This is a genomic window from Taklimakanibacter deserti, assembly GCA_003574785.1.
In genome coordinates, this window is the sequence record QORU01000012.1 from 110420 (window position 1) to 168090 (window position 57671).

Consider the following 57671-nt stretch of genomic DNA (forward strand, 5'->3'; position numbering starts at 1 on the left):
GATAGGCCGTGAGGCGATGACCATTCACCCAATAGAGCGATGCCCGCGAGGCATCGCTGAAAACGATATAGCCGCGCCGGCGCAGACCCGTGAAGGCTTTGCTGACGGCCGGTCGCGGACCCAGATGCAGATCTCTTACGATCCGGTCCATGATCCGCACACAGAACGTTCCATGCCGCTGCCTAGACCGCGGGACCGTCAAAATCTGTCAGGAGCGATGGCGGGCATGGAACGCAAGCTGAACATCGGATGAAAGCCCTGGCTGTTCGGCGTGGGCCGCCAGTCATTTCCGCGTCGTCTTCACCATCATCCCGGCGATCTCCTTGAGAAGCTTCGCCGCGACGCTCGCCGTCAGGTTGGAGATGTCGCAGCGCGGATTGTATTCGACGATGTCGGCGGCGACGATCGGCTGATCGAGAGCATGCAGCCAGTTGATCACTTGCCGGGGTGTCAGGCCGCCCGGCTCGCGATAGGTCACACCCGGCACGTGCGCGGGATCGAGCGCGTCGAGATCCATCGAGATGTAGATGGGCGTGTTGATGTCGAGCGTGAGGGTTTCGCCGCAGCGATGCGCCTCGATGACCTCGACGCCGAAGCGCTTGAACTGATCGCGGTGATGGCTGTTGATGGTGCGCAGTCCCACCTGGATAAGCCGGTCGGTCAGCCCATCTTCCATGATGCGGGCGAAGGACGATGTCTGCGAGCGCCGATTGCCTTGATAGGCGTCATAGATGTCGGGATGCGCATCGATATGCAGGATGGTGAGCTTCGGATGTCGGCGGCGCACGGCGCGCATGATCGGGTGGGTGATGGCGTGATCGCCGCCGAGGCAGATCAAGGGATGGCCACGCGCGAGCGCGACTCCGACCTGCTGTTCGATGAGATCCCAGGGATCATGCGCATCATCGAAGCGGATGTCGCCATGATCGACGATCGCGCCCGGAGCGCCGAGATCGATGCCGGTCTCGGTCCACTGGCTATAGGCGTCGGAATGGAGTTCACGGCGGATGAGCGGCGGTGCTTCCGCGGCGCCTTTCATGAGGGCGGAGTTGTCGTCGTTGGGAATCCCCAAGAGGGAAATGCTGGTCATCTCTCGTCCGTTCGATGTTGTTCGTCTTCACGCGTGCGCAAATGACCATAGGGAATTCGATTCGGGCAGGCGCGGCGCTTGTTTTTATTACTCAGCGTTATTATCGAGTCAGTATTGCTGCCATCGGCGGGAATTGCAACGGCATGTTGCTGTGAAATGCACTCCAGATGGTTTTGCATATAACGTCGAGTAGATTTTTCCTTCACGTCCATGTTGTGGCATTTCAGCTACACTTTCGGCAAAAAGCATTCGCAAGTCTCCCGGTTTTGTTGACCTCGAGGATTCTCGCGCGCAATGATGCGATGAACCACAGCGTGGGGGAGTTACTCGCATGATCAAGAAAGTTCTTTTGAGCGGAGCTGCCGTTGTTCTGATGAGCGCCGGCGCGCAGGCGGCCGACATCATCGAGCCGCCGACGGTTTATGATTGGACCGGGCCCTATATCGGCCTGCAGGGCGGCTATGCCTGGGGCGAGAATGACGCCTCGGCGGATGAGAACGTAATCGTTCCTCTCTCGGATGATGTGACGCTCAATGGCGACGAAGGATCGATCGATATCGACGGCTTCGTCGGCGGCGCTCATGCCGGCTTCAACTGGCAGGCCGACAGCCTGGTGCTCGGCCTCGAAGGCGACATCGAATATGCCGATATGGACGGCAATACGGACGTCGTGGATGGGCTCGGCTTCAAGGTGGGCGAGATCACGCAGGAAATCGACTGGCTGGGTTCGCTCAGGCTCAGGGCCGGCTTTGCCGCGGATCGCGCTCTGTTCTACGCGACGGGTGGTCTCGCCGTGGGCGGCGTCAAGCTTGCCCTTGAGGATGGCGGCGGCGACGAATTCGCCGACGAGAAAAAGACGAAATGGGGCTGGACGGTTGGCGGCGGCATTGAATATGCCTTCACCGACGATTTCAGCGCACGCATCGAGTATCGCTACACCGACCTTGGGAAGATCGAGGCGGGCGATGCTGATGAGGGCGGCGACGGCGAGGTGGATACGGCCTTCCATGCGGTCCGCGCCGGCCTGAGCTGGCATTTCGGCGGTCTCTGACGCAGGGGGCATCCCGGATGATTTCAAGGGGCGCGCCAGCGCCCCTTTTTTCTGCCGGCTGCCTTGAACGGTGAGCCGGCATTTTCTTGCGCGCCAAGACTGTGGCGCCAGACTATCGAGACACCTAAGACGCCTTTCGCCCACGGCGGGCTTGGTGCCAGTGGACCGCCTTGAAAGGCCAAATCGTTATGAGGAATGCAGCCCCGAAGCCAAAGGCCCCTGCAGCAATCCTGTCAAACGCCGGAACCATCCACATGACGAAACAGCCCACCAACAGCGCTATCAACAATTGTGTGACGACGAGTGTCAGGTAGTGCTTGTGGCTGGGCTTCATAGTTGACAAGCCTACGCCGGGACGGCCTTCTGTCGCAACAGAGAGAATGAGGGCGATGCGCCTGGACCCGTGAAGGGAAGTCACTCGATCCTGGTCACCACGGCCGCTTGGTCCGGGATAAGGCGAATCTGATACGTCGCACTTTCGCATTTCAGCACATAGACCGGCAGGTCAGCGACGGACTCTGCCGCAATTCGCTCCACCGAGGTTGGATTGCTGCAGGCAAAACCCTGGCTGCGAATCTGATCGGCAAGGACTGTCATGTCGACGTCCTGGTCTTGCGCATTTGCGCTCATGAGGATGGTGCAGCCGGCGGCAGACGCTACGCAGAACAATCGAAGAGCTTGAATCATTGTGGACTGCTCCCTGGTATCATACCGGCAAAGCATTTCGATCAGATAAGGACTAAAGCAGAAAGAGGTGGATTCATGCAATCGCCAGCTTAGCCAGGCCGCCCCCGTTATCGAAGACAGTGCAAGCCAGGTCAAACTTGATTTTTCCAATAAATACAGGAATTTGTATCGCATCAATGGCGGGGAGAGGATGTCGCCGGGGGCAATGAGGCGATTAAAATTCGTAAGGCAGGCGCATGCTTTCTGATCTCTCGGGAACGGCAAAAATCTAAGAACCATGTTAAGACGATTCTAAGCACGGCGTGCCAGCATCGCCGCGCCATGCGCAATCTCCGGTCGATCCTTGTCTTTCATCCGGCCTTATGGGGCCTGGTCGTGCTGCAGAGCCTCGTCATTGTGGCGTGGATTGCGATCGATCCACGCATTTCCTTCAGCCTGACAAGGGTCTTCGATCCGGCCATCACTCTCGGCGTCTGCCTTCTCGTGGCCGCCACAGCCTATGGCTTTCAGGCATCGAGATGGCCGGTGATCGCCGAACGCACAAGGGTGATGGCCACGGGCATCCTGTTTCTGGTCCTGTCCTTCACCGGCGTCCGTTTCCTCAATTATCTGAGCATGTCGCTCGCCCTTCCCTGGGCCGACAACATGCTTGATTCCTGGGACCGAATGTTCGGCATCGACTGGCACGCCTATGCGTCCTGGCTCAGCCAGTATCCCGACATCCTGCCCTATCTCGAGCAGTGCTACATCCTGGCCGCGGTCAGCATTCCCTTTATCTTCATGGTGTTGGTCGCCCTGGGAAGGGCGGAGCGCGCCAAGGAGTTCGCCACGCTCCTCTATATCGGGGTTTTTGTGACCGTATGCATCGCCGGTTTCTTTCCCGCGGAAGGCGCCATGGTTCGTTACATGGACAGCCAGTTGCCCGCCGGGACATTCGGTCCCAAGGGGGGCGTCTTCTTCGTCGAGGCGCTGCGGACGGTGCGCGAGTCGAAGGAGGTCGTGCTGAGCTTTGCCGCCTTGCCCGGTCTTGCGTCCTTCCCCTCCTTCCACACGGTCATCAGCCTGCTGATCGTCTATGCTTGCCGCGACAATATCGTGACGCTGCTGCTGGCGGCGGTCGGGGCCGGCGCCATCCTCGTGGCGACGCCGGTCTATGGCGGGCATTATTTCATCGATGTTGTCGCCGGCATCCTCCTTGCGGTTGTCTTGGCGGCCGCCTACGCGGCGGTCAAGAATGCCAATCTCTCAGCGCCCACATTCGTCGTGACCCATTCGACAAGGTGAAGTCGGCAGCAACTCCCTGCCGTTGGCCTGAACGCTCTAACCCACACGATAATACCCAACCGCGATTGAGGGGATTCACGCGCTGGGATTTCTGCGGACGGATGCTCATGGGCCAAAATTGGCGGAAGAGGAGGGAGCCCAAAAATCCGCATATTTGTTTGAAATTGCTATCAATACGGGTTTGCCATCCTGCTCTATCCCCGCATTTACCCCCGCAAGGGGCGACGTTGAGCCCATAAACGCCCCTGAGAAAAATCCTGTTTAAGACAGCTTGTCGCACCCTTCCGTCGACTCGTCGGCAGGGTCATATTCGTCCGACCTCTATGCGCGCCGCTCTTATCGCTCTCGCCCTGTCCGTCCTGGCCTCGGCCGCCGTCCCGGCCCAAGCGATGGAAGTGGCCGGCACCGCCAGGGTGGTTGACGGCGATACCCTGGAGATCGGCACCCAGGCGATCCGCATTCACAGCATAGATGCACCCGAGGCCTCACAGGTCTGCCAGCTCCCCAAGGGCACATGGGATTGCTCAGGCGCCGCGGTCAATGTCCTGCGGGCCATGACCGAGGGCCGCGAGGTGCGCTGTGCCGGCCACGAGGTGGACCAATACGGTCGGCTCATTGCTCGGTGCGCTACCGACGAGGTGCCAGACATCGGCGCGCAGCTCGTCGCCTCCGGCCTGGCCTGGGCCTTCATCAAGTATTCGACTGACTACCGCGCGCTGGAGGCCGAGCCTCGAGCCAAGAAGCTCGGAATTTGGCAGGCCAAGACTCAGCCGCCTTGGGAGTATCGCGCCAGGCGATGGGATACCGCGACAAAGCTCGCTACGGCTTCGGAGGGCTGCCCGATCAAAGGCAACATCAACGGCAAGGGCGAAAGGATCTATCACGCGCCTTGGTCGAAGCACTACGCCAAGACGCGCATCGACACAGCAAAGGGTGAGCGATGGTTTTGCAGTGAAGCAGAGGCAAGAGCAAGAAACGCGACAAAGCCGCGTTGCTTATCACTGAGGCTTATGCCGGCAAGGCCGACATTGAGAAGGCAAAGAAAGCTTTTGAAGCAGCGGCAAAGGAAGCGAAGGTCTGGCTGCCGTATCGAGGGCCACTCGCATAGATCAACATGTGGCCGAAAGAGCACACCTTCCGAATATTTCTCTACGGTCATTGACCAGTCAGGCACCAAACCTGAGACTTACCGTGGGGCAAAATAGAGGCACTGTTAGCGCGGGGAAACGCCATGGCAAAGTTGGCAAATTTCGCGGAAACTCCGAATCTAATGGAACTGGCCGAAGCGAGTGGCCTTCCCGGTCGTCTGATCGAGCTTTCGCTCTGTGCCGATGAAGGCGGCGATGGATTGACCGGAATATCTCCTTGTGCCGACGAACTTGGTCTGCAGCAATCCGTTTGCGTGGACGAGGCCATGTTCTCCGTTTGCGCCGATGAGATCGAATCCGATATTCGCCTCAAGACCGACATCGAGCAGGTCGGCACCACCGTCTATGGGCTTCCGCTATATCGCTTTCGCTACAAGACCGGCACGGAGCGTTTCGAAGGCGTGATGGCGCAGGACGTCCTTGAGGTGATGCCGGATGCGGTGGTCGTGGGCGAAGATGGCTATTACCGCGTGAAGTATGGTCAGCTCGGGATCGGGATGACAAGGGCCTGAGCACTGCCCCGGATCTGTATAACCAATTGCAGCGGCCTCCGTCCCCGCGGTCCCGAGCCGGCGGGGTTTTTCATTCGCCGCAGATGTTGACATTGCGTGCGTGGCATTAGATGCTTCAGAGCGGATGACAAGGCACCTTCAGCATTGTCCGTATCGGCCAGGCGAAGCGTAGCCGCATGGCGCGCTCGCCTGCAGAATGCCATTTCCTGTTGTCATGTCAGCGCACGGGCGGCGATTTCCAAACTTCGGCTACGCGTGGGTTGCTGCCTGCCAGAGCGCCCGTCCTAGAGCCGATTGCAGAATCCCGCTTCCGGGTGTCTGCTCGCTGCTTTCGACAGGGAGGGAGAGCCAGTGCCAGCAGCTAACGACAACAAGTCAGAGGGCGAATGGGTCGTCACCTTCATACCCACCCGGTTCCTAGCTGCGCTCGATCGCTACATGCTGGAGGAGACTAAGCTGGAAAGCCGGTCAGCAGCCTTGCAAGCAGCGTTTCAGGATTGGTGCATGCATATGGGATATGTTTCGCCAAATGAGACGGACCCTGATTTAAATTGAACGACCGCCTGCTATTACTTGAGCCCTTCCACGCTGACCAAACGTGCGGAACTGCAGCTATCGCGTATGGCTTTAAGCCCTTGATAGACCGGCCCATTGTAGAACGCTTCCCAGGCGCCCAGGGATGGAAACTCTAACAGAACAATCCTGCGAGGCTGCCAATCTCCTTCATGAACCTTGTGGGCACCGCCACGCGCGAGATACTTGCCCCCGGCCTGTTCCAGGGCGGGCTTAACTCTCGCCATGAACTCCTGATATTGCTCGATATCTCTAATCTCGACATCGAAGATGACGTAAACAGGCATGCTTGGTTCCAGATAATGTTGAAAGCTTCCGCATATAACGCGCCAAGTCTGGCCATCATTCCAGACGACATCACTTTGCGTACCTCCGCAAAATTTGCATTGAAAGTATCCCAACCTGGAGAAGCCATTGCGGCAAGCGCCTTCTGCGCTGGGTGCGGCAGTTTCAGTAACGACCGGTCGGGAAGCGCGAAAAGAAGGCATTTGAAGCCGCGGCGAAGGAGGCAAGCGTCTGGGTTCCATATCGTGGCCCGTAAGCTGGGCAAACTAGCCGGCGATTTTTGAGCGGCGCTTCTTCGTCTGCGGTTCCTCGGCGGATTTGCCGCCCTTCACGCTCTTTTTCAGTGCGTCCATCAGGTCGACAACATTTCGGCCGCTTGGCCGGCTCTTCTCGGTGTCCGGCGCCTTGACCTTCTTGCCCTTGGACTTCTCTTTGATGAGGGCAAGCAACGCAACCTCATACGAGTTCTTGTAGACTTCGCCTTTGAAGGGTGACGTGTGCTGTTCGATCAGCTTGGTTGCAAGCTCCACCATGTCCGGTCGATCGCTGCTTTCAGGCAGATCACCGAAATACCTTCCAGACGCCCGCAACTCGTCTGGATAGCGCAGCACATACATGGCAAGGCCTCGATCGAGGGCGCCGACGCCAACAAGATGTTCCCGGCCGCTTCCCATGATGATCTGGCCCAGGCCAATGCGCCTTGCTTTTTTCAGCGCCGCGTGGATGACGGCGTACCCTTCCTCGGCAAAATCGTCCTCCGGCACGATGTAATAAGGCCGCTCGAAGAACGGCGGCGCAATCTCCTCGATCTTCACGAACTCTTTCAAGTCGAGCGTCTTCTTGCTCTCCAGCTTGATGGCGTCGAGTTCTTCCGGCTCCAGTGTGATGTAGGTATCTTCAGCGATAGGATAGGCTTTAAAGACATCGCCCTTGTCCACCGGCTCACCCGCAACGGTGGTCACGTATTCGATGCGCTGCCCGGTAGGCCTGTGGAGCATGTTGAGTGAGGTTTTGCTACTCTCGGTGGCGTTGTGGATCTGGACGGGGATGGTGACCAAAGCCAAGCGAAGGTAGCCTTTCCAGTAAGGCCTGGTGGGCCGGCTAGGCCGTTCGGCCTCCTTTTTCTCAGCCTTCTCTTTCGCCGCCATGGAAACTTACTCAACGTACTAACCGGATTTACAACCCGGAGCCGGGGGCGAAGTTCCTGGCAAAGTCCTAAAGGTGACGTTTCGCTTCGCGTATCGGGCCCAAAATATGGAATTTCGGTGATCCAGGAACAGCCCGGCTGCGCCCTGTGTTATTCTACGGATCGACTCCGGAGAGTTGGCTTATGCAAACAAGGTCACAACTCTTGAGGCAGTTGGCAGAGGCCGAACAGCAAGTCTTACACGGTGAGAGCCTCATTGCTCAGCAGCGCCATCTGATTGCCCAACGCTCTAACCACGGGCACGATGTGACCAATGACGAACTGCTCTTAAAAGAGTTCGAGCAGTCGCAGGAAATCCGGAATGGCAAAATGGACCGCATTCTAGAGGCGCTGGAGAAAATCCCCGAGGGGCAAGAGCAGCCCTGGGCAGTGCCAAGCGCGTCGAGTTTAACGAGGAGACGGTCCAAATGCTCGATGTGCATCCGTTGGGCGTCTTCGAAGTTTTTGAGCAGCCGCCGCGCTTCGTCAGCGTCGTGCCCATCGCGCTCTAGCTCAGCGAGGAGCAGCGTCTGTTCTGCTATATGACGTTCGCCCTGAGCGACGTGGCGCTTCGCCATTTCCAGGTACTCTAGAAGCATGATTCGATCCATCGGCCAGCAATCCTAAACGCTCACAAAGACTTTGCCACTTCCGTCGCAGTTGATGCAAAGCGCAATCGTCCCTTCATCCGGATGCCAGCGGCCGGAGCCATTGCAGATAAAGCAATTAGTGCGGCCGGCGCCGTTACTCATGTCCTTGACTAGCTGGGGCGCGACCTCGTCGTTATTCTGACCGACATAGCAATCCATACGCTCGCCGACTTCTTCTCGCTGCGTCTCGTTCATGCGCATTAGCATGCGCAGCACGTCCTTGTCGGGAACGGTGTCCTTATAGCTGCTGATGGCCGCAAGGTAGCCCGGCGGCGCATCCAGCACATTCAACGCAGAATGCAGTTCGTGAATGATTTTCCGTTCAAGGCGGGTCAACGTTCACGCCGGACGCCTTTATAAGGGTCCGCCTTCGGGTCCTTCTTCTGCGCCAAGAATTTTCCGTCTTCACGACTACGCTTGGTCCAGTGCTCCTCGCCTTCCATCTTGGTCTTCAGCTGAGAGCGCTTGCGGACGGCACCCTTACGCGCATTGTCACCCGAGGGTTTGTTGGTAGCCATGGCTCTTCCTTTGGGCCGGATGGGGCCCGCATCTCGTCGCGGGATTTTGCGGGCCCCAGGGAGCACCGTTCTGCGCGTGCAGACCGTACATTCCTAAGTTTCAAACCGGCTTATTTGTTCCACCAGCGGCTGACTACAGCAACTCCCCCGTTGACGGGTTTGCCACCGGCGGGACGGGCTGCACAAGGTCAGCATCATCATTGCCGACATTGCCAACACGCTGCGAGACAGGCCACATGACCATAAGATCAGCGGGAAACTGCTTTAGCAACTCATCGGCTTCGGGCTGCTCGTCGAGCCAACGCATGTAGAATGCTTCACCCAGGATGACCGGCATTCGGTCATGGATCTGGCTCACCAGCTCGTTTGCCGGACAGGTCAGGACGCAGAACGTCCGCACCCAATGGCCCGTGCGCGGGTTCCTCCAGTTTTCCCACAGCCCGGCAATGCCGAAGGGCCGGCCATCGGCCATGGAGATGGCATAGGGCTGCCTGCCCTTTGCCCCCTTGATGGCCTTCCATTCGAAGAAGCCGTCAACGGGCAGAATGCAGCGGCGCTTTCTGTAGGCGTCCGCGAATGGGAACTTGGTCTTGACCGTCTCCGCCCTCGCATTGATCGGCTGCTGTGTCGGCGGGTCCTGCCCGCTGAAGCTGTTGTGTATGAGGCCCCATCTCGCCGGCGACATGGTGGGCCGGCCGGTCTCTGGATGACGGCGGATAATCAGCAGCTCCTGCCGCGGCGCGCCGTTATAGCGGGCCTTGAATTGCTTGACCCTCGGGTCGTCAATGTCGGTACCGCTGATGATAGCCAGGCCCAAGGCTGATTTCTGGATTACGCGACCACACATGTAGGGACCTTCGATCAAATGCGAGCTAGATTCAATCTTCATCAAAAAACCGCCCGCCTAAGCGACATGCCGGCGGGCGCAGTATGGTGGCGTCGCTCGGAAGTGAATGACGCAAGCCACAAACCACGTGGAAGAGCGCAAAGTTCCATAGCGGAACGGTAGTCCGGAAGAAGCGTTATCGGTCCTGGAAAACGGTACGGCAAAGGCCAGTTTAATGGACGAAAGAAAACGAGAGTTCCGACTTCAGATAATGCTCGACGAAGCTGAGTTGAAGGCGATTGACGAATGGCGGTATGAAATGCGCGTTCCGACAAGGGCGGCGGCTTTCCGGGAATTACTCAGGCGCGGCTTGGCTGCAGACGCTGATAAGCCGCCGAGTCAGCACTAATTTTACGGCGCGCTTCGCGGCTACTTCCACGAGATCGGGCACGGAACAAAACACTGCCTGGCAGGTTGGGGCGTTTGGAAGGATAAACTCGGGTCATTTCCAATGCCTAACAATCTGCTTGCAGCAGCCAAACGGGCCAGAGACTTCGCCCGATCCCTCAATTCTCCTGAAGCAAGGGCCGGTTTCCTTGAACTCGCCACTCGGTGGGAAGCAGAGGCACAGCAGCTTTTATCGACCGGCAAGGAAGCAGTATCACGCAGCGCATCCGCGAGAAGGATTGAAGAAAGCTAAGGCGGCCCGCTACTATATTGGGCTACGTCTTTATTTGGAATCAGCTGAGGTGCCCGGGGGCCGGGAACCTATATGGCTCAGATAAACAGAGAGCGGCTTCTTGCCTATCTAAAAGAAGCTCAAATCGACGCTGCAAAGGCTGATGAGAAAATCGAGTGTCAACGAGCCTTGATTGACAGTTTGCAAGCCTGCGGGGCCGATGCCTTCAGTGCAATGACCGCACTGAAGACGTTGGAGTTAGAACGCGATTTGCACCGTGGCCGCATCGAAATGATCTTGAACCAGCTTGGTCTGGACACATAGGTTGCTTCGCACTGAAGGGCCCGCAGGACCGAACGGCGTCGGTCCTGCGGGCCCTCCGTAGCGCCGCCTGCCGGCGGCCCCAGACCATCGCGGTTTGGCCAGAACGTTCGGTCAACTTTTTAGTTCCCGACCTTAGGCGCCGTCTTCGGTTCGCGGTATTTTGTCCAGATCATCCAGCAAGCGGTCAAGCTCGCGAAGGTAGGCGTCTTGGATTTTCTCATACGTCTGGACGCGTGCACGATGAAGCGCCTGTCTTCGTAGCTCCTGAGATAGCCAGTATGCACGGACGAGGCCAAATGGCGGCTTTTGAAATAGGCCTGAGCGGTAACAGCATTGACGCCGTTTTCGATCTCCACCTGTTCCCGGAAATTCCCGACAACGCCGACCGATTCAATCTCGTCCAAGTGTTTTAAGTCGTCCGCCCCAACGACGTAGAGTTCACCAAGAATGCGGTAACCGGTACCTGGCTCGTAAAATAGCATCGGTGCGAATCTAGGTCCTGCCACGACTAAGGGAAGTCGTTCGACCGTCCGCCAAGCTCCTTTGAATATCGCTCCCCGAAGGTGCGCATGTAGCGGGTAACCTCGTTTCAGCGTTCCAAACACAAACAAATTATACATAGGTGACCTGCTAACCCTCGGTCCGCTCTGGGGGTTCCCTCAGCCCTTGACATCGTGGGCCATTCGATGATTTGGGAAATATCAGGATCAGAACTGCGCCCGGAGCTATCAGCGGCCGGGCTTTTTCACGCTCTGATGACCATTCCCAACATGCGAGGTTTCCAATGCGGCAAGCGTTTCGCCGGCAGGCGAGGCATGCGAAGGTCACGCTTATTGTCGTCCAGCTCAATATCGGGGTTTGCTTGTTTGGGGTAGCGGCAATTATTGCGGCTATTCTCACGTGAGGCGCGGGTGCTCAGCGGCTATTGGCGGGCGGGTCGCAGTCATGCAAGGATGAGGGTTGTGGGCGGAAAGGACGGAATGAAACTCGTCAGCGAAAATTCAGAAGCCGACCTCAAGCGTAAGCGCCACGAAGCGGAAGTTAGCTGGGTGGGCAATTGATGCCGTGACTGAACCCTCGGCTTATGAGTGGGCGCCCCTCGGTGACGGCGGCATTCACTACGATGAGGACAACGAACGCGACATGTCCGCCTTCTTCGGTACAGAAGACGCCGACAATGATAACGAATCTCCCGAGGAAGAAGAGGATGGCCTGCTGGATGGGCTTCAGATCCACGAATACAATTGGGGTGACCTGAGCGTCCAGACCGAGTGGACGAGGTTTGACTACGCGACGGAGGGCCATGGAGGTATTGCCTCCTTAATGCGTGAGGTCGCCAGAAAGAAAGCAGCAGGCGAGAAAAGGCCCAACAAACGCCCCCCGAAGGAGCCATTCTAGCCTGCAACAGGTTCGCGCAGCTTTGATGAGCGAAGCATGCGCTTGAAGATAGCGATAGAGGTCTTGGGCATGGCGACGGGCCGAAAAAAGCGGGCCTCGTAGCAATAGGGTTCGGAGTTGGGCAGGGTTATGCACGTCAGGCCCTCGCACCACACGACACGCTGAACAGTATAGACGCGGCCCTTGATCGGCTTCACACGGGGACGAGGGCGTAGATTGAGCTTCCACCCGTCGCGAATGCAGACAACAGCCTGACCGGGGAAGAGGGAAGACATATCAGTGCCCTCCCTTAGCCAATGCACTCCGGAGGCCCGCCATCAAGTCGCGAGCCGTGTCGGTACTCATGGCGATACGGGTAATAACCCGTCTCTCTCCCGCGCCACCTTCAATGATGGGAAGCGTCTCCCACCCAACGAGGCGAACGCACGTATCCGTGACTTCCAGCGCGCCACCAGTGATAAAGCAGGTTGATACGACAAGCGCCTCAATCAGTGGCGGCAGTTCTTCCGGTTCGCGCTCGTTCCTCGGCTTGGGATTGCGCGACACGGGCTTGAGCCGATCTGTGATGCTGACCACCTTGAGGTCAGTGTCGGTCAGGTTAGTATCGGTCATTTGTCACGCCTCCGCCGATTGCGCGGCGACAAGACGCCGGACGTTGGCCCTCATCTTCGGGATGGCTGCATCTACCTTAATTATTTATGGATGACGGGATGATGCAGACGGCAGCGCAATTACGGGCCGCTCTTGCCATGGCGAAGATGAAAAGGCAGAGCTGGCCCAAGCGGCCGGCTTGTCGGAAGAGACGGTGAAACGCCTGGAAGGCGCGGAGGGGCGAATCTCTGCTAACACTTCGACAGTGGCGGCGCTGGTGAAAGCCCTTGAGGCTCGCGGCGTGGTTTTCGTGCCAGAAAATGGAGGGCCTGCCGGCGTTCGCTTCAAAGGTTAAGCCGGCATAGTCCATCCCGAGAACGGGGGCGGCGCCGGGGGGCAGTTGAGAAAGATCTGCCAAAAAATTTTCGCTTGGGGTCTTGAAGGGAGACGAGCCAAAACTAGATCAAATTTCGCCGGGTCGTAGGGGTATTCAGATCCGGTGCGGGCATCGGCGTAGTCCCGATGCGCTGCTCGTACCCATGTTGCTCAATGGAGGATGTGGCTATGCGCAACTACGACTTCTCGAATTTTTCCCGTTCAAGCGTCGGCTTTGAACCTCTCTTCAATCTCATCAATGAAGCTCAGAAGCGATTCAGCGAAGAAGGCGGCTTCCCGCCTTACGACATCGTTCGCAAGGATGAGGCCGCTTATACAATCCGCCTTGCGGTTGCCGGCTTCTCGCCGGACGAGCTGAACATCACAGCCAGGCAAAACCTTTTGACGATCACCGGCCAAAAGAAACAGGATGAAAAACGGCAGTACCTGTACGAGGGCATCTCGGCACGAAGTTTTGAGCGGCAATTCAGCCTAGCCGATCATGTGGAAGTGGCCAGCGCCCGTTACGAGAACGGCATCCTTGAAATCGAGCTCCGACAGGAAATCCCTGAAGCTGCCAAGCCGCGGAAAATCGCTATCAACGGCGGAGCCTCGGCCAAACTCATCAATTGAGGGAGGCCGCTATGCGAGGGTTTATTTCCGCTCGGCAGGTTACGCGCGAGCCACACCTTGACGACATCCTGAGGCCCTCCGATGCGTTCTCGCATCCGCAAGAGGTCGTTTGCGACCCGGATCTGACGATAGACGAAAAGCGGGCCATCCTGGCGTCCTGGGCCTCTGATGCATGTGCCGTCGAATCCATGCCTGGCTTTCGAACCTCGCCCGCTGGGGCAATGGTTACGTTCGACGACATAATGGATGCTCTCAAGGAACTCGATGAACGGGCGCGCAACGGAATGAAGCGCACGCCGGCTTATCGTCGATGGGTAAGGCATAGTGATGTACTTTGAGTCACCCAATTTCTGTCCGTAGATCGCCCCTGCAAGCGGCACAGCAGTCGGCCCGCCGACCTTGCTTTCGGAGGAGGCGGCGGGCCTTTTCATTTCAAACTGAAACCATGAAAATCCCTAGTTTATTACTCTCCGAAGCTGCGAAGCTTGCTAGCAGCCAAACAGCCCGCCGGGTCACATTAGCTGCCGACATCGGACGGCTTGAAGGTCGCGGAAGGCTAAGCGACGCTGAAAGAGTCGAGCTCGAGGAAATTCGGTTGGAGGATGAAAATTGCGGCCAGGCGCTGACGCGTTTTACCGCTTACCGGCCTCACAGCGACGCGGAACCGAAGTGCCCTCATTGCTGGATCGTCCGTGGGGAGAACTCTCTTCTTCGGCCGGGCGCCAAAGCCGACACTTGGCAGTGTGCCAAGTGCGGAGCAGAGTACCCTTGATCCGACTATGTTCTACGCTCGCGCTCTTCTCCAGTTGGTTCTCTCAGGCTTTGGCTGTAGACACGAATGGGTCGAGGAGTATTCCCCGAACTCGCGATGGATCACCTGCAAAAAATGCGGCCTGTATGCTTATCTCCCGAAAGTCGAGCGCTAGCTTCTAGGGGGCTCGCTTGTCGCAGATAATGACCCTGGCGGAACCCTGCCTTTCGCTGGTGGTTTACGGTTCATGGCTACTGTCCCAACTCCCGAACCCGATACCCCGGCACCACCCGGGCCGCTGCCGCCCGGCCCGCTGCCTCGGCCGGCACCGCCGCACGATCCATTGCCGAGCCCTCACCCTCTCCATTGCCCAATCTGATGTGTCAGTTCTCGAAAGCGAAGAGTCCGCTTCCAGTCCTTCTTCATGCTCACAACGTCGAAGCGAATTTCCTGGGCAAGGTCACGTTCGTCATGATGCTATTCCTCTGCTATGATGGCGGAAACGCGCGGCATACCGCCCATGATGGGCATGCCTTAAGTCGAAGCTCTCGAAGATTCTGCGGTGCAGAAAGAGGGCCTTGCGGGCCTGTTGACATATCCAATTTTCCAGAGGGGCCTAAGTTTCCGCGAGACCTACCATGGCGTAAACAAGCTAACCAGTTGGACCTTGGGCCACTAGACGCAGGTCGCAGGGCGCAGGGCGCTTTCGGCCTGATCGAGAAAATCCTGCCGGCATTTCTCGAAACGTTGGGGTAGCACTAAGCCGCCCTAAGAACTCGTTCGATATACGACGAGCTTGGCGCAAAATGCAAAGGCGCAATGGCGCCTTGCAGCACGGTCAGAAGCGGTGCGAGAGCGTTTACGATTGGTGAATACACATGGACTACGTCTCGCCCAACGCCAGCCGATCGACCGATCGAATCTTGCCCTGATAAGTGAAACCAGGCTCACCCTGGACGGCTTGGACACGCTAGGGGGCGCTAAGAAAGAGTTGTTGGCTCTCTGGCCTTCCGCCTGAGCTTCAATGCCGTGTGCTGTAGACCTTCTCAAGATTGGCCAGAATGGCGTGCGCGGCTTCCCTTGGCATCTTCATGGCAATGCGCCCATCGCTAGTCTCAAGGAATATGGTCACGGTGTGATCGATGGGATCGAGCTTCACGTCTTCCACCCGAATTATTCTGGTTTCCTTCATGAGCGGCCACCCTCGACAAAACTTAACCCCGGTTTGACAGCACGGTGGACTTCAGTAGCTCTCAATGTCCAGCGAGGGATTAGGGGCCCGCCCCTCGGGACGGCGACAGGAGGAGGCGAGCCCCCGGCCTCCTCGGGAACTACCCGCCCCTCAGAAGCACGCCCATAGATTGCCTGAAAAATCTTATGTCGATAAGGCGGATTTCTCACGGTCCCGCGGGAGAGGGCGTGAACCGGCCTATCGGCCTTCCCCATACATGAAAGCCCCGGACCGTTGGGGGCCCAGGGCTTCCAGGAACGGCGCTCTTCCGGGGGCGGTAAAGGCGCCGTGCAAGGTTATCCTCCCAGGATTCTGACCTAGCGACAAGCAATCAATGGTGGTGCTACACTGCTGAGCGGGACCGGTCAGATTGCATTCCTGAGCTTGGGGGCGCTTCGCAGCATGCGCATTATCTCTGCCGTTGTCTTTGCATTGGGCCTGGCGCTTGGTTCAGCCGCGGCAGTTGCGCAAGAAAGTTGTTCAGCCGCGCCACTTTGCCCTGATGACGGTGCCGTGCCCTCGGGGGACCTGATACCGAACTGCTCCTGCCCGGCACCTAACAGTTGCGGAGAGCCTAGCGTCTACCGCTGCAACCTTGCGCCCGGTTTTGTCGGAGCGCTCGAATGGCAATGCGAGTGCATTCCCGAACCGCCACCAGAACCGCCCCCGCCGGGCCCTCCACCGGATCCTGGCTTTTGTGGCGGTATAACATGCCCTGACGGCTCGACAGCTTTACCGGAGCCGCCAACGCCGTCCAGCCCAAGTGGCGGACAGTGTACGTGTAAAACTGCTCCGGGTGAGGGCATATGCGCTGGGCATTGCACCGATGGCGCGCCGCCCAAAGTCATTGACGGTCAGTGCACGTGCGTTGACATCCTGAAAGAATGCGACGGCCATATTTGTCGAAACGGCAAGCCCGTTCTGGTGACGACCCAAGGAAGTTGCGTTTGTGACGACGGAAATCCGGCGCCGCTGATTACTGAGCCTCCGCCGGACTAAGACAGAAAAGGCTTCCCTTCATGGGATTCCCCTCCGATTGCCTACAGGTCAATTCTGTTGTTGGATTGCACTCCATGGGACGGGGAACCTGGCGGCTGGGATTGGCGGGTCGCGGCCGTTGCCGCATTACTCTCCGGCTGCGCCAGCCCTGATAAGGCCGATTATTCGGCCAAACGCATTTGATCTCACAGAGGAGGTAACCAGTTTTGCGTGTTAGGCTTCTTGCTTTCCTGGTTGCGCTCACAATCATCGCTCCGTCAAAGGCGGAAACTATAAAGGAGGCGCTGGCCTCTCTGCGCCCCAGTTTGAAGCAATGGGTTGAGCAGACCTGTCCGCGTTATCTGGGGCCAGCGCTTTGGAAAGATTGCGTAGAGCGACAAGTAAGCGCGCTGCGTGAACCAAAATGGCCCGATCCAAAAAAAGTGGGTCAAGAAGGTCACCAGTGGATACTCGAGACTTGCCCCCACTATTTGGGACCTAGTCTCTGGAGAGATTGTGCCGAAAGGAATATTAGCGCGCTGAGCGGCCCCGTTTTCGATCTAAAATCAATCGATACGGAAAGTCGCAATTGGATTCGAGAAACTTGCCCACGTTACCTCGGTCCTTCCCTCTGGCGGTCGTGTGTCGAACGACAGGCACAGGCGCTCGGGCTAGAAATTAAATCTGCGACGGTTCCGCCTTCAATTAAGCCACCACGAAAAGCAGCCATCCCCAAGGCAGTGCTCGCCCCAAATACTCAGAAAAGAAAGAAGCCAACAAATACACAAACCGCATCTCTTCCAACGTGGTCGCCGCGGATGGTTCGAAAACCTAGTCAAGTCAATCAAGCTGACCCACTGAGGGCAGCCGAAATCTTTAGATTGGTTTCTCCGTCGGTATACTTGGTTGTAGCAGGACGGCAGGATGGGCAAGGAGAAGTATCGCAAGGCTCAGCGGTGGCCGTTTCTGACAATTTCGCTTTGACCAACTGCCACGTGGTGGCTGGTCAGGATGCCATTGCCCTTTCTGTGAATGGCGAGCGTTTCTTTTCAGTTGTAGTGGCCGCCGCCGATAGTGAAGGAGACCGTTGCATACTCAAGTCTACTTCGCGATTAACCGCTATCCCCGCTATTAGACTGCATAGCAGCTTGCAAATTGGCGAACCGGTATACAGTATTGGAAGCCCCTCCGGTCTTTCAAACACATTGGGTGAAGGCATAGTATCTGGCCTTCGCAAGCATAAGGGCTTGGATCTTGTCCAGACCAGCGCACCTATCTCTGCCGGGTCATCAGGCGGAGCACTTGTGGACGGCGAAGGTAACTTGGTCGGAATCACCACTTTTCTACTTCGCGACACGCAAAATCTAAATTTTGCCATCGCTGCGGAAGAGTACTGGCAACGATGACCTCGTCACGGCGGTCAAGCTCACCATCGCTGAAGCAGCGCGCCGAAACGCCGGTCAAGCTCTTGTTCAGCTGCTTCCTCATAAGCCTGTGCCTTCTCATCCAGGCGGTTATAGGTCGCCCAGCGCATCCATGGCGGCTTTGGCGGAAACTCCCAGTCTGCGTACTCCCGCTGAAATTCGTGCGGTCCTTTCTTGAGAACTCGCTTGGCTGCCCGCGCCGCTCCATGCTGGTAGCGGTAATAAGGCGCGAGCTGCTGTGACCGATACTGTAGCCGGCAGCGGAAGCCCCATCGGGAGCGAAACCGGGTCGCGCCAGGAGGTTGATAGATCACCCGGCAGCGTCGGTTGCTTGAAGGGCAGATGAAATACCAGCGGTAGCCGCCGAAAGGCTGGGGGATGCGCTGGAGGGTGAAATGCTCATCAACTTGCTGGACATCGCCCTTATAGTCTTCGGCCTCATATCGAATGCTGAGACGGCGGAGATCCGGGGCATTCGTCCATGAGGCGCAACTGTAACTGCATGGTGAAGCCGCTGGGCCAAGTCATCTGGCTATTCCATTCCGCGGGTATAGCTGCCAATTCCGCGGTCGCCAAGATTGCCGACGTCACGAGCTTTTGCCGAGGACCAGGGCGACGAACGCCCGCAGGTCGCTCAGCATCAGGTCCGGCTCCTCCCAAGCGGCGAAGTGGCCGCCCGACGGCATGTCGCTCCAGTGCACGATGTCGTAGGTCTTCTGTGCGAAGGAGCGCGGCGGCGGGATGAATACGGGGTCGGGGAAGGCGGCGACGCCGGTCGGCACCTCGATGCGCGTTCCAGCGGGAAACTTGTTCGACTTTTCGAGGCGCCTGCCCTGATAGATCCAGGTCGCGGTGACGACCGAGGACGGCGCGACGTAGAGCATGATGTTGGTGAGCAGCTCTTCTTCGCAGAACTTGCTCCAGATGTCCGGGCGGCCATCGGGCGCCACCGGGAGATCGGCCCACTTGCCGATCTTCTCGAGCATCCAGCCGGCCGCGCCGACGGGGCTGTCGGCCGTCGCCGCGCCGAGCGTTTGCGGGCGCGTCCCCTGCTGGTGACTGTAGCCACTCTCCAGCTCCAAGAGTTCGTCCCGTTTGGCGACGAATGCCTTTTCCGCGTCGCTCGTCGGTGCGGCATCCTCCGCGTGTAGGTTGACCATGTTGAGGTGGATGCCGAGCAGCGCGTCGGGCCGGTCGTGCGCCATCCACGCGGCGATGGCGTTACCCCAATCCCCGCCCTGGACGATGAAGCGCTCGGCACCGTAAAGCTCGCCCATCAGCCCGTTCATCAGCGCCGCGGCCCGCCGCGGCCCGACGAGGCCGGTGATCGGCTTCGAGAAAGCGAAGCCGGGCAGCGACGGGACGACGACGTCGTGACCGTCCGCCACCAGCGGCTCCAGCAGCGGCTCGAACTCGAGATACGAGCCTGGCCAGCCGTGCAGGAGTAGAAGCGGCGGCTTCGAGCCGTCGCCCTTCAAATGCACGAAATGCAGGTGCTCGCCGCCGATATCCGTCATGAAATTCGGAAGCCGATTGAGGCGCCGCTCGACGGCACGCCAGTCGTAGACATCCCGCCAATAGGTGACGAGCCGCTGGAGGTCGGCGACCCCGACGCCCGATCGCCAACCTCCCGCGTCGGGAAGCTCGCTCCAGTCGTAGGCGGCGACCTTGCGCGCGATGGTCGCGAGCCGGTCGTCGGAAATCTCGATTTTGTAGGGCGTCGCCATCGCCGTCTCCTCGCTCCGCCGCCGCTCGCCGCGTGACGCCCGTTGGCCGCTCGAAAGGCCGCCGCCGCCGCGGCATCCGAATGCTTGCGGCTGCCTCGTCTCGCGTGACACAAAGTCAACTCGTCTTATTACAATGAAAAGGCGGCTGTTGAAAGCGCTGCTTCGGACCGCGGAAGCCCGCACCGACCCAGATCTGCACGCCGCCATCCGGCAAGCCTTTACCCGCTTCACCTCTGACGAGTGCCGCAACTATCTCGCTGCGGCAGGCTACGACGCCTATGACCCAACTTGATCGGAAACAGCTCTAGCAGAGGGATTGTTGCGGGATACTGACATTGTGGAACTGGAGGCCCGTAATATCAATTATTTACCCTAGTTACTGAGTTTCAACAATTTCCACGTAGTTTACCGGCGCTTGCTTTTCCGCTTTACCATCGCTTCCCCAACGGAGGATGGTGGTCTTCTTCCCCCGGTAAGGCGCGGGGCATGAGTTGGCCAGGTTTGCTCTCATCGCAAGATCGCCTCTCCACAGACCACGACAGGGCGGTGCTTTATTCCTCTTCTATTTGTTCCAATGCCGCCGCAAGTTGTTCGCGCAGCTTGATCAAACTGCCATGGGACATCTTTCTTTGCCGACCCGATAGCTCCAGCACAACCCTGAACACCTCGTCCGAGTTGCGCAGCAGATCGACAAGATACTCTCCGCTGGGTCCATGTGTGCCGGCTAGCCAGTGCTTTACCGCTCGCTCACTAGCACCAGTCCAACGCATGACAATTTTCGCCGCTTGGTGAGTTGAACCAAGTTCCCTGCGAAGCGCGGTGGCTATTGCCCGGTTAAAGGCGATGCATGACTGCACCTCGTTGTTCCGACTGTGCAACCTGTTGCCCTTTTCTTGAAACATCTTCTGTCTCCTTGGAGCTAGACTGGATGTCGCGGCGAAGATTGGGCCGTATTTTCGGTCATCGCTGATTCATTAGTGTGTCGCCGTGCGTCGCCCCCGGCGCGGGCTTAACCGGAGACGATGCCGCATGTTGGAATGCAGCGAAGAGCGGGGGGAATTACGTTTCCCATCTGTGAACCCGTCGAAACGGGCGGCCATGTACGTCCGGATGTCGACTGAACATCAAAAGTACTCGACAGAAAACCAAGGAGATGCAATCCGACGGTACGCAACGGCCCGGAACATTGAGATTGTCCGCGTATATGCCGACCAGGGAAAAAGCGGGCTTCGACTTGATGGTAGAGACGCTTTAAAACGCCTAATCGACGAGGTTCAGAACGGGCAACCCGATTTCGAGGTGATACTTGCCTATGATGTAAGCCGGTGGGGTCGTTTCCAGGACGCAGACGAAAGCGCCTATTATGAATACATCTGCCGGCGCGTTGGAATCGAGGTCCACTATTGCGCTGAACAGTTCGAGAATGATGGCAGCCCGATCTCAACCATTGTCAAAGGCGTCAAACGCGCGATGGCTGGCGAATATAGCCGGGAGCTTTCTGCCAAGGTATTTGCAGGCCAATGTCGATTAATTGAACTAGGGTATCGACAGGGAGGGCCTGCTGGCTACGGGCTGAGGCGCGCTCTCGTTGATCAGTCCGGCGTCTTGAAAGGTATCCTGGATCGGGGTGCACATAAGAGTATCCAAACCGACAGGGTTGTTCTCAGGCCAGGGCCGGACGACGAGCTTCAGCTCGTACGCGGTATCTATCGCGCTTTCGTATCGGACAGGCATTCCGAACAAGAAATTGCTGACGACCTCAACGCAAGAGGCTTGATGACCGATCTTGGACGAAGATGGACCAAGGGGACCATCCATCAGATCCTGATCAACGAAAAATACATAGGTAATAACGTCTGGAATCGGATCTCCTTCAAACTGAAAAAACTCCGCGTCCACAATGACCCTTCAATGTGGGTTAGAGCAAATGGTGCCTTTCCAGCCGTCATTGATCGTCAAATGTTTGAGGCCGCCCAAACAATCATTGCCGCCCGCTCATTTCGATTGTCCGACTCAGAAATGCTTACCGTCTTGCAGCAACTTTTCGCGAGGCAAGGTTTGCTATCCGCCATTATAATCGACGAAGCGGAAGGGCTTCCTTCGAGCAGCGCATACCGCTCCCGGTTTGGCAGCCTTCTGAGGGCCTACAGTCTTGTAGGCTATAGGCCGCGTCGAGATTATCGTTACATCGCCATCAATCAAGTGCTTCGGCGCTTACACCCGGACATTATGCGATCTGTATTAGACGGGCTCGAGGGGGCTGGAGCTCTGGTTGACCAGGTTCCACTGACGGACCTCGTCAGTGTGAACGGCGAGTTTACGCTTTCTGTTGTCATCGCACGGTGCCGGCGGACGCAGGCAGACGCCTTGCGATGGAAATTGCGGCTGGACGTTGGCCATTTGCCCGACATTACCGTTGCTGTTCGCATGGATGCCGCTAACCGTTCCCCATTCGATTATTATCTTCTCCCTCGTTTCGACTTCGTCAGCTCAAAACTGAACTTCGCAGAAGAGAATCATCTGCAGCTCGATGCCTATCGCGTTGATACACTCGACACACTTTTTGATCTAGCACGGCCGGTTTCATTGAAGGAGGTAGCATGACGACCACTCCCCAAGTTATTCAGATGATTCCGATCGAACGGATTACATTTTTGAATCCGCGGGTTCGGAATAGGCGCAATCACCAGGTAATAGTCGACAATATAGAAGCCGTGGGCATCAAACGCCCGATTACCGTCAGTCGGCGGGCTACGGGAGGTGAAGCGCGGTATGACTTGATCTGTGGGCAAGGACGCGTTGAAGCATTTCGAATGTTAGGTGAAACTGAGATTCCTGCCGTCGTTATCGATGCACCTGAGAGCGAGTGCCTTGTCCGGAGCCTCGTCGAAAACATCGCCCGTAGACAGCATCGACCTCTCGATATTATGCAAGAAATCGGAAGCCTCCGCGAACGGGGATACAGCGACGCAGAGATAGCCAAAAAAGTTGGGTGCACTCAGAGCTGGGTCTTTATGATCAATGTCCTCCTCTCGCGTGGCGAAGAACGATTGGTATCAGCCGTCGAGGCGGGGATAATACCTCTCAGCCTTGCAGTCGATATTGCTAAAGCCGAAACTGATGAAGCGCAGAACATACTGATTGACGCCCATGCGGCTGGCAAGTTACGGGGCAAGAAATTAACCGCTATTCGCAAAATTCTTGACCAACGCCTCAAGCGCAGCAGGACGCTTCGGAAAGATGCGCGAGGCGCGCGGGCATCTCGGCGTGTGACAACTCAGGATCTGATGCGTGTGTATCAGCGTGAGGCGGAAAAGCAGAGGCTATTGGTCAAGAAGTCTGACTTCGCGCAAGCCAAGCTCCTATTTATTATCGAGGCCGTGAAAGACCTTCTGAGTGACGATGGCTTTCGCAAATTATTGCGGGCTGAGGAACTCGAGACCATGCCGCAAGCCTTGGCGCTCCGCGTGGATGGGCAAGCGCAATGAGCGATGACCAGAACAGGGTTGAACGCGTCAAGGTCTCGTTCGAGCAAAACACAGTTGTTCTGCCGGTTTCGCAAATCGCGCCGTTAAAAAGGCTACGGGAAGGATTCAAGAGCAGCAAGAAGTATGCTCAGATACTAATGTCAGTTCGAGCAATTGGCCTTGTAGAGACACCTGTTGTAACCAGCGACCCCAAGCGCCGGGATAGATACTATTTGCTTGACGGTCATTTGCGTATTGAGGCTTTGAAGGAACTCGGAGTTGAGAATGTTGAATGCTTAGTTTCGAAGGATGACGAAGCATATACCTATAACAAGCATGTCAATCGCCTTTCCCCGGTTCAGGAACATCGAATGATTACGCGAGCCGTGGAGCGCGGCGTCCCAGAGGCGCAAATTGCTGAAGCTCTCGGCATGGAGGTCACATCAGTTCGGCGGCGTCAACGGATGCTGGATGGCATCTGTCCTGATGTTGTCGAGATTCTCAAGGATACTGACTGTCCGATGAGCGTTTTCGATACGCTGCGATTGATGGCGCCGCTTCGGCAAATCGAGGCGGCTGAGTTGATGATTGGCCAAAGTAATTTCACTGGCATCTTCGCCAAAGCGTTACTGGCCGCAACGCCTGAGAGGCTCCTTTCAAAAAAGCCGTCAGCAAGGAAATGCGCCTCGGGCGATGGCGTTACTTCCGAGCAGATCGCAAGAATGGAGCGCGAATTGGCCAGCCTTCAGACCCAGGTCAAATCCGTCGAAGAGACTTATGGGGTCAACAATCTTCATTTGACCGTGGCGCGCGGATATATCCGCAAGCTGTTGTCAAACCATAAGGTCACGCGCTGGCTTGCCCACCATCGCCATGAGTACCTGACAGAATTCCAGTCGATAGCTGAATTCGAAACGCTCGGCGCAACTAAGGTTGCGGCTGAGTAACCTTGATCGAAATGTTGCTGCATGCTGGCACGCTCTGAAACCTCTGCGAGGCGGCAGAAATTCGATACCCCCGAGCCGGACACTCTGGCGCCGACCGGGTCCGCCCGCGCCAAGCCCGATCCGACGATCGCCCGGTCCTCCGCAAAACCCGCTGCCATGGCGTCGGACCTGCGGGGATTATTGCGGGGATACCGGAATATCCAGCGTCACTAGTGCCCGGTATTTCAGGTATTTACCCAGCAAGTTGGGCTCCTGTGCGGTCCGCCATCTTCAACTGGCGCTGAAATGCTTTCGGTGTATAGCTCGGAATTCGGAAACCGGGTCGGCTGACTTTTTGATCAGCGAAACCTAGGTTTGAGTCCGGGGGCAGCCTAGCTCCAATGATATGTTGGCGTTTTGTTCTAAAGGCAATCCAAAGAAGCTAAGCGCGAAAGCAGATCGGCTAGAAGAGTGGCGGACTGAAAATCCGCGTGTCGGTGGTTCAATTCCGCCCCTGGGCACCATCAATTCCAGTCGCAAAATCAAACGATTAGTGGCGCCAGAGGCAACTCCATTCTTAGTCATGTTGCGTCGCGTTGCTGTCAACGGCTACCATTGATTTTCAACGGTTTTTGGAGAGCAGCGGCAGTTCCATGCGACATGAATGCAACATGCCTACACATGCTGTGCTGTTGGTTTAAAGGGGGGTGCGCAAGAAATGCTGTGACCGCTGCGCGTAGCTGAAAGACCAACCACTCGCAGCAATTCCCGAATATTCCACAAACCTTCGCGGCGTGGTACGTCCCCAAAGATCTGCACCCTTGTCGTTTGGATCAGCCGAATGAAACTCGAGGACCTCGCACCGGGGCAAAGCCTATCGGGGATCGAGCCCACGAAGGTGATGGCCCTGGTGCCACTCGCCGGAGGCTCCATGCAGCTGACCTACCGCCCTGCGCCACCGAGATCTCGGCCACCAATCCTCGAAGGCGTACTCGACCCCGCACCCGCCGCGCTGGCGTCCGCGGGAACAGCAGATTGTGCTCCTTTCGCCTGCCAATCTGTCTGCCGGCTCATTCAAAATGTGGGGGAATGCTGGTGCCTAAGCATTCACAGGCTCCGCGCAATATTGCGCCTTCGTCAGGTGACCGAAATTTGGGCATTCCAAGGGGCCGGACGTGATGGCTGCTAGAATGCCCTCATCACCCGTACAGATATTGAAGCTCAGGCAGCTCGTGGGGTTTCTTGGCGAGCGCGCGCAGTTTGGATGGTGGCCGACGGCCTTTTATGAGCCGTCGGGCCGCCTTTTTCTTGAACCGATCTTTTCGAAGACGCCGCAAGTCGCACAGTATCATGGGGTTGTGGAGGCCGCCCGCCGTCTCCACGACGAACACCTAAGCATTGGCGCTTATCACCTTTTTCGTCTGACGGAGGAGATAGAGCAGGATCTCCACGTGCTTGTGCAAACTGCGGCCGAAGAATGGTCCCCTGCGGTGCTCTATCGAGATAAGCAGACGGCGCTCGCCGCGCTCACCGATCTGACTAGCGCCGCAAAGAAGGATGGCGTGGGTCCGATATCAATTGGCGATGTGAGGAATATTGCCGGCCTCTTGAGAGACATTGCGTCAGTTTATCGCTCAGCGTTTTTGTCCGGCACCCCATCATTCCCGTATCTGGCAGGTTGATCGTGCCGGAGCAAAAACGATACGATACAAATCTGGCGATGGGCCTTGGCCTTATCGATGAAACGAAGGAACTGCTTCAGATATGGTCGCCCGGGCTGTCTGCAACCGCTCTGTATCAAGAGGTCCTTAGCTCCGGCAAACTGGCCGGCGGGTCGGCCTACCGGCTGCGAAACATCGTAGTTCGGTGTTTCGCCAACAGGTTTTTGGTTCAGGACGGCGCCCCCGCTACCCGCATCAAGACACTGATGCCCACGTTGACAGCTTCAGAGCTGCGGCAGTTGCTTTTCCTTTATACCTGCCGGGCCAATCCTATTCTGGCTGATTTTGTGCGTGAGACATATTGGAGGGCCTACGAGTCCGGCGCCAGCCGTGTGACCAAAAACAGTGCCGAGGAATTTGTTCGCCGAGCAATCGACGATGGCAAGACGCCATCGCGTTGGGCGGAGGGTCAAATTGAGCGCATGGGCCGCTATCTGACGGGCTGCTGCTTCGATTTTGGATTGCTTGGAAACCGAACGACGGGCGGACGTCGAATCAATGCTTTTAGAATTGAACCGAAAATCGTTACCTACCTAGCGCATGAGCTCCATTTTACGGGGCTAGGAGATAACGCTCTTCTCATGCATCAAGATTGGCAGTTATTCGGTCTCGCCCGCGAGGATGTGTTGGATGAGCTCAAAATGCTCTCCCTCAAGGGGCATCTCATCATCCAGGCCGCGGGCGACGTCGTTCGGATCAGCTGGAAACAACCGAGCATGGAGACGCTTTGCGATGTCCTCTCTCAGGGATGACTTTGACGAGTTGCGCGAGCGCATCCGACACGGGCGCGAGCTGGGCCATGCCAGCTTCGAACCCATTTACTATCTGATCTTTGCGCCAGACCAGATCCTGGAGGCGAAGCGCCAGACGCCGGCCTGGACGGCAAAGCTTCATCAAGAGGGCTGGGACGTCTCCCCGTTTTCGATCGCGGAGAACCTCTGGGACATCCTTCAGAACGATCCATTTTGGTCCCTTTGTCTTAAGGAGGACAAAGCCTCGCCCCAAGACTGGGTGCGCACAAATAAGGCACTGGCCGATATTGTTACATCCGGAGGCGGTCTGCTTCGGCGCCTCGAGGAAGCGCTTAGGCCGCTCGAAGCCAGGCCGAACGCGCTGCTCCTCGTGACGGATCTCGAGGCGCTACATCCGTTTCTGCGCATCGGTGCGATAGAAAGTCAGCTGCAAGGGCAATTCCATGTACCAACCGTGTTCCTCTATCCCGGCATTCGAACCGGAAAAACCCGTCTGAAGTTTCTGGGCTTTTACCCGGAAGATGGGAACTACCGGTCCGTCCATGTTGGCGGTTAGAGAGTTAAGAAAAGGCTGAGGGACTACGCCGTGAGCATTCGCAAACTATTCGATCCATCCAAGGACATTTATAGGACGATCGAGAAGGTCATCACTTATGGCGCCGCGCAGGAAGGGCGCCTGAAGGCTGAGATCTCCGAATATGTCGTGACCGAGAGCATCGAGGAGCAGTTCCGAAAACTCCTTGATCGCATGCAACTGGCCATGGAGGCGGGCGGAGAAAACGAAGTTGGGGTTTGGGTTTCCGGCTTCTATGGCTCGGGCAAAAGCTCTTTCACCAAGTATCTCGGCCTTGCCTTCGACAATCAGCGCACGATTGACGGAACCCCGTTCATCAAGCACCTGCAGGATCGCCTGCATAAGCCTCAGACGAAGGCGTTGCTCAGCGCGGTCGTGCAACGGTTCCCAGCTGCTGTAGTCTTGCTCGACCTGGCCAGCGAGATGCTGGCTGGCGCGACCATGGAAGAGGTTTCCACGGTCCTCTACTTCAAGGTCCTCCAGTGGGCCGGTTATTCGCGGAATTTGAAAGTAGCTGCTTTCGAGCGAATGATCGAAAAGTACAATCGCACCGAGGAGTTGCATCGCCGTGTTGCAGAGGCCTTGCCGGGAGCGACCTGGGATCGCATTCAGAACAATCCGCTCGCGATCGACGGGCTTATCCCGAAGATCGCCCATGAGATGTATCCGGGATTGTTCCCCGAGGCGAAGTCGTTCTCTTCAAGCACCGAGGGCTTCTTCCAGTTTGAGGATCAACGGGTCCAGGAAATGATCGACATTGTCCGCGAGAAGAGCGGCAAGGAGAACATCATCTTCATCATCGATGAGGTCGGTCAGTATGTCGCGTCGCGCGACAACCTGATCCTCAACCTCGACGGCTTAGCGAAGAACCTTAAGCGTCTTGGCGACGGCAAAGTCTGGATCATATCCACAGCGCAGCAAACCCTGACGGAGGACGATCCGCGGGCGGCCTTGAATTCGGATAAGCTCTACAAGCTCAAGGATCGCTTCCCGATCCAGATCGACCTCGAATCCAGCGACATCAAGGAGATCTGCTATCGCCGATTGCTTGGGAAGTCCCCGGCCGGCGAGAAGCAACTTGGAGATCTGTTCGATGCCCACGGCCAGGCACTTCGGCACAATACCAAGCTGCAGGACGCCAAATATTACGAGGCGGACTTCAGTCGTGAGACGTTCATAAACCTCTATCCGTTCCTGCCCGCTCATTTTGACATCCTGCTGCACCTTTTGGGCGCCTTGGCGAAGTCCACCGGCGGCATTGGTCTGCGGTCAGCGATCAAGGTGGTGCAGGACGTGCTCAAGGGAGAGGGCGGGACGACGGCGATGGCCGATCAGCCGGTCGGCTGGCTCGCAACGACCGTCACGCTCTACGACGAGCTCGAGAAGGATACTCGGCGCGCATTCCCATCGATCCATCAGGCGGTCGGGAAAGTCCTCATTCGGTTTCCAGACTCGCAGCGGCACCAGGACATCGCAAAATCTGTCGCCGTCTTGCAGATCCTAGGCAACCTGCCGGTGACGGTGCAAAACGTCGCCAGCCTGATGCAGCCGTCGGTCACCGCCCCGTCGCAACTCGAGGCGGTGCAAAAGGCGGTCGAGGAAATGCTCGGCGACGTTCACGTTCCGCTCGGCGAGAAAGACGGCAGCCTCGTTTTCCTGAGCGAGAAGCTCAGGGACATCGAGCAAGAGCGAGGCGCACTGGCTTTGCGTTCGGTGGATGTCAGGCGCGTCTTCAACGACGCCTTGCGCGAGGTGTTCGATCCGCTGCCGCGGGTCAATCTGCATGGCACCTTGGCCGTTGCATCCGGCCTCAAGGTGCAGACTGGCAGTGCAGTGACCAGCCTTGCCGGCGATCAAAATGCTATCCAGACAATCGTCGAGTTGGTCCCGGCGGCCGACTATGACGCGGACCGCACCCGTATGCTCGACGACTCGCGCAGCCGTACCAGCCGGAACCTCATCGGCCTTTTGGCGCGGACGAATGCCGAACTGGACGACCTTGCCACCGAGATTTACCGCAGCCAGCGCATCGCCGAGCTGCATCGCAACGAACCCGACCAGGAGGTCCGCGACTATTGCGCGGGCCAGCTCGATCGGGCGGCTAAGCTTGCCGTTCAATTGCAGAGCAAGATCAAGCAGACCCTGCAGGGCGGATCGTTCGTTTTCCGGGGCCAGGCCACCGCGGTTTCTGCGCTCAACGTGGACCTGTTAGAGGCTGCGAAGAAGCTCCTCGCTGACGTCGCCGTGCAGGTATTCGACCGCTATGCCGAGGCGCCGGTCCGCGCCGCCACGGATACCGCTGAGAAATTCCTGAAGGTTGCCAACCCTTCGGCGATCAGCAGCAGCCTGGATCCGCTCGGTTTGGTGCAGACGGTTGCCGGGCGTTCGACGTTCCGCTCCGACCACAAGTCGATGATCAGTATTCGCGATTACGTCGATAGACGTGGCACGGTCGATGGAAAGCGGTTGCTTGATGACTTCAATAGCGATCCCTTCGGATGGTCGCCCGACACCACGCGCTACGTCCTCGCCGCTATGCTGATGGCGGGGGAGATCAAGCTCAAGGTCTCTGGTCGAGAAGTCACTGCAGCGGGCCAACAGGCGATTGACGCGCTCAAAACCAACAACTCATTCAAACCTATCGGCGTGGCGCTGCGGGACGAGCGCCCGTCGAATGAGACGCTGGCGCGGGCCGCCGAGCGATTGACGGATTTGGTCGGCGACACGGTCATTCCCCTTGAACAGGAAATCAGCAAGGCAGCTGTCAAGCATTTCCCGCGGTTCCAATACGACTACGGCTCTCTGGCGGAGAAGCTGAGTGGTCTGGGCCTTGTTGGGAGCGATCGCGTCCAAGCTATGAATCAAGAGCTGGCCGACGTGCTCTTCACTGACGCTTCAGACGCGCCACAGCGTATGGGCGCGGAGGCTTCCGCCCTATACGACAACCTGAAATGGGCGCTCGAGGTAAAGCGTTCGCTGGACAATGGCCTTGATGGCACCTTGCGAGAGTTGCAGTCACACCGTTTGGACGTCGAAGCGCTGCCCGATACGGGCATCCCCGGTGAACTGCGGAACGAGCTCCGGGAAGAGCTCTCAACGCTGTCCGATCGCTTGAAGACGGACGACTTCTATAAGCATGTCGCGGATTTCAACTCTCTGCTTACGCACGTCAAAGGTTGTGTCCGCGATTCCGTGATCGCACTAGGAGATCAGCAGAAGCTTCGGATCAAAGAGGGAATCGAGGACCTCCAGCGCCTACCTGAATGGCCGGAGCTTACCCAGGAAGAACGCGGGAATGCCGTAGATCGACTCGAGGCTCTCGCTCTTGCCGTTCCGCACGATATGGCCGGCCTGAAGAAGCTCCTGGCCCGCGACTACGACATCAGCAGCACCCTCGAGGACATCAAGCGATCGATCAACCGGCAGCGGCAAGAACGCATCCGCCAGGAGCTCGACGAGGAGGCTGCAAAGTACAAGGCACAAGGCGGCGGCAAGCTCGCACGCTCGATCGCGGTGCCGTCCAAACTTTCGTCCGCCAGCGATCTCGACGCGCTGATCCTTAAGCTCAACGAGATCAAGACCCAGCTCGCGCTTTTCGATGAGATCGAGGTTTCCTTCGTGGTCGACGGAGACGAGTGACGATGGCCTTCGACCAGCCTACCCGAAACCGTCTTCAACGCTTCGTCACCGAGGCCCGAGATAAGCTAGAAGAAGAGTTCACGCGTCAGCTGCAGAATGACTACGGTATGGATCCAGCCTCCGGTACGGTTACCCCGCTGGAGAGCCTTCGCCGTATCGACGACCAACAGCGAGAGACGGCGCGGATCCTGCGCGACACACTGGCTCACTATTGCGCCAGCTCCGACGCCGACACGAAGGCGGGTCTCGATCGCATTAAGCGCGAACAAGCCTTCACCGTGCTCAACCGTCTGGCAGCCTTTCGGATGGCCGAGGCGCGCGGGCTGCTGATCGAGTCCGTCGGCAATGGCTACCAGGCAAAGGGGTTCCAGCTTTATTCCCGCCTGGCCGGCGCGGGCCTGGGGGAAACTGGCGACGCCTACCGCGTCTACCTGCAAAGCGTCTTCGACGAGCTGTCGCAGGACCTGCCCGGCCTCTTCGACCGCTACTCGCCGCAGGGACGTCTCTTCCCGCGTGAGGCCGCGCTGCTTCAGGTCTTGGCGCTCATCAACCACGGCGAGATCGAACCGCTCTGGGCCGAGGACGAGACGATTGGCTGGATCTACCAGTACTTCAACTCGAAAGAAGAGCGCAAAGCGATGCGCGATGCGTCCCCTGCGCCGCGCAACAGCCGAGAGCTCGCCGTCCGAAACCAGTTCTTCACGCCGCGCTATGTGGTGGAGTTCCTGGTCGACAACACGCTGGGGCGCCTCTGGTTCAACTGGTCAGACGGGCAGACCTCGCTGCGCGATCGCTGCAAATATCTACTGGTAAATCCGGATGAGGCGCCCGAGCCGCTCCGCCGCCTGCGCGACCCTCGCACGATTAAGCTGCTCGACCCGGCTTGCGGCTCGATGCACTTCGGACTCTACGCCTTCGACCTGTTCCAGGAAATTTACCGTGAGGCCTGGGAGTGGGAGCAGACCCATGGCGCAGGTGCGCTCGATACGGAGACCGGCGGCAGCCCCGATCTGAAACCGTTGAGCCAGACCTATGCGGACCGAGACGCCTTCCTGCGCGACGTGCCGCGGCTGATCATCGAGCACAACATCTACGGCGTCGACATCGACCCGCGGGCGGCGCAGATCGCGTCGCTAGCGCTGTGGCTGCGGGCACAGCGGGCCTGGCATGAGACAGGTGTGAAGGCCAAGGACCGGCCGCAGGTGGGCCAAGGGCATGTGGTGGCGGCCGTGGCGCCTCCGGCTGAGGTGGACCTGCGCAAGCAGTTCATGGAGGAACTCGGTCCCTTGGATGCCGAGCTGTTCGAACAGACGCTGTTCATGCTCAAGGGCCTGCCCGAGCTTGGGGTGCTGCTGCAGGTCGAAAAGGAATTGCCCGCGCTGATCCGCAAGATCTTTGGCGAACATGGCCCGATGTTCTCGAAGGAGGACATGGCACAGTGGCAGAAGGCCGAGGCGCGGCTGCGGAAGGCGCTGACGGACTATGCCCGCGCGGCGCGGTCTACCTATCAGGGGCGACTGTTCGCCGAGGACGCGCTGCAAGGGCTGCGGATGATCGACCTCTGCCGCGAGGTGTTTGATGTAGTCGTGATGAATCCGCCGTTTGGAGCGCTAGCTACAAGGACAAAAATCCAAGTAACGAAGGCATATCCAAACAGCAAGAACGATCTCTTGGCAGTTTTTGTTGAGCGCGGATTGGAAGTGTTGCGCAAGAACGGGCTTATTGGAGCGATTACTTCACGTACATGTTTCTTTCTGTCGAGTTATCGAAGCTGGCGGGAGAACGTCTTGCTTCGGCTCGGGCGCCCTGAAGCGATGGCAGATCTGGGCTTGGGCGTAATGGATGATGCCATGGTGGAAGCCGCTGCTTACGTTTTGGAGAAACAACAGTGACATTGTTTTTGCGGCTTCTGGCCGACGCGGACAAGGCCACAAGCCTTCAAGAGAAATGTATCTCACTACGGGAAGGCGAGACCGACAAGGACATATTCGACGTTGCGGCTGAATCTTTTGCCGCTATACCTGGTTCGCCATTTGCCTATTGGGTGAGTGAGGACATTAGGAATACCTTTTCAGAGCTTTCGGCATTTGAGTCAGGCGATCGTGCGGCCCGGGTCGGCCTGCAATCATCGGATGATTTTCGTTTCTTGAGAGCTTGGTGGGAAACTATTGACGGCGGGCAGAAGTGGTTTGGGTTTGCGAAGGGGGGCACGCATTCTCCCTTTTATGCTGATATTTCTATGCAAGTTAATTGGGGCGACAACGGTGCGGAACTCAAAAGTTGGGCAAGCTCCCTGTATGGAAGCTGGTCGCGGATAATAAAGAACACCGACTTGTACTTGCTGCCTGGCCTATTCCAAACACTGCGCGCAGCACGACTGGCGCCCCATCTCACCCCTCCAGGCTGCATATTCAGCGATAACGGAACGCAGGCCTTCAGCGATCAAGCTAACTTGCTGCCTATTCTCGCATTGTTGAACTCATCGGCGGCCGACTATCTTCACAAGCTCCTCTTGGGCCGCTCTGGTTATGCTCTCTACAGAAACGGCACCCTGGCTCGTTTGCCAATTCCTTCGGTTTCTGGCCAGCACCAACGTCTCGCAACTTTGGTCTCGAATAATTGGTCAAAGAGACGACTTTTGGACGAAGTAGGAGAGACCTCTCACGCCTTTGTTCTGCCAGCTGCTCTGCGCGCCCGATTACGCGACTACGAACCGCTGTCGATAGAAGCCGAGTTGATCCGAATCCAGGCAGAGATCGACGATATCGCTTTCGACCTCTACGGTTTCAGTGACGCTGACCGCGCCGAGGTGCTTGGTTCGTTCGGTTCGACGGACGAGGACGAAGGTGAAGCAGAGGAGGATGCAGGCAATTGCCAGGACGACGAAAGCGCAGAGGTGATTGACAAGACCGAGGGTCTTCTCAGCTGGGCTGTCGGCGTCGCCTTCGGTCGCTTCGACTGGCGCCTTGCGACCGGCGAGCGCGAAGCCCCGCCCGAGCCGGACCCGTTCGATCCTCTCCCGGCCAAGAGCCCCGGCATGCTGCCCGACGGCGCGGCGCCGTACCATGCCCACTACGGCATTTTGGTGGACGACCAGGGCCAGCCGCATGATCTGCCCCAGCTGATTGAAGAAGTCCGCGCCCGCGTTGGTGCAGAGGCGCCAGGCGACGTGCGCCGCTGGCTGCAGCGCGACTTCTTCCCTCTGCACCTGAAGCAATACAGCAAGAGCCGCCGCAAGGCCCCGATCTACTGGCCGCTCTCAACCGCCTCGGGCAGCTACACGCTCTGGCTCTACTACCCCAGCCTGACCAGCCAGACGCTCTACACGGCGGTGAACGACTTCATTGAAGGGCCGAACGGGAAGCTACAACAGGTCGGCAGGGAGCTTAGTGTTCTTCGCGACAAGGGCACGGCTCGCTCGCGCGATGACGAAAAGACCTTCGAGGCGCTCCAGACCTTCGAGCTGGAGCTGATCGAGCTGCGCGACACCCTGCTGCAAATCGCTCCGACCTATCGCCCGAACCATGACGACGGCATCCAGATCACCGCCTCGCCTCTGTGGCAACTCTTCCGCCACAAGCCCTGGCAGAAGATCCTGAAGGACACCTGGGCCAAGCTGGGAAAGGGCGACTACGACTGGGCGCACCTGGCCATGACCTATTGGCCCGACCGCGTGCGCGAGAAGTGCAAGACCGACAAGTCCCTTGCCATCGCCCACGACCTGGAAGACCTTTACGTCGAACCCGAACCCAAGGCCCCGAAGACCCGCGGCCGCAAGAAAGGGAGTGACGCGTGAGCATCGCTGCCTTCATCCGCGACACCGTCCTGCGTCCCCGCTTGCTCGAGGCGGGCTGCATGGTTGTCTACGACCCGGATCGTCGCTATCAGGCAATTTGCGTCGGCCTTGAAGATGACCGTGTCCGCGTGGTGGATGCCTCTGGGAGCAGCATCGAAAGCCGGCTGGCGGCGATCGAGGCCCTGCGCGAGGTCGGCCGGCCGAAGAGCGGTCTCGATGCGGTTCTGATTTACGTGCCCAAGCGGCGGTCGGAGACGGAGGAGGAACAACAGGTCGATCCGTTCTCGATCTATGCTGTCAGCGGCGCCAGGTTTCCGCGAGATGACGGCGACGATTATCTGAGCCTGTGCCTACGTGCGAAGCCCGATCATTCGACCGAGGTTCGCCGCGTTTTCGCCGGCTCGCTGACAGGCCCGGCCTTTTCGGTCATCGATGCGATTGGCGGCGGCGCCAGCTGGCCGCAGTTGCGCGCCGCCCTGAAGGTCGAGTCCGGGCGCGAAATCCTCGTCGCTCTTCTCGCGCCCAGTGCGGCGCAGGCCGACGCGCTCAAGGCTCAGGAAGGATGGGGCGACGAAGCCCGTGAGTTTCTGAGGGCGACCCTGGACATGAGCGTCAAAACCAGGGGCAAGACCTGGAACGCTATCGCTGATGAGCTCTGGCGCTATGTGCTTTTTAGCGAATTCGCCTTCGACCTGCCAGTCGCGCTGCCGGCGTCACTGAAAGATGTTCCTCATGCACCGACACAAGCAAAACCGATCGTCGAGGATGTCTGTGATCGGCTGCGCAACAACCCTAACACACGCAACACCTACATAGGCCGAGCCGAGGATATTGAAGCCGAATTGGATCTGCCGGGTCAGTGCAGTTCGATTGAAGACTTGGGTGAGCGGGACACGTTCCCGTTCGAGGAGCGAACCTTTCTTAAGGCCGCGATCAAGGGGATCGCGGACAACGATATGGATGCCGCGCGTCGCGTGCTAGCCCGCCATAAGAACTCTGTGTGGCTCGGAAAGGGCGAAAGCCAGGCTCAATGGGAATTGGTTCGCGCCGGTCTCAGCCTCATCGAGGCCTGCGACGATTATGAGCGGCAACTGCCGGAATATGCGCGTAGTCAGGCCGATCTGCTCGAATTCTATCTAGGCAGCCTCCGGGAAGCCGATCGCCTTCAGCGCGAATTCGAGCAGGCGGTCGGAGACTTCTTGGATCCGCATGGCCTGATGCAGGAGGTGATCGATGAGGCGCGAGCCCACTATCGTCGCCTTGCCGAGCGGGTGCAGGCCGTTTTCGTCAAACACCTCGAGACGACCGGTTGGGCGCCGCCAGGACGGCTCGCCAATGCCGACGTCTTCGATCGCCTAGTAGCGGATCGCCTGAAGGACGGCGGACGGCGGGTCGCCTACCTGATGATCGATGCGCTTCGCTACGAACTCGGCGTGGCGTTGGAGAAGATGCTGTCCGAAGACGGGCCAGTTGTACTGCAGGCGGCCTACGCCCAGCTTCCAACAATCACGCCCGTGGGAATGGCGAGCTTGCTGCCCGGTGCCCGGACGGAACTGACGCTCAGTCTGGAGGGGGACACGCTGATCCCAAAACTGGTCGGAGCGCGTGTCGCCAATGTCAGCCAACGCATGGATGTTCTGAGGAAACGACTGGGCGATCGTTTCCAAGAGATGCTGCTCAACGATTTCGTTCGCGGCAAGCCGAAAATCTCCGAGACGGTCGACCTTCTCGTTCTGAGGTCCACCGAGATCGACAGCCAGTTGGAGAGCAACCCTGAGACTACTCTCGGCCTGATCCCGGGGACGCTGAAGCTCATCCGCGTGGCGTTGCATAAGCTTCGCGGGATGGGCTTCAAGGACGCGGTCATCGTGACCGACCACGGCTTCTTCCTGAATGCCCAGGCGGAAGCGGGCGACGTGTGCATCAAACCCCAAGGCAATTGGCTGATAACTGCGCATGATCGGATGATGTTGGGCGATGGCAATGCCGACACGCACAGCGCGGTCATCGGTGCGGAGAAGCTAGGCGTTCGAGGTGATTTCTCGCAGGTCGCCCTGCCTCGGAGCATGGCGCCCTATCGGGCGGGGCACCTCTATTTCCACGGCGGGGCCTCTCTCGCCGAAGCGGTTGTACCGGTGCTGGTGGCGCGGTTGGACACCGATGAGCCTGCGGCGGTTGGTCGGGTGACGGTCGTGCTTACCTACAAGAACGGCGCCAAGCGTATCACGACGCGCGTGCCGGTGATCGATATCCGGGTGCAGTCCGACGACATGTTCTCGCAGGACGTAAGCGTGGAGGTGCTGATCGAAGCCCAAGACGCCAAAGGCAATGTTGTGGGCGAGCCTCGCCCAGGCGGCGAAGTGAATCCCGCCACGCGCACCGTCACACTTATGCCCGGTCAGAGCAAGCAGATTGCCTTGCGCATGGATCCGGATTTCGAAGGAAAGTTCACGGTCAAAGCGCTCAATCCTACGACACTTGCGAGCTTCAGCGCCCTCACTCTCGAAACGGACTACACAGTATGAGCGAATTGGATGCACTCGATCGGCAGCTGACGTCGGCGTTCGACGGCAAGGTCGTTCGCAAGGATCTGCTGCATCGGATCAAGAAGGGCACGAACGTACCGACATTCGTGCTGGAGTTCCTACTCGCGCGCTTTTGCGCCAGCGACGATCCGGCCGAGATCGACGCGGGGATGGAGGCCGTTCTCGCGACGCTACAAGACAACTATGTCCGCCCCGACGAGGCCAATGCAGCCCAATCGAAAGTCGCGACCAAAGGCAAACACCGGTTCATCGACAAGGTGCATGTCCGATTTGTCGAAAAGGAGAAGCGCCATTGGGCGTCGCTGGAGAACTTCAACTCGCAGCGTATCGCCGTCGGTGAGAAATTCTACCGCGACAACGATCGCCTGCTCGAGGGTGGGATATGGGCGGAGGTGACGCTGGCGCACAACGCCATCGAAGAAGACGACTACGCTTTCTACATCGAGGACCTGCGCCCCATTCAACTCTCGCGCTTTGACTTTGAGCAGTACGCGAAAGGACGAAAGGCTTTTTCGCGGGACCAATGGCTCGACGCGATCATGCGTTCAGTGGGCCTGGAGCCGGCAAAGCTCTCCAAGCGGGTGAAGCTGCATTTTATCGCGCGACTGGCGCCTTTGGTTGAGCCGAATTACAACTACATCGAACTCGGCCCACGCGGCACAGGTAAATCTTATTTCTTCAGCGAATTTTCCCCTTACGCCACTCTAATCTCGGGCGGTCAGGCGACCAAGGCGACTCTCTTCTATAACAACGCCCGGCGAAAGGTCGGCCTGGTAGGCTACTGGGACACTGTGGCCTTCGACGAGGTGGGCGGGATCAAAGTGCGTGATCCCGACACCATCCAGATCATGAAGGATTTCATGGCTAACGGGCGCTTTTCGCGCGGGGCGGAGGTGATTGCCGACGCGAGCTTGAGCTTCGTCGGGAATATCGACCTTTCGGTCGAACAGGTGGTCAACTCGACCGAGTACGACCTTTTCCAACCGCTACCTCTCGAGTTGGACTTGGCGGTGATGGATCGGTTCGCCGCGTATATTCCAGGCTGGGAGATGCCCAAGAACAGTAGCGAGTTTCTGACGAGCCGATATGGTTTTATCACCGACTATCTAGCCGAGGCATTCCATTACCAGTTTAAGCATACGAACCGGTATGAAGAGGTCAGTCGCCGCATCCGACTCGGCAAGGCCATTGAGGGGCGGGACGAGAAAGGCATTAAGAAGACAGTCGCAGCCTTTTTAAAGATCCTGCACCCGGACAGCGGCGCCACCGACGGGGAGTTTGAGGAGTACGTCGCATATGCGACAGAATGCCGGCGTCGGGTAAAGGAGCAAATGAACAAGCGCAAACCCGATGACGAGTTTGCGCGCATCAACCTGTCGTATTTCGGGGCGAGCGGAGAAGAGATCGTCGTTTTTTGCCCTGAGTCCAAAGACGCGCTCGCTACCCAGCAGCCGAAGCGTCGGCGTCTCAACGAGGATGAGACCAAGCCAAATACGCGGCCCGATCCGGCTGAATCCGAACGATCGGCCGCTCCTACACCGCGGTCCGTCCATGACGTTCGGATCGAGGCTGCCGCTGCACAGCTGCAGGAGCAGCATTTCACGATTTTGTACGGTGACATCGGGCACAGCTACGAGTCGATCATGGGACCGTATATTCGCGGAGCCAAGGCGGTCACGATTGAGGATCCCTATATTCGCCTATCTCATCAGATTCAGAATTTTGTCCGCTTCTGCGAGACCTGCATCAAATCAGGGACGGTCAAGTCGATCAACCTGATCACTGGCTACGATGACAAAGCCCAACTCGCAGATATTTCCGAGAAGATTGATGAACTAAAACAAAGCCTCCTGGAGATGGATGTCGTGCTTAGAGTAAAGCTGAACCCAAACATGCACGACCGGGAAATTCGATTGGACAATGGCTGGGTCATAAAGATCGGGAGGGGGCTCGACTTTTATCAACGACCTGGAAGCTGGTTCGAGGTCGGTGCGAATGATCTCAGCTTACGCAGATGTCTTGAAACAAAAGTCGACATCTTTCGGGCCTTGCCGTGACCACGCCATTTGTAGTGCTAGGCGGCGCCTGACTGTAGAGATCGCAGCCGACTTCCTGGGGGCGGCCGACCCTTTGAAGCGCGCCGTCCCGGAGGATGCGCGCAGCCTTGGCTTAAAGACCGCTGACTGGGAGTGATAGACGGGGCAGTCACTTTTGAACGCCAAAATAAGCGTGCGACGCTCGCAACATGACTGCGACATGGCGATTCAACTATCTGAATTTACGCACGAATATTCGCGACAAGCGGATGATTCCTCCGCTCGTCCTAATAGACCCTCCTCGCTGGGTAGCGAAGGTCGAGCTGTCGAGTTCAATCTGAGCAATAGCAGCTCGCGCTCGTTACTTCCCTACCGACTAATCGGAAGTCTTTGAGAACGTCAGCCGGGGCAGCAAAGGGCAGCGTTTTGGCTAAATGGGGCCTTCTGCGGTATCCTCGTTAGCTGGAACTCAGAACATGAGAAGAGCACGACTATCCGGGTTTGCGATTTGCCGGTCATATTCTTGCTTGCTTATCCCGACCAAGTTCACATAAAAATTCCTGCATCTGCTCCAAATCGTGTAGTGCTCGACCCCTTTTTTCGTTGGGCATCTCGCCAAGCTTTTCGCAGCTCCCGATCTAGGTCCTCCGAACTCATACCACCATGGGCTACAACAGCCTTCGATACATCAAACAAGAAGTCGGTCCGCGTTAGCGAACATCCTATGTCCAGCAGTTCGTCTTCCGAGGAAAGATACCAGTAAAATGGGATCTGTTTCGACATCGCGATAGCCTTTGTTCCGAAGTCTGGCACCCTAAATCAAAGGAGCGATCGCATGAGTTTTATGCACTCCTGCCCTAAGGTTCGATTATGAAGGTTTAAGCGCACAAAGGCCAAGAGTTTCTCCCACGTATCCCTCAAATCGAGCCAGAAAGACTCGCGATTATAATACCATTTCCCCCTGTTACGTCAGCATAGGGACGGCGATTTATCCATTTTGGCTACCCGAGTACGCCCGAACAAATCCGTCGGCCTACGCCGTAGCTTGCCCTGGAGCGCAGTAGACTTTTTGGTGGGCGGTGACAGGCATGTCGGGCTTTGTCCTCGGTTCACATGCTGCCGGGTTGCTTCCCTTTTGGCTGCCGGATAGAGCTAGGCGGGCCTCGCTATGCCCCATGAGAACCAACCAGAGATCGGGTCTGGGAAGCCTTGAACCAGGGGGCGTATTTCGCCCTCGTCGAGGTCTTTCTTGGCCCGGTAGCCAGTCATCAGAGGCCTGCTGAGCCCTGGAAGCATGCCGAACGCTTCTAGGACGGCCGATTTCCGTCTGAGCCTCGGCAGTAGTTTCATCCGCGAAATCGCCGCCAGCGATGCGTTCCACATACTTGCGTAGGGCAATGCCGTTCTGGTCCCCCATTTTGCAGGCAAAACAAGATTCCTAAATGTCAATTACAGGATAGATTGTTTAGGCATTTATCCAACATCAGAGCTACTATTCATCTCTCCTACCTATTGCGCTACGCACCCTTTTTTTGGGGGCCGGATAGACCTGCACGCTGCTGTCCTTCTTTGGTGGGGCATTGGGCAGTTCTCGCTCAGCCGTTTTCTTGAGAAGCGAACACAGTACCGTTCTCGGACGCCCCCTACCAAGTCCCACGGGTAACTAGGCCCCCGGCGATGGTGCCAATCAAACGGCGAAACTCAGACGATAGGCAGAACCATGCATAGGCCCGCCGCAACGTTAAACAGGTATACTCAGATACCCGCCCTGCACGAACCACGCGTTGCCCGCAAGCGTCTGGTACATAACGTGCTGCCAGCTGTTGGGGCGTGAGACCCACCGATCCCGCTCCTCGGCAAGGTATGCGGCAACTGCAGCGCTTCCGCCGGCGCTTTCGAGATCGACAAGCCGCTGCCGTATGGTGCTCAGATCATCGTTCGCGTTCGATGTGTAGACGTGGCCGAGCTTAAAAACGTTGAAATGCCTAAGCACCCGCTCCTGTTGGATCTCTGGCCAGGGCGCGGGTGCGGCAACGTGGAACTGAAGCACGGGGTTTCCTAGCGTGCTTAGCGATCCGAAGATCCACTGTTGAGCCGTGAGGTCGTCGTAATACGGGTGCAGCGTCTGCTCCCCCGGGTTGGCCGGATACTTCGCGAGCTTGCCCGCTTGGCAGAAGTCGCATGATGGCACGAGGTTATAGGGGCATACTGAGAGGTCGGGGTATTTGGACTGCGGCAGATGATGATCAAGCGTGCGGACCATACCGACGCCGCAAAGCGGGCACTTGCTGTTCGGGGCCGCGTTCTTAATGAGATTGTAGTAATCACGGGCATTGCCACTCGCACTGCTCATCTGGTCCTTGTACAAGCTCTTCAAGTCGTCGGCCGTGGAAGCTCCAACAGACACCACTCGGGGAACCAGGTGTAAGGTCTTGGCAGTTGCGCTGGTGTTATAGGCCGCCGCGGTCGCCAGCATCGTCGGAACAGCCGCGTTCAGTCGCCCGGCGCGGACCGGATCCGTCAAGCCGTCGATGCACGCGGCCAGCAGGTCGGCGGGCGTAACCGGCGGCAAAGGAAGAGTGCGCATGTCTAGTCTACTGTCCCGGCGGAAGAAGTGATATGGCGCGTGCCAGCGCCCTACCCTCGGCCCCGAGTTGGCCATTGAAAGCCTGGAGGATCTGCTCGTAACTACTGCCGGGGGCTATATCGGCGATCAGCTTGTGAAACCCAGTCTGCGTTACTTCGAGGCCGAACACTTCGCGCGTTAGCACGCCTAGATTCTCACCAAAGGTCTCGCGCTCAGGCCGGTCCGCTCGCACCTCGTGCCCGGCTCGGCCCAGCTTCCACACGCAGGAAGCGGGGACTTCCTGCAGCACGACCGGCGAATGGGTTGCGATGATGGCCACTCCATTCCGGTTGGTCAGCAATTGGGAGAGGGCGCGCACGAAGGCAGAGAGCAGCGGTGGATGCAGATGGCCCTCCGGCTCGTCAATCAGCACTAGCGATTTCTCCTCTACCTGCTCAACCAGGCTCGTAATAGAAAGGAGGACAGCGGCGTGGCCCGAACTTAAACGCAAGAAAAGATTTCGCGCACGGCTCTCTACATCCGGCACCTGCTCGTTGGCTAGCGTCGTGACGGCCGCCTCGGCGAATAATGGATCCGCCTCAAGGCTTTCCAGCGCAGTCATCCACCGGCCGCGCCTCACACCCTCGCGGCACTTAGCAACGCTCTTGGCGAACTCGTCCGCAAGCTCCCTCAGCGATTTAACCCGTAACGTGCTGAGCGGCGGTAAGTTCAGCCCAGCCAGGGGCTCGCTAGTGACTAAGCCAATGTAAGAATATCGCTTCTTTGATTCTGCGGGTAGGACGAGCGGTCCTCTGGCATCGAAGGCGCTGAAGGAAACAGTAACTAGGCCAGCGAAGCCGGGATCAGCGTCCTCCTCGTCCGAAAGCCATGAATTGGCCTGCGGCATCGTATTGCGCAGCAGGCCTGTCTGCTGGTTTGGATCTTCGGCCGAGATCCCCAACAACGTTCGGGCAAGGAAGTCGAAGCACCTTGTCTTGCCGACTCCATTGCGCCCTATGAGCACGTGGATGTTGGTCGCAGGTCTGGAGTTCGGATAGACGGCGAAACTGAGTATCGGGGGCGGTGTCAACGCCGCCTGAGTGGCGGGAAACTCGTAGGTAAAGCTATATTCGGTCAGCGCTACCTGCGCGTTCGCGAGACGATGCAATCTCTCCCGGACGCGTCTAGTCTCGATGTCACGAAGAAGCGAGTTAACCATAACAGCCTCGTCCTCGTTCTCCTCAAGAATATTGAGCGCAAACGCGCAGTCTCGAAGTGCTTGCAGATAGTTGATCCTGAAATCGTCGCCTAGTTCAATTAAGGTCTCGTAGTAGTTCTCATTCTGGCCTATAGAAAAGAAGCTCTGATCGAGCGCGCCGAAGCCCGCCGGCAGCTCTGTGCTACCCTGCGTTTCAACCATGCCCTTACGCCCAATCTTGACGCGGCCAATTCCCACGCGCGTCCCATTCGGTTGGATAATAGTGACGTTGTAGAGTGTGTACCACTTGAACCAGTCGTTCCAATCGGCCTTGATCAAGACGCAGATGGGCGCTGCCTCAGGTGCAGGGTACGAGCCGACAACGAATCTCACGATGCTCTCCTATCCAGCAGATCGCTACACTACTCGGTTTGCGCAGTATAGCGGCCTTCTCTGGCTAGATGAACTCGGCTCCTGGCGGATCGAAGCACAAATGGCGTGCATACCTTCCCTGACTGATCGAATGGCAGTGCGCGGGAAACTCAATGATAATGTCAGCCGTAAGGTGCGATTCTACCTTGCCGCCCTCCTTCTCAGCCGGCGAGCATAGTCGGGAGCCGCCAAGCATGCTTTCCAATGCCCTTGAGAACGCCAATCGTGTAAAAGCCCTTTGCTCCCCCACCGGCTAAGCTCAAGATTCGGCAGGGGCGCTCCGGCGAATGTCACTTGATCATGCTCCTACAGCAGCCTGATCTCTGCCACCAATACGAACAAGAGGTCCTTTTGTCGACCTGTGCCGAATCGGTTATCGCCTTGGCAAACCCATTTCAGGCCAGGAGTGGAACGTACGGCCGCGGAACACCTCCGCTTGAGGAAAGATCCAACATTCTCGTGCTCGACATCGCGACGGCGGGGAGCTCCCGCCAACACATTCCCGAGTTCAAAACTGATATCAGGAACCTACTATACTGGGATAAATGCAGGGATTGCCCGGATAGAGCGCGGTCGATCAGCGCCAAAATCAAGAGCTTACACTAACACCTGGACTCCTCAGGCATCCGCCTATGGCCGTTGTGCCGGGGGAGCCAGCGCGACAGCTAAACTCCGTGGGTGTTGATGGGGACGATTGGAGTATCCAATCCTGGGCCCCGCGAATTGAGTACTTGCGACCCGCGCCCGTACGGTACTCGGCAACACCGAGACGGTCGAAGGGATGTCACATTGTCATCGGGATGGCAACCCGAGCCAGTATGATTGGTGGGAGCGCCCGAAAAAGCTTTCGGCGACGGCGCGGGAAAACTCGCCGGCACACGCGTCCAAAGAATATTAGATATGCACTTTTTCGCCGACGGCCGTCGGCCTTGGACAATCGGGCAGAAAGGGCCGGAGTTCTGCCCGACGCACGCACTACTCCGGAGCAATATCTACGATAAGCCGCGGAGGGGCGTCTGTTGCTCGAATCCAATCTGAAACTCCCCATAACAGACGAGCCGATAAGCAACCGGCAAACACCCGCGCGGACGAGCGCCTAAACACTTTCGAATAGCTCGTGACCCAGCGAATAGCATATGGCATGATGGCTGTTCTAGGGTGGCGGTTTCTGCACTCCGCTGTGTGGAAACGGGGACCAGGCGACAATAATGGCATGCCGAGTGAGATATCTCAGCAGTGCAGGGATCCATCTTCGCGAAATACCGGGGATAGACGCCCTAGCTCAAGCATACCCAGAACCTTGGTTGCTTTACACTTCGCTACAGTGTTTCCCCCGCAATGAGCCGCCGATCGAGATTGATGCGATGGTGGTCATGGACGACCGCGTACTTCTTCTTGAGATCAAAGATTGGAATGGCACTCTCACCCACAATGGTGACCAATGGTTGATAGATGGGCGGCGGCGGGGTCGTTCCGCAGTCGACAGCGTAAGTATGAAAGCAAGGAAGGTAAAAACCTTTTTGAGCGGGGTCATCCCCGGCTTCTCTAAGTACTACGTCGACTCACGTGTTGTTCTGACGGGATCAGCGACAAAAAATGGGTTATCTCCGACGGAGCAGCCACACGTTTGGACGCTTGGTGACGCGGTATCCATTTCTACACCGGCGGGAAAGCTAGGCCTCTTAGGATCTAGGACCCTTCATGTGAAGAAAGCCTTCCAGTTCGAATCTGAGCTGGAACGTGTAACTCGGAATGCGAAGCTATTCGGGCCATTGGAAGCGACCTGGGATGGTTTCCGGGTAGTAGAAGAGGATGTGGTTGTACATCCGCGCCGAATATGGCGAGAACACCGCTCTGAACGAATCCGAGACACCCGCTACAAGGCACTTTTGCGGGTCTGGTCGTTTGACAAACTTCCGCCAGGGCTAAACAGTCCGGATAGGCGACGCTTTGTGGCGGAACGCGAGTTGAGAGCTATCGGCCGCTTGAACGATCTTGGAAGCAGCCTCGTGCGACAAGGAGCAGTTCTCCTTCCAGTTGGCGAGGACAAAGACGAAATTCTCACTCAACACTTCGAGTTAAGGGGGCTTCCGCCAGGCTTGGGCTGGATGACGTTAGATCGGTACATGGCGCGAACTGAGGATGAGCTTCGCATTGATGATCGAACGTTGGTTGTCTCAACCTTGCTCGGGGCTGTAGGTGAGCTTCATGCCAGGGACATCGCGCACCGCGACCTCGGTGCTAGGTCAATATGGATTGGCAGTCCAACGCGTATCGCGCTGACGGGGCTCATGTCGTGCCAAATGCCGGACGAGAGCTCGATCGGAGATTGGGCGTCAACGCTGCGTGGTTATGCTGATCCCACGCCCGAGGACAATGATCCGTCGCTCGCAGCCGGCGGAAAGCATCGTGACGTTTTCGCCTTGGGGCGACTCGCTTTTGAGGTGCTGAGTGGGAGATTATTGGATCCGAACGAGTTAATTCCAGAGGGCATAGAATCTGTCCTACCTGGGATAGGTCAATGGATTGCCCGGGCAACTGAACGTGCAGCAAATCAGCGCTTCGCAAATGCACGGGAGATGGCAGACGAATTCACAGTACTCGTGGAGCAGAGCGAGCGGAAAGGTGTGAATGACACACTGATAGACCGCCATCAGACAACTGATAACCCTTACGTCTCATATGCAATCGTTCAGAACCTGTATCAGAGCGGTAGAAACCACATTTTTGTTACTCGCAACGCTGAAGGTATCGAGCTCGTAGTAAAAATTTGGCTCGGACTCCAACGGGGCACGAGTACCGCCGTAGATATGGCGTTGACAAGATTATTCGAAGGCATCAATAGGCTGATGCAAATCCCCACAGCAGTGGCGCCGGAATACGTGCGTTCTGCGCTATCTCCAGTGGGCCCATTCGCAGTTTACCGGCATGAGGTCGGAACGACACTTGGCATGATCCCGCCAGAAGAATGGGCTGACAGACTTGCTGCTGGTGATGTACTCCGCTTCATCTTAAAGTTCGTGGAGGGTGTCGGCATTCTCCACGCAATCGGATGCTCTCATGGCGACATAGCACCTAAGAATATACTTGTACGCGACGACGTTGGAACGCCGTGCCTACTTGACCTTTTTGACATGATTGAAGTTGGGTCCGGAAGCATTCGGACACCCAATCTATGTCCCGAGGGGTGGGAAGGCCTAACTGAACAGCAACTTGATCGCTATGCGACCTTAAGAGTCGTGGAACTAATTCTGGATCGCGTCAAAGATTCAAGATTAGCAAATGTACTGCAGGTGGTTGGGCAGGAACTGACTAGACCGGCAATTGAGACCTTTGATCCACTATTGCGCTGTCTACGTGCAGTGGAGCTACGATTTCATGGCCCAAAAGCACCGCATGTCAAACTTCAATTTCCCGGGGGATCTTCAGACTTTCTAAGGTCCGACAACGGAATTTACTACCTGCGCGCTCAAGCGCCTTGGCCGGGTGTAGTTGAGTATAGCATATCGGGTGTCGAACGAACCCTGGCTTTTGGTGTTGACGGAATCCGCATTACCTACGTGCGGCACGTTAGGGCCACATTTTCAAGCCTCACGCATGCATCACAACATGGTGTTCCAATTCGACTAGATCTGTCGATCGCGGCCGGTCCAGAAGCAGGGTTCGAGGACCTCTTTACCGTCATTGCGCCTCTGGTTGATCCCCCGGGTGTTCAGGCTACGGAAGTCACGGCCGCGCGCAGGTTGGATATTGCTCGATACTGGCGAAAGCTACTGGATCTCGAACAATCTCTTCAGCCTCAAGTCAAGGTACTGAGGGATTTGAGCCCGTCCAATGGCTCATTTACTGCTTACGCTTACGAACGAATTGGCCTTGATTTCGATTTCGACGCTGGAACCACGGTTGAAGTACGACTTCCGAGCGGAAAGAAGATTGGCGAAGTTAACTTGGAACAAACAGATTCGAAGACACTGATAATAGAGCACTTTGACCGCCGACTTGTGGCCGGCGATATTGTAAACCTGGTAGATCGAAAATCGCGCACATCGCTTGATCGTCGCACAAAGGCCGTGGAGAAGATTCTGGACGGAGAAGCGGCGATTGAAAGGCTTGTGGACTATTTTACGCCAGACAAGTCCCTGCAGGTGACGGACTTCGGTATCGATGTGGCTGATGATGTAATCGCCCGCTACCGGCTGAATCACGGGCAGGGTAGTGCTTTCAAGCATATCGTACGATATGGCCCAGTAGGCTACTTGCAGGGACCACCGGGTACGGGCAAGACGCATTTTATTGCTTCGCTCGTACATTGGCTGGTCGCTGACCAAGGCGCGCGCCGCATTCTGATCGCCAGCCAGTCGCATGAGGCAGTTAATAATGCCATTGAGGCATTGTTAAATCTTATCAAGCAGCTCGGCGGCCGCGCGCCCAGCCTACTGCGTATCGGCTCAAAAGGCATTACCGACAAAATACGTCCATTTCATACGAAGTCGTTGCAAGAGCGCTACCAAACAAGATTCGAAACTGCGTTCAAGCATCGAGTGGCCGGACTGGGGATGGCGATGGGCCTGCGCCGACAATTCATTTACGACGGCGTAGAAATTGATCGGCAGCTTGGCACGCTCACTCGCCGCTTGCTGATGTTGGCGAAGGCTGAGAGCGACGACGCTCCGGTGTCTGCGGAAGAGCGGCGCCGCAGAGATACTGCCGTTGCCACAGCGGTTAGGGCATTCAGGGCCGCTGCTGCGGATTTGTTGGGGCGGGAGCCGGATGTTGCCGCCGTTCATGGAGAACTTACAAACACCTTTGAGACTCTCATCAGTAAGCATCCGGGAACTTCGCCAGCCGACATAAAAAAACTCCGCCAATTGTTGGATTTGTCGAGGGAATGGGCAGCTTCTCTTGCTTCAGCGCATAGAAACTTTGAGGAGTTCCTTGCAAAGACTCGTACTATTGTGACGGCGACTTGTGTCGGTGTTGGCCAAACCAAGATCAGAATTGATGCCAAGCCATTCGACTGGGTGATTGTTGATGAAGCGGCCCGATGCACACCGAGCGAGTTAGCCGTTCCAATTCAATTGGGTCGTCGAATACTGCTCGTTGGCGATCATCGGCAACTTCTTCCAATGATGGATAGGGGGGTTTTGAAGGGACTCCAAGAGGAGATGCCGGACATTCCGTTGGCCGAGCTCATTCGAAGCGACTTTGAACGCGCGTACCTCTCAAGCTACGGCCGAGACAATGGTAAGACGCTCACTGAGCAATATAGGATGAGCCCGCAGATCTGCAATTTGGTATCGCGCATCTTCTACGAACCAGACAAGGTGCAGCTTATCACTTCAAACGATCGCGAAGCGGACCCTCTTTTTGCCGTTGATCGTCCCAAGCTGTTTGCGCGCCGGATCGTATGGGTGGACACGTCAGCAGAGCGCAGTCACTTAGAACGCTCCGCCGAATGGGATGATACCACTTTCTGGAACCCGGCAGAGGTCGAAGCGGTGCTTCGGCTGCTGGAACGCATTTCGGAAGATCAAGATCTTGTAGCAGGGTTGGCCGCTGGCAAGGAGGAGGCGCCAATAGGCGTAATCTGTATGTATAGCGCGCAAAAAGTGAAGATAGAACAAGCCTTTTCAAGTCGACCATGGGAAGCAAGATTTCGCAGAATGGTGAGGATCGAGACGGTAGACTCTTATCAAGGAAAAGAAAATACTATTGTCATTCTAACGCTGGTGAGATGCAGTGCCCATCGCGAGCAAGGCCATGTTCGGAATGCAAATCGCTGCAATGTCGCGATGTCTCGTGCCAAAGAGAAACTATTCATAGTTGGAGCTCGCTCAATGTGGTCAAAGGTTGGCGGGGAGTCGCCAATGCGCAGAGTCCTTTGGGACATAGACGCGCACGTGGACGATGCGATGACCGTAGCAGCTGGAAAATTGTAGTGGCGAGCAGTGTTCCCATAACGGTCTGTACATTCGGCTTCAATGTTCCGTGTCGGCGGTTTCTGTTAACGGCAAATGTTACTCGCGACCGGCGGCTTCCGGTCGTGGACGAGTTCGTACTGCGAACACTGAAACTAACAGAGTCGATACCAGCCAAAAGACTTGCTGCGTATTTTGGTTTCAGCGAGGCCGAGGCCGAGACCGTGATTAGTGATCTTGTCGCTCGCGGCCTGTTGTCTGTTGATGGCGATAATTTGTCCCTTCACGCGTCAGCCCACGAGCACTTTCGTGGAGTCGACGAGGGTGCGCCACGGGTAGTCGAAATTGATACTTGGGTCGACCGAGTTTGGTTTGATTTAATTAGCCGAAACATGATGGTGCCGGAGCGTGCCAGGCCGCTGCGGAACCTAATCGATCTGCCGTCCGAAAATATTTCGCGTGACGTTCCCATCGCCTTCGCGCGTCGGGCCTTTGAAGAAAATTTTGCAGAATACCTTCGCAAAGTCAGGCGTGTTAACAATCCAGATCGCATCGGCCTCTATTCTGTATCGGAGGTTCAGCAGGACCGTTTTGGATTTGTTGTAGTGAAAGGATGGGAGGATCTACTGGTGGATCCCGAACCTAAACTACGCGCTCATCTTCTTGACATCGAGGTGGACGACCTTACACGCTATTTGCCGCTTACTAGCGCTATGACTGATGCGTACCGACGCCTAAAGGGGCCCGAGCCGTCGAACGCTGCGCTCGAAGATTTTCAACGCCTCGTAGGTGACACAAGCGTGGTGGAGGCGCATCACAAGAAGGGAGGTCTGGATCTTGGATCTTGGTTATCGACCAATGCTGGAGCCCTCAATCGAGAGCGGCGTGCGATTTTTGGTGCGTCATATCTTGTTCGAAATATAGACGTATTTACGTCACTAGTGACGGAGAAGCTGATCTCGAAGGCAGTGTCAGTTTCAAGCCCACTCCAACTTGTATGGTTTAGGCCTGGTGGCACAGTCTGGGGTACATCGTCTGATCTTCAAGACGCGCTTTTCAAGATTCGAGGCGCCGTGCGAGCGGCAAATCCGCAAGCTGTGGTTCACTCGAAATTAGTCATTCCGCAAATATTGCGGCGCGACAATCCATTTCGGTTCAATAGATTGTTCGACGACGGTTATATTGCTCCGGCAGGCTATCTCAGTCCTGGCCTTGAGATCATGTATCTAGAGGGCGTTGGTGCGATTGTACTGGTGGTCACTTCGATGGCCCCGACAGTCACCGTGTCTGTCGGGTTTGCCCTAGTGGACGACGCCGGAGTGCAACGTATCCATAAGGCACTTGAATGGCAAAATCTTCGTAAGTCAGCCGACAAGTTGTGGACGAAGTCGGGTGACAACGCTGAGGATGAGATCGTTCCAGAGATACCTCGGGCGGAGCCCGAAGAGGATTCTTAGGCCGAGAGGGCGTTCGTTCGGTGAAGCCCGTTGCCTCAGCCGCATGCTTGTTGGGGGCGGCCCGCGATCAATTTATCGCGGACATCTATCAAACAAACCGTTCTGCAGTTGTATGCCCTCGTCCATGCCTTAAGGGTTGGGCTGGCAAAAGGCTTAACCTTAGTGGTTGATGTCCTTCTCGGGACATAGGTAACAGGTGATACCGGAGACATGAGCGCGTGCGTCCTTGCGGGTAACGAACTCGTCATCCATCGCGGCGCGGATACGGTCGGCAACGGTGGCCCCGGCGCGGCGCCGGCCGAGCAGGTGGCGGTACGCATGGACCGCCTCATGCGCGATGATTTCGATCCGATGCCCCTTTTTCGTTAAGGGTAGGGGGAGTGTAGGGAGGTCGGCCCACGGCTTCTTTTGGCGGCTCGAGGAAAATCATATCCCAGCCCCACTCCGAGTAGGCTGTTCACAGGCACGAAGTAAGAGCCCCTTACCGAGAGCTTTATCTCGAGGGCGCGACGGCCTATGCGCCAACCCTTAGTGAAGACGCCCTCGGCATTGGGGGGTAGTGTCTCAGTTTGAAATCTAACCTATCGAATCCGGCCCGGCTTCCTATATGCTTAGCGGAAAGCATGGAGACGCCGATGCCTACCATAGAACTGTTGGCTGTCAATTGGGAGCGGCCGGACGACCGCTCTGTGGTGCTCCGCACGGTTACGTCCTATTCATCGTCACCAACAGACCTAAACCAGACCGGTGCTTGGTTGCGAGCGGAAACCCCTTCGTGCGACGGCTACCAAATCAAGGGCGATGACGGCCAAGTGCTCATCGTTTACCGCGAAAGAAGCCTCTAATGCCAACCGGATCGAAAGCCCCAAAGCGCCCCGCTGACGTCATCGGCAACGCCGTCAAGGTGATGAGGATCGCCGTGGGTGAGGATACCGACGATGCGCCGCCGCCGGTCGATGACGGCAAGAAAAGGCGGCTCAGGAACTGAGCCGGATGGGCGGTAAAGCGCGGGCGGAGGGGCTGTCAGCCAAGCGGCGAAAGGAAATTGCGGGGAAGGCGGCGACATGTCGGTAGAAAAACAAATAACTCTCTAGACACAGGATGGGTATTTGGGTAGTACGGTATGCGCGAGTCAGAACAGGATTCTTGCTATGCCAGACTTCCTTGAAGTGCTTGACAGTGCATTTCCGGAGCATACCTACGGCGACACCATTCGAGCCCTGCGAGAAGGGGTCGCGCTTGGCGACGATGCGGTTAAGAGCCTTCCTTTCCTGGATACTCCCGTGGGAAAGGATTTTCGCGGACTGATGCGCCGCGCCGGCGTGATGTTTCGATTGCACCAACTCTGTATAGCCGGAGATCTTCCATTCGAAGCCGAGTTCACGCCAATGCCTATTGGTAGTTGGCACTGGCTAGAGATCCGCAGCGGACAATGTCGCGGCTTTTTGGTTAGGACGGCGGATAAGGATGCCTTTCCCGAGGACACACCCAACCAGCAGGATAAGCGTCACTCCAATCAGATCGACTTGTTCGACGACCCGAAAGTCGTTCAACTGCCTACGGCAAAACTTTACACTGCATGGCTGTGCTACGGGTCTACGAAGAATGGCGCATTGAGCCATGCTCTTTGGGGCTTGCCCAGTGGCCAGGAATCTGAAACTTGGCTGGCTAGAAAGGACGCGCTGAACGCCGTCCGTACAGTAATTGTCAAACCCGAAGACAAGAAAAAACCCACACTCAATCCGCGTGACGCCATGAAATTCCGAGATGAAATCCGTGAAGCTCTTGAGCAACAGAAAGGTGATTTGGATATTGGCAAAGAAAAATGATTGGTGAGCAGCATAAACTTATCCCTGAACGCATTCGGGAAGCGCGGGAAGCAACGGGGCTAACAGATGACCAATTTGCAGATGCTATTGGCGTCTCACGTGGCGCAATTGGACACTATGAAACTGGCTTAAGCGCGCCTAGGGGCGAGATATTCGCGAGAATAATTGAGGTGACTGGTCAACCTCCGTCTTTCTTCACGACACCAAGAAACAGGTCTGTATCGCGCTTCCGCATGCCCAATTGGCGTAGCTTGAAAAGGATGCAGCGGCCCGAGCGGCTGCGTATCGCCCGCAGATTGGAATGGGCCTTCGACATCACATCCTATCTTGAGCGCTTCATTGAACTGCCGCCCGTCCGTTTGCCCGAGATTGATTTCGACTACGAGACAGATGACGACGACAAAATCGAATCTGTAGCTGAGGCTGTCCGTAAACTTTGGGGGCTTGCTCAGGAACCGATCACCGATCTCGTAGCAGTGCTAGAGTTCAATGGCTGCATTTTGATCGAAGAAGATGTGAAATGCGACGACATGGACGCCGTTTCGCGGTGGCAGGGAGGGCGACCGTACATCCTCTATTCGAAGGAGGTTCAAAGCACGTCACGAACGCTTTTTAATCTTGCCCATGAACTAGGCCACATCGTCTTGCATGCATCAATTGAGGTGACCAGCAAGAATCTTGAAAAAGTCGAACGGCAAGCAAATAGATTTGCAGGCGCGTTGCTGCTGCCAAGAGCGCAGTTCGCATCCGAGGTTGCCAGCACTTCTATTGATTATTTCCTGGCCATGAAACAGCGCTGGCGCGTTGCCGTCGCAGCTATGGTTTATCGCTGCAAAGACTTGGAAATTCTCAACCCTGTGCAGGTCCAGTACATTTGGAAACAGATGAATATCCGGCGCATCCGCAAAAAGGAGCCGCTGGACAATGCCTTCCCTCTGCCCTCACCGACCGTATTGGCGACGGGAATGCGAATGCTGATGGAACATGGCGTTCAGCCCAAGGCACAGATTGTGGGCGCTCTGGCCCTAAACACTTTCGACATTGAAAGCCTGAGCGGACTGGAACGGGAGGAACTGCAAACTCAAGTTGTGCAGCTGCGACTTTTAAAATGAACTATTATGCTTGACGCCTAAGCATGGAGTTCTCAAATCCTCTCCATGCTCTGCGAGGGCACGTCGATGAGGGCGGTTTCCCGCCTGACGAACACCAGCATCAATATGGTCGGCAAGCTGCATCATAGATGCGGGTAAACCCGGCGGGCTCACGATGACATCGCGGAGGTCGGCAGATAGCACCACCAGCTGCCCCCACCTATTCGCAGGCAAGCGTGCCGTGCCCACAGGTTCGTAGCCGCTCTCCGAAATACCGCCGTGTGCCTTCTTCATAGATGCCCGAGCGCATTCCCGTGATCTCGGACAGTTTGATGACCGCTTGCCAGTTCCGGCTCATCCTCAAGCATCCAGGGGCAAGGGTACCCGCAGACACAATTCTGCCGGCTTTCTGCTGGGATGGTTACAGGGATAGGGTACGGCTGCGCTGAGGGTACGGAGACCTTTTCAATCAGTTGGCGGAAAAAGTAGGCTCCTATATGATCCGCCACGCCGGTGCCGTCCAGACTACAAATCTGGGGGTCAGAGGTTCGAATCCTTTCGGGTGCGCCACTAGTCCATGACATTGCTTGATAAATTTGGCTACTGACTTGATGGTGCCGATGACCAGTCGTCTGGGTAACACCGGGGAGCACGAAAACCTTCGCAAGGTCTGCACTCCGAAGCCACATAATGGAGTTGGAGGAAACTGTGGGGTTGTACAAGCAGTGGTGTGACGCCACCAAGGAAGAAGACAAGCGCAAGCGCTACTGGACCTATGTCGAGAAGGATGGCGGCCGCGATGAGATTCGCGACGACCTCGCCGAGACGATGCGGTCACTTTGCCATGGGCGTTGGGCTTGAGGCCGGCCTAGCGATCGACGCGATGGCGGACGAGCTTGCAATTGAGCTCGACCGCGCGGATGCCGCTGCGATCTCCGGCGACGCCGACGAACTCGCCGACGCGCTCGCAATCTTGGGCGAGCAGCTCTTCGCGATCCGGCCCTTCGTTCCGGGAAAGCCGCTCCCGGTCAATTAGAAAATCATCCTCAAGCAATGGATATCCGGCATAGAGGTCAGCGTGATCGGCCCGAATAACATGCGCACAATCGAGGATGCGTTCATGTACCGCTTGGTCTGGGCACTTGAAGGGATCCGAACGCGGCGCGTGAGCCTTGGTTGGACACCTGATGTCGCCGCCGGCGGTGCCGCCGCCTCGCTAGAGACCGGCGTACCGCAATTCATGATGTCATTGCTGATCCGCGCTGGGTTGCCCTCTCGGCGTGCCGCGATGGCGGCGGTTGAAAGCACTAAGCCTGCATTCGTCACCCCAGCGGAAATGCGCGCCTGGCTCGAGTCCAACGAAATCACGGCGCTGACCGACGCCGGTATTTGGCCAACACCCGACACCGCGGCGCTTTTGGTCGCGATTCCGGACGGAGGCCCTGAGCGGCAGCACCCACCAATGGTCGGTCGATCACTATGAGCGTCTACTCGACATCGCGGCCGCACCACCTGCCGGCCATTATCGGATCGTCACGGACGACGACGGTAGCACTTGGCTCGTGACTCCCGACTACAGTCGGGTCGCCACCTTCATAAAGCCCGCGTCCGATCCCAAGCCCAGCCTCTTCTCGGGTCGCTTGCCGGGCGGCACTAGGCTGGTGCACGCCTTGCGCGTCGGGCGCGGGAAACTGCGCTGGCCGCGGGCCGACACGTAGCGGGTAACGTAGTATGCTCATTGCTGGGTCGGTCACCAGAAGCGAGCGCCCCTCGGGGTGTTCGACGGCAAGGCGGGCGAGCGCGAAGCGACGCGCGATGCGGAAGTTCGCGAGCTTCACGCCAAGATCGGACAATTGGTGATCGAGCGCGATTTTTTGGCCAAGGCCTCCGGTCGCTGAGCCACGAGCGGAGGAGGGCGATGGTCGAGGCGGACCACCCGCGGCTCTCGATTGCGCGGCAGTGCGAGCTTCTGTCGATTGCCCGCTCCACGTTCTATCGCACGCCCTGCGGAGAGAGCGAGATGAACCTCACGCTCATGCGGCTGATCGACGAGCAGTTTCTGGAGACGCCGTGGTACGGCGCGCGCCAGATGGCGCGGCATCTGCGCCGGCACGGCTGGTGTATTGGCCGCAAGCGGGTGCGCCGGCTGATGCGCAAGATGGGGCTTGTCCCCATCTTCCAGAAGCCTCGGACCAGCCAGCCCAGCCCCGAGCACAAGGTCAATCCTTATCTGCTCAGGGACCTCGTCATCGCCAGGCCGAACCAGGTCTGGTGCGCCGATGTCACCTACATTCAGATGAAACGCGGCTTCCTCTATCTGGTGGCGGTGATGGACTGGGCGAGCCGCAAGGTTCTTGCCTGGCGACTGTCGAACACGATGGATGCCGACTTCTGCGTCGCGGCGCTGGAAGAGGCGATCGCCCGCTATGGCCGGCCTGGGATCTTCAACACCGATCAGGGTGCGCAGTTCACCAGCTTCGCCTTCACCGGCATGCTGCGCGATCACGGCATCCGCATCTCGATGGACGGCAAAGGCCGGTGGATGGACAATGTGTTCATCGAAAGGCTGTGGCGGTCGCTCAAAATACGAATGCGTCTATCTCGATGCCTTCGAGACCGGCAGCCACGCCAGGGCCGGGATCGGCCGTTGGATCGACTACTACAACACTCGCAGGCCACATTCCGCGCTCGCCGGGCAGACGCCGGCCGAAGCCTATGCTATGCAACTCGCGCCGCCGGGACCGGGGCTCGCCCCGGCCCCGGCGCCAACCCGACTGGCGGCATGATCAACAACATGACCCACCTTAGCAACGCCGCCAAACTGTCTCGCGATCGGGGACCACCTCTCGAGGGCTTCTCCTTCATCGGAGTTTGGCACGACGCGAAAGACGTCTGGCGCTGTTATGGTCAACTTTACAGCCCTGTTCCAAAGGCCGATCCTTGATCTCAACCACGTCGTTAAATGTCGGCAACAACCTCGAGCCAGATTGCTACGTGAACAGGACCATTCACTCGTTATCATACTCCTGCTCGTACACGAACATCCCGTGCCGCTCGAGTTGCCTTATCATTTCATCGGTCTCCATATAATCAGCAGGGTCGATACCGAAGTGCTCCATGGGGTCAACTTCGGTGGACACCGTAAAGCTTGCCGGCAGTTGCACGGCAGTCAGATACTCACGACTTAGATCCAGCTTACAGGCTTTGCAGATGAACTTTTTTGATGCAACTGAAGTCTTTTGGATTAGCATCTCGCCATCGATGGTGACTTTAATGCCCAAAATCTTCTCCCCTAGCAGCACACCCTCAGACCCACATGCAGGACATCCTTGCTTTGCATAGTTTGCTTCAGTCCGTATAAGGGCGGCAATCTCCTTCTGCGCATATTCTCTAGCGTCGGTCTGATCCTTCGCGGAGAGGCTATTGAACCACTCTCGGTGCTTTCTCAGGTCATCCTTCGCCCGCCCTTCAACTTCCTTATTCATGTTTTTGAGACGATCTTCGAGCTCTTCCGCCTCATCTCGCTCAAAAAAATCAGTAACCTCTGCATTCAGAAAGTCCGCTAAGATTGTTACTACCCGGTATTGTTCAGACTGCCAACGGTTATGCGTCATTGTTTCAAAGGAGGCTTCTCCCGTGTGCACCTCAATGTTTCTCGCACGCGCCATAAGCAAGCAGTGAGACAGCGCCTGCTCATCGAAACCGGAAACTAGGTCCGTACACCGTTGATAGAGAATTTTAGCCGCAATGCTCGCGGGGTCCTTCTTTTCAACGCCGAAGCCATACAAGAAGCTCTTTCCAT

At 57.3% G+C, this 57671-nt stretch carries 45 protein-coding genes and 2 pseudogenes (2 of these 47 running past the window's edge); 30 read left to right on the top strand and 17 right to left on the bottom strand.

Going from position 1 to position 57671, the window contains the following annotated elements:
• The 3 genes from DS839_RS24340 to DS839_RS36640 all read right to left on the bottom strand — a co-directional run.
• Window positions 1–151, bottom strand: partial view of a hypothetical protein gene (locus DS839_RS24340; RefSeq protein ID WP_119273093.1) — the 5' portion only. 53 nt of this gene lie to the left of the window's left edge; the window shows 151 of its 204 coding nt (coding positions 1–151); the start codon lies at window positions 149–151; its stop codon lies off the left edge, out of view.
• A gap of 132 nt (window positions 152–283) precedes the next feature.
• The gene (locus tag DS839_RS24345; protein ID WP_119273094.1) at window positions 284–1090 is read right to left on the bottom strand and encodes an arginase family protein; all 807 of its coding nucleotides are present in this window, start codon (window positions 1088–1090) and stop codon (window positions 284–286) included.
• Window positions 1087–1302: a hypothetical protein gene (locus DS839_RS36640; protein WP_162918767.1), complete on the bottom strand. Its 216-nt coding sequence runs from the start codon at window positions 1300–1302 to the stop codon at window positions 1087–1089. The genes DS839_RS24345 and DS839_RS36640 overlap by 4 nt, the downstream gene beginning before the upstream one ends.
• Before the next feature lie 119 nt (window positions 1303–1421).
• Here DS839_RS36640 and DS839_RS24350 point away from each other — a divergent pair, with 119 nt between their 5' ends.
• The gene (locus tag DS839_RS24350) at window positions 1422–2141 is read left to right on the top strand and encodes an outer membrane protein (protein ID WP_119273095.1); all 720 of its coding nucleotides are present in this window, start codon (window positions 1422–1424) and stop codon (window positions 2139–2141) included.
• A 414-nt stretch (window positions 2142–2555) separates the two neighbouring features.
• Here DS839_RS24350 and DS839_RS36645 read toward each other — a convergent pair whose 3' ends face one another.
• The gene (locus DS839_RS36645; RefSeq protein ID WP_162918768.1) at window positions 2556–3107 is read right to left on the bottom strand and encodes a hypothetical protein; all 552 of its coding nucleotides are present in this window, start codon (window positions 3105–3107) and stop codon (window positions 2556–2558) included.
• 42 nt (window positions 3108–3149) lie between these two features.
• Between DS839_RS36645 and DS839_RS24365 the strand changes: the two genes are divergently transcribed.
• From DS839_RS24365 to DS839_RS24375, 3 genes are all read left to right on the top strand, one after another.
• On the top strand, window positions 3150–4112 hold the full coding sequence (locus tag DS839_RS24365; protein ID WP_119273098.1) for a phosphatase PAP2 family protein: 963 nt from the start codon (window positions 3150–3152) through the stop codon (window positions 4110–4112).
• 323 nt (window positions 4113–4435) lie between these two features.
• Complete coding sequence (locus DS839_RS24370; protein WP_119273099.1) at window positions 4436–5317, top strand: thermonuclease family protein; 882 nt, start codon at window positions 4436–4438, stop codon at window positions 5315–5317.
• 26 nt (window positions 5318–5343) lie between these two features.
• Window positions 5344–5772: a tail fiber domain-containing protein gene (locus DS839_RS24375; protein ID WP_119273100.1), complete on the top strand. Its 429-nt coding sequence runs from the start codon at window positions 5344–5346 to the stop codon at window positions 5770–5772.
• Between the two features lie 569 nt (window positions 5773–6341).
• On the opposite strand, the gene DS839_RS24385 is transcribed toward DS839_RS24375, so the two are convergent.
• The 5 genes from DS839_RS24385 to DS839_RS24410 all read right to left on the bottom strand — a co-directional run bounded on the left by DS839_RS24385 (window position 6342) and on the right by DS839_RS24410 (window position 9873).
• Window positions 6342–6632, bottom strand: coding sequence for a DUF1330 domain-containing protein (locus tag DS839_RS24385; RefSeq protein WP_119273102.1), 291 nt, complete (start codon window positions 6630–6632; stop codon window positions 6342–6344).
• Window positions 6633–6896: 264 nt separating this feature from the next.
• Window positions 6897–7778 carry a non-homologous end joining protein Ku gene (ku, locus tag DS839_RS24390; RefSeq protein ID WP_119273103.1) on the bottom strand — a complete coding sequence of 294 codons (882 nt, stop codon included), beginning with the start codon at window positions 7776–7778 and terminating at the stop codon, window positions 6897–6899.
• Window positions 7779–8439: 661 nt separating this feature from the next.
• Window positions 8440–8802 carry a DnaJ-like cysteine-rich domain-containing protein gene (locus DS839_RS24400; protein WP_162918769.1) on the bottom strand — a complete coding sequence of 121 codons (363 nt, stop codon included), beginning with the start codon at window positions 8800–8802 and terminating at the stop codon, window positions 8440–8442.
• A complete protein-coding gene (locus DS839_RS24405) occupies window positions 8799–8984 on the bottom strand; it encodes a hypothetical protein (protein ID WP_119273105.1) in 186 nt (61 codons plus the stop codon). Before DS839_RS24405 ends, DS839_RS24400 begins: the two co-directional genes overlap by 4 nt.
• Window positions 8985–9117: 133 nt before the next feature.
• Window positions 9118–9873 (bottom strand): SOS response-associated peptidase, encoded by a 756-nt coding sequence (locus DS839_RS24410; protein ID WP_368911881.1) that lies wholly within the window; start codon window positions 9871–9873, stop codon window positions 9118–9120.
• A gap of 709 nt (window positions 9874–10582) precedes the next feature.
• On the opposite strand from DS839_RS24410, the gene DS839_RS24415 reads away from it, so the two are divergent.
• Complete coding sequence (locus DS839_RS24415; RefSeq protein WP_119273106.1) at window positions 10583–10813, top strand: hypothetical protein; 231 nt, start codon at window positions 10583–10585, stop codon at window positions 10811–10813.
• 119 nt (window positions 10814–10932) lie between these two features.
• Here DS839_RS24415 and DS839_RS24420 read toward each other — a convergent pair whose 3' ends face one another.
• Window positions 10933–11433, bottom strand: a complete 501-nt coding sequence (locus DS839_RS24420; RefSeq protein WP_119273107.1) for a gamma-glutamylcyclotransferase family protein — start codon at window positions 11431–11433, stop codon at window positions 10933–10935.
• A 445-nt stretch (window positions 11434–11878) separates the two neighbouring features.
• Here DS839_RS24420 and DS839_RS24425 point away from each other — a divergent pair, with 445 nt between their 5' ends.
• The gene (locus tag DS839_RS24425; RefSeq protein WP_119273108.1) at window positions 11879–12211 is read left to right on the top strand and encodes a hypothetical protein; all 333 of its coding nucleotides are present in this window, start codon (window positions 11879–11881) and stop codon (window positions 12209–12211) included.
• Between the two features lie 276 nt (window positions 12212–12487).
• Here the strand turns inward: DS839_RS24425 and DS839_RS24435 are convergent, their stop codons facing one another.
• Window positions 12488–12823, bottom strand: a complete 336-nt coding sequence (locus DS839_RS24435) for a hypothetical protein (RefSeq protein ID WP_119273110.1) — start codon at window positions 12821–12823, stop codon at window positions 12488–12490.
• Between the two features lie 543 nt (window positions 12824–13366).
• Here DS839_RS24435 and DS839_RS24445 point away from each other — a divergent pair.
• On the top strand, window positions 13367–13810 hold the full coding sequence (locus DS839_RS24445) for an Hsp20 family protein (protein ID WP_119273112.1): 444 nt from the start codon (window positions 13367–13369) through the stop codon (window positions 13808–13810).
• Between the two features lie 1772 nt (window positions 13811–15582).
• On the opposite strand, the gene DS839_RS36650 is transcribed toward DS839_RS24445, so the two are convergent.
• Window positions 15583–15753 (bottom strand): hypothetical protein, encoded by a 171-nt coding sequence (locus tag DS839_RS36650; protein WP_162918770.1) that lies wholly within the window; start codon window positions 15751–15753, stop codon window positions 15583–15585.
• A gap of 1244 nt (window positions 15754–16997) precedes the next feature.
• Between DS839_RS36650 and DS839_RS36655 the strand changes: the two genes are divergently transcribed.
• Window positions 16998–18176: a S1C family serine protease gene (locus DS839_RS36655; protein WP_162918771.1), complete on the top strand. Its 1179-nt coding sequence runs from the start codon at window positions 16998–17000 to the stop codon at window positions 18174–18176.
• A gap of 605 nt (window positions 18177–18781) precedes the next feature.
• On the opposite strand, the gene DS839_RS24460 is transcribed toward DS839_RS36655, so the two are convergent.
• Window positions 18782–19921: an epoxide hydrolase family protein gene (locus DS839_RS24460; RefSeq protein ID WP_119273115.1), complete on the bottom strand. Its 1140-nt coding sequence runs from the start codon at window positions 19919–19921 to the stop codon at window positions 18782–18784.
• Window positions 19922–20069: 148 nt separating this feature from the next.
• Here DS839_RS24460 and DS839_RS24465 point away from each other — a divergent pair.
• Window positions 20070–20213: pseudogene (locus DS839_RS24465) on the top strand (IS630 family transposase); the annotation flags it as partial.
• A gap of 259 nt (window positions 20214–20472) precedes the next feature.
• Here the strand turns inward: DS839_RS24465 and DS839_RS24470 are convergent.
• Entirely contained in the window at window positions 20473–20823 is a 351-nt protein-coding gene (locus tag DS839_RS24470; protein ID WP_368911882.1) for a hypothetical protein, read from the bottom strand.
• A 127-nt stretch (window positions 20824–20950) separates the two neighbouring features.
• On the opposite strand from DS839_RS24470, the gene DS839_RS24475 reads away from it, so the two are divergent.
• The 11 genes from DS839_RS24475 to brxL all read left to right on the top strand — a co-directional run bounded on the left by DS839_RS24475 (window position 20951) and on the right by brxL (window position 39399).
• Entirely contained in the window at window positions 20951–22525 is a 1575-nt protein-coding gene (locus DS839_RS24475; protein WP_119273116.1) for a recombinase family protein, read from the top strand.
• Complete coding sequence (locus tag DS839_RS24480) at window positions 22522–23409, top strand: plasmid partitioning protein RepB C-terminal domain-containing protein (RefSeq protein WP_368911883.1); 888 nt, start codon at window positions 22522–22524, stop codon at window positions 23407–23409. Before DS839_RS24475 ends, DS839_RS24480 begins: the two co-directional genes overlap by 4 nt.
• Complete coding sequence (locus DS839_RS24485; RefSeq protein WP_119273117.1) at window positions 23406–24335, top strand: plasmid partitioning protein RepB C-terminal domain-containing protein; 930 nt, start codon at window positions 23406–23408, stop codon at window positions 24333–24335. Before DS839_RS24480 ends, DS839_RS24485 begins: the two co-directional genes overlap by 4 nt.
• Window positions 24336–25504: 1169 nt before the next feature.
• Window positions 25505–25996: a BrxE family protein gene (locus DS839_RS24490; RefSeq protein WP_119273260.1), complete on the top strand. Its 492-nt coding sequence runs from the start codon at window positions 25505–25507 to the stop codon at window positions 25994–25996.
• A 2-nt stretch (window positions 25997–25998) separates the two neighbouring features.
• Complete coding sequence (locus DS839_RS24495; RefSeq protein ID WP_368911884.1) at window positions 25999–26787, top strand: BrxA family protein; 789 nt, start codon at window positions 25999–26001, stop codon at window positions 26785–26787.
• Window positions 26768–27343, top strand: a complete 576-nt coding sequence (locus tag DS839_RS24500) for a BREX protein BrxB domain-containing protein (RefSeq protein WP_119273119.1) — start codon at window positions 26768–26770, stop codon at window positions 27341–27343. The genes DS839_RS24495 and DS839_RS24500 overlap by 20 nt, the downstream gene beginning before the upstream one ends.
• Before the next feature lie 30 nt (window positions 27344–27373).
• The gene (brxC, locus tag DS839_RS24505) at window positions 27374–31000 is read left to right on the top strand and encodes a BREX system P-loop protein BrxC (RefSeq protein WP_119273120.1); all 3627 of its coding nucleotides are present in this window, start codon (window positions 27374–27376) and stop codon (window positions 30998–31000) included.
• Window positions 31001–31002: 2 nt separating this feature from the next.
• Window positions 31003–32892: an Eco57I restriction-modification methylase domain-containing protein gene (locus DS839_RS24510; RefSeq protein WP_119273121.1), complete on the top strand. Its 1890-nt coding sequence runs from the start codon at window positions 31003–31005 to the stop codon at window positions 32890–32892.
• Entirely contained in the window at window positions 32889–34796 is a 1908-nt protein-coding gene (locus tag DS839_RS24515) for a BREX-1 system adenine-specific DNA-methyltransferase PglX (protein ID WP_162918772.1), read from the top strand. The genes DS839_RS24510 and DS839_RS24515 overlap by 4 nt, the downstream gene beginning before the upstream one ends.
• Window positions 34793–37321, top strand: a complete 2529-nt coding sequence (locus DS839_RS24520; protein ID WP_119273122.1) for a PglZ domain-containing protein — start codon at window positions 34793–34795, stop codon at window positions 37319–37321. The genes DS839_RS24515 and DS839_RS24520 overlap by 4 nt, the downstream gene beginning before the upstream one ends.
• Entirely contained in the window at window positions 37318–39399 is a 2082-nt protein-coding gene (gene brxL / locus DS839_RS24525) for a BREX system Lon protease-like protein BrxL (RefSeq protein WP_368911885.1), read from the top strand. Before DS839_RS24520 ends, brxL begins: the two co-directional genes overlap by 4 nt.
• 1720 nt (window positions 39400–41119) lie before the next feature.
• Here the strand turns inward: brxL and DS839_RS24535 are convergent.
• Together DS839_RS24535 and DS839_RS24540 are read right to left on the bottom strand one after the other, a co-directional pair.
• Entirely contained in the window at window positions 41120–41965 is an 846-nt protein-coding gene (locus DS839_RS24535; protein WP_162918773.1) for a hypothetical protein, read from the bottom strand.
• Between the two features lie 7 nt (window positions 41966–41972).
• The gene (locus DS839_RS24540) at window positions 41973–43535 is read right to left on the bottom strand and encodes an AAA family ATPase (protein ID WP_368911886.1); all 1563 of its coding nucleotides are present in this window, start codon (window positions 43533–43535) and stop codon (window positions 41973–41975) included.
• A gap of 1247 nt (window positions 43536–44782) precedes the next feature.
• On the opposite strand from DS839_RS24540, the gene DS839_RS24550 reads away from it, so the two are divergent.
• The 10 genes and pseudogenes from DS839_RS24550 to DS839_RS24595 all read left to right on the top strand — a co-directional run.
• On the top strand, window positions 44783–49513 hold the full coding sequence (locus tag DS839_RS24550; RefSeq protein ID WP_119273127.1) for an AAA domain-containing protein: 4731 nt from the start codon (window positions 44783–44785) through the stop codon (window positions 49511–49513).
• 104 nt (window positions 49514–49617) lie between these two features.
• Entirely contained in the window at window positions 49618–50949 is a 1332-nt protein-coding gene (locus tag DS839_RS24555) for a hypothetical protein (RefSeq protein ID WP_119273128.1), read from the top strand.
• 210 nt (window positions 50950–51159) lie between these two features.
• A complete protein-coding gene (locus DS839_RS36660; protein WP_162918775.1) occupies window positions 51160–51318 on the top strand; it encodes a hypothetical protein in 159 nt (52 codons plus the stop codon).
• 475 nt (window positions 51319–51793) lie between these two features.
• Complete coding sequence (locus DS839_RS37030) at window positions 51794–51937, top strand: hypothetical protein (protein WP_368911887.1); 144 nt, start codon at window positions 51794–51796, stop codon at window positions 51935–51937.
• A 163-nt stretch (window positions 51938–52100) separates the two neighbouring features.
• Window positions 52101–52778, top strand: coding sequence for a hypothetical protein (locus DS839_RS24570; protein WP_119273130.1), 678 nt, complete (start codon window positions 52101–52103; stop codon window positions 52776–52778).
• Window positions 52775–53890, top strand: coding sequence for a helix-turn-helix domain-containing protein (locus DS839_RS24575; protein ID WP_119273131.1), 1116 nt, complete (start codon window positions 52775–52777; stop codon window positions 53888–53890). The genes DS839_RS24570 and DS839_RS24575 overlap by 4 nt, the downstream gene beginning before the upstream one ends.
• A gap of 687 nt (window positions 53891–54577) precedes the next feature.
• On the top strand, window positions 54578–54730 hold the full coding sequence (locus DS839_RS24585; protein ID WP_368911888.1) for a hypothetical protein: 153 nt from the start codon (window positions 54578–54580) through the stop codon (window positions 54728–54730).
• Window positions 54714–54905, top strand: a complete 192-nt coding sequence (locus DS839_RS37035) for a hypothetical protein (RefSeq protein WP_368911889.1) — start codon at window positions 54714–54716, stop codon at window positions 54903–54905. Before DS839_RS24585 ends, DS839_RS37035 begins: the two co-directional genes overlap by 17 nt.
• Window positions 54906–54947: 42 nt before the next feature.
• Entirely contained in the window at window positions 54948–55352 is a 405-nt protein-coding gene (locus tag DS839_RS37040; protein ID WP_368911890.1) for a hypothetical protein, read from the top strand.
• 286 nt (window positions 55353–55638) lie between these two features.
• Window positions 55639–56655 (top strand): annotated as a pseudogene (locus tag DS839_RS24595) (IS3 family transposase); the annotation flags it as partial.
• Between the two features lie 222 nt (window positions 56656–56877).
• On the opposite strand, the gene DS839_RS24600 reads toward DS839_RS24595, so the two are convergent.
• A protein-coding gene (locus tag DS839_RS24600; protein ID WP_119273132.1) for a hypothetical protein crosses the window boundary here: on the bottom strand, window positions 56878–57671 show its 3' portion. The gene runs 172 nt beyond the window's last position; the window shows 794 of its 966 coding nt (coding positions 173–966); the start codon falls outside the window, past its right edge; it ends in the stop codon at window positions 56878–56880.

Coding starts and splice junctions, on each gene's coding strand:
- DS839_RS24345 (WP_119273094.1), bottom strand. CDS start 1,090: ATGACCAGCATTTCCCTCTTGGGGATTCCCAACGACGACAACTCCGCC.
- DS839_RS36640 (WP_162918767.1), bottom strand. CDS start 1,302: ATGGACGTGAAGGAAAAATCTACTCGACGTTATATGCAAAACCATCTG.
- DS839_RS24350 (WP_119273095.1), top strand. CDS start 1,422: ATGATCAAGAAAGTTCTTTTGAGCGGAGCTGCCGTTGTTCTGATGAGC.
- DS839_RS36645 (WP_162918768.1), bottom strand. CDS start 3,107: ATGGTTCTTAGATTTTTGCCGTTCCCGAGAGATCAGAAAGCATGCGCC.
- DS839_RS24365 (WP_119273098.1), top strand. CDS start 3,150: ATGCGCAATCTCCGGTCGATCCTTGTCTTTCATCCGGCCTTATGGGGC.
- DS839_RS24370 (WP_119273099.1), top strand. CDS start 4,436: ATGCGCGCCGCTCTTATCGCTCTCGCCCTGTCCGTCCTGGCCTCGGCC.
- DS839_RS24375 (WP_119273100.1), top strand. CDS start 5,344: ATGGCAAAGTTGGCAAATTTCGCGGAAACTCCGAATCTAATGGAACTG.
- DS839_RS24385 (WP_119273102.1), bottom strand. CDS start 6,632: ATGCCTGTTTACGTCATCTTCGATGTCGAGATTAGAGATATCGAGCAA.
- ku (WP_119273103.1), bottom strand. CDS start 7,778: ATGGCGGCGAAAGAGAAGGCTGAGAAAAAGGAGGCCGAACGGCCTAGC.
- DS839_RS24405 (WP_119273105.1), bottom strand. CDS start 8,984: ATGGCTACCAACAAACCCTCGGGTGACAATGCGCGTAAGGGTGCCGTC.
- DS839_RS24410 (WP_368911881.1), bottom strand. CDS start 9,873: ATGAAGATTGAATCTAGCTCGCATTTGATCGAAGGTCCCTACATGTGT.
- DS839_RS24415 (WP_119273106.1), top strand. CDS start 10,583: ATGGCTCAGATAAACAGAGAGCGGCTTCTTGCCTATCTAAAAGAAGCT.
- DS839_RS24420 (WP_119273107.1), bottom strand. CDS start 11,433: ATGTATAATTTGTTTGTGTTTGGAACGCTGAAACGAGGTTACCCGCTA.
- DS839_RS24435 (WP_119273110.1), bottom strand. CDS start 12,823: ATGACCGATACTAACCTGACCGACACTGACCTCAAGGTGGTCAGCATC.
- DS839_RS24445 (WP_119273112.1), top strand. CDS start 13,367: ATGCGCAACTACGACTTCTCGAATTTTTCCCGTTCAAGCGTCGGCTTT.
- DS839_RS36650 (WP_162918770.1), bottom strand. CDS start 15,753: ATGAAGGAAACCAGAATAATTCGGGTGGAAGACGTGAAGCTCGATCCC.
- DS839_RS24460 (WP_119273115.1), bottom strand. CDS start 19,921: ATGGCGACGCCCTACAAAATCGAGATTTCCGACGACCGGCTCGCGACC.
- DS839_RS24470 (WP_368911882.1), bottom strand. CDS start 20,823: ATGTTTCAAGAAAAGGGCAACAGGTTGCACAGTCGGAACAACGAGGTG.
- DS839_RS24475 (WP_119273116.1), top strand. CDS start 20,951: ATGTTGGAATGCAGCGAAGAGCGGGGGGAATTACGTTTCCCATCTGTG.
- DS839_RS24480 (WP_368911883.1), top strand. CDS start 22,522: ATGACGACCACTCCCCAAGTTATTCAGATGATTCCGATCGAACGGATT.
- DS839_RS24485 (WP_119273117.1), top strand. CDS start 23,406: ATGAGCGATGACCAGAACAGGGTTGAACGCGTCAAGGTCTCGTTCGAG.
- DS839_RS24490 (WP_119273260.1), top strand. CDS start 25,505: ATGCCCTCATCACCCGTACAGATATTGAAGCTCAGGCAGCTCGTGGGG.
- DS839_RS24500 (WP_119273119.1), top strand. CDS start 26,768: ATGTCCTCTCTCAGGGATGACTTTGACGAGTTGCGCGAGCGCATCCGA.
- DS839_RS24510 (WP_119273121.1), top strand. CDS start 31,003: ATGGCCTTCGACCAGCCTACCCGAAACCGTCTTCAACGCTTCGTCACC.
- brxL (WP_368911885.1), top strand. CDS start 37,318: ATGAGCGAATTGGATGCACTCGATCGGCAGCTGACGTCGGCGTTCGAC.
- DS839_RS24535 (WP_162918773.1), bottom strand. CDS start 41,965: ATGCGCACTCTTCCTTTGCCGCCGGTTACGCCCGCCGACCTGCTGGCC.
- DS839_RS24550 (WP_119273127.1), top strand. CDS start 44,783: ATGGCATGCCGAGTGAGATATCTCAGCAGTGCAGGGATCCATCTTCGC.
- DS839_RS36660 (WP_162918775.1), top strand. CDS start 51,160: ATGAGCGCGTGCGTCCTTGCGGGTAACGAACTCGTCATCCATCGCGGC.
- DS839_RS37030 (WP_368911887.1), top strand. CDS start 51,794: ATGCCAACCGGATCGAAAGCCCCAAAGCGCCCCGCTGACGTCATCGGC.
- DS839_RS24570 (WP_119273130.1), top strand. CDS start 52,101: ATGCCAGACTTCCTTGAAGTGCTTGACAGTGCATTTCCGGAGCATACC.
- DS839_RS24575 (WP_119273131.1), top strand. CDS start 52,775: ATGATTGGTGAGCAGCATAAACTTATCCCTGAACGCATTCGGGAAGCG.
- DS839_RS37035 (WP_368911889.1), top strand. CDS start 54,714: ATGGGCGTTGGGCTTGAGGCCGGCCTAGCGATCGACGCGATGGCGGAC.